The 55767-nt window shown below is 51.6% G+C and carries 61 protein-coding genes (2 of these 61 cut by a window edge); 37 read left to right on the top strand and 24 right to left on the bottom strand.

The window, feature by feature from the left end; translation table 11 throughout:
- Nucleotides 1-160, top strand: partial view of a sigma-70 family RNA polymerase sigma factor gene (locus tag MKY74_RS32240; RefSeq protein WP_076173873.1) — the final stretch only. Its footprint begins 776 nt before the window's first position; only the last 160 of its 936 coding nucleotides appear in the window; its start codon lies off the left edge, out of view; it ends in the stop codon at nt 158-160.
- A gap of 93 nt (nt 161-253) precedes the next feature.
- A complete protein-coding gene (locus tag MKY74_RS32235; RefSeq protein WP_076173872.1) occupies nt 254-658 on the top strand; it encodes a pentapeptide repeat-containing protein in 405 nt (134 codons plus the stop codon).
- A 52-nt stretch (nt 659-710) separates the two neighbouring features.
- Here MKY74_RS32235 and MKY74_RS32230 read toward each other — a convergent pair whose 3' ends face one another.
- Nucleotides 711-1583, bottom strand: a complete 873-nt coding sequence (locus MKY74_RS32230) for an SDR family oxidoreductase (protein WP_076173871.1) — start codon at nt 1581-1583, stop codon at nt 711-713.
- 148 nt (nt 1584-1731) lie between these two features.
- On the bottom strand, nt 1732-2592 hold the full coding sequence (locus MKY74_RS32225) for a helix-turn-helix transcriptional regulator (RefSeq protein WP_244169386.1): 861 nt from the start codon (nt 2590-2592) through the stop codon (nt 1732-1734).
- A 224-nt stretch (nt 2593-2816) separates the two neighbouring features.
- On the opposite strand from MKY74_RS32225, the gene MKY74_RS32220 reads away from it, so the two are divergent.
- Nucleotides 2817-3473: an SDR family NAD(P)-dependent oxidoreductase gene (locus MKY74_RS32220; protein WP_076173870.1), complete on the top strand. Its 657-nt coding sequence runs from the start codon at nt 2817-2819 to the stop codon at nt 3471-3473.
- 109 nt (nt 3474-3582) lie between these two features.
- Here the strand turns inward: MKY74_RS32220 and MKY74_RS32215 are convergent, their stop codons facing one another.
- Both MKY74_RS32215 and MKY74_RS32210 read right to left on the bottom strand, forming a co-directional pair.
- Nucleotides 3583-4542 (bottom strand): aldo/keto reductase, encoded by a 960-nt coding sequence (locus MKY74_RS32215; RefSeq protein ID WP_076173869.1) that lies wholly within the window; start codon nt 4540-4542, stop codon nt 3583-3585.
- A gap of 40 nt (nt 4543-4582) precedes the next feature.
- Nucleotides 4583-5779 carry an MFS transporter gene (locus tag MKY74_RS32210; protein WP_144025497.1) on the bottom strand — a complete coding sequence of 399 codons (1197 nt, stop codon included), beginning with the start codon at nt 5777-5779 and terminating at the stop codon, nt 4583-4585.
- A gap of 136 nt (nt 5780-5915) precedes the next feature.
- On the opposite strand from MKY74_RS32210, the gene MKY74_RS32205 reads away from it, so the two are divergent.
- The 6 genes from MKY74_RS32205 (at nt 5916) to MKY74_RS32180 (ending at nt 11624) form a co-directional block, all read left to right on the top strand.
- Entirely contained in the window at nt 5916-6530 is a 615-nt protein-coding gene (locus MKY74_RS32205; RefSeq protein ID WP_076173867.1) for a TetR/AcrR family transcriptional regulator, read from the top strand.
- 43 nt (nt 6531-6573) lie between these two features.
- Nucleotides 6574-7521 carry a helix-turn-helix transcriptional regulator gene (locus MKY74_RS32200; RefSeq protein WP_076174011.1) on the top strand — a complete coding sequence of 316 codons (948 nt, stop codon included), beginning with the start codon at nt 6574-6576 and terminating at the stop codon, nt 7519-7521.
- 66 nt (nt 7522-7587) lie between these two features.
- Complete coding sequence (locus tag MKY74_RS32195; RefSeq protein ID WP_076173866.1) at nt 7588-8130, top strand: DinB family protein; 543 nt, start codon at nt 7588-7590, stop codon at nt 8128-8130.
- A gap of 271 nt (nt 8131-8401) precedes the next feature.
- Entirely contained in the window at nt 8402-8680 is a 279-nt protein-coding gene (locus MKY74_RS32190) for an ArsR/SmtB family transcription factor (protein WP_076173865.1), read from the top strand.
- A gap of 229 nt (nt 8681-8909) precedes the next feature.
- Entirely contained in the window at nt 8910-10079 is a 1170-nt protein-coding gene (locus tag MKY74_RS32185; protein ID WP_076173864.1) for an MFS transporter, read from the top strand.
- Nucleotides 10080-10199: 120 nt separating this feature from the next.
- Nucleotides 10200-11624, top strand: coding sequence for a hypothetical protein (locus MKY74_RS32180; RefSeq protein WP_076173863.1), 1425 nt, complete (start codon nt 10200-10202; stop codon nt 11622-11624).
- On the opposite strand, the gene MKY74_RS32175 is transcribed toward MKY74_RS32180, so the two are convergent.
- The gene (locus tag MKY74_RS32175; protein ID WP_208629379.1) at nt 11613-12257 is read right to left on the bottom strand and encodes a TetR/AcrR family transcriptional regulator; all 645 of its coding nucleotides are present in this window, start codon (nt 12255-12257) and stop codon (nt 11613-11615) included. The two genes, MKY74_RS32180 and MKY74_RS32175, sit on opposite strands and share 12 nt — an antisense overlap.
- A 134-nt stretch (nt 12258-12391) precedes the next feature.
- On the opposite strand from MKY74_RS32175, the gene MKY74_RS32170 reads away from it, so the two are divergent.
- Nucleotides 12392-12868: a nuclear transport factor 2 family protein gene (locus MKY74_RS32170; protein WP_084204093.1), complete on the top strand. Its 477-nt coding sequence runs from the start codon at nt 12392-12394 to the stop codon at nt 12866-12868.
- Between the two features lie 118 nt (nt 12869-12986).
- Here MKY74_RS32170 and MKY74_RS32165 read toward each other — a convergent pair whose 3' ends face one another.
- Nucleotides 12987-14282, bottom strand: coding sequence for an amidohydrolase family protein (locus tag MKY74_RS32165; RefSeq protein WP_076173861.1), 1296 nt, complete (start codon nt 14280-14282; stop codon nt 12987-12989).
- Between the two features lie 161 nt (nt 14283-14443).
- Between MKY74_RS32165 and MKY74_RS32160 the strand changes: the two genes are divergently transcribed.
- A complete protein-coding gene (locus tag MKY74_RS32160; RefSeq protein WP_076173860.1) occupies nt 14444-14872 on the top strand; it encodes a MarR family winged helix-turn-helix transcriptional regulator in 429 nt (142 codons plus the stop codon).
- A gap of 85 nt (nt 14873-14957) precedes the next feature.
- On the opposite strand, the gene MKY74_RS32155 is transcribed toward MKY74_RS32160, so the two are convergent.
- On the bottom strand, nt 14958-15407 hold the full coding sequence (locus MKY74_RS32155; protein ID WP_076173859.1) for an SRPBCC domain-containing protein: 450 nt from the start codon (nt 15405-15407) through the stop codon (nt 14958-14960).
- Nucleotides 15408-15509: 102 nt separating this feature from the next.
- Here MKY74_RS32155 and MKY74_RS32150 point away from each other — a divergent pair, with 102 nt between their 5' ends.
- On the top strand, nt 15510-16301 hold the full coding sequence (locus MKY74_RS32150) for an AraC family transcriptional regulator (RefSeq protein ID WP_076173858.1): 792 nt from the start codon (nt 15510-15512) through the stop codon (nt 16299-16301).
- A 139-nt stretch (nt 16302-16440) separates the two neighbouring features.
- On the opposite strand, the gene MKY74_RS32145 is transcribed toward MKY74_RS32150, so the two are convergent.
- Nucleotides 16441-17235 carry an SDR family NAD(P)-dependent oxidoreductase gene (locus MKY74_RS32145; protein ID WP_076173857.1) on the bottom strand — a complete coding sequence of 265 codons (795 nt, stop codon included), beginning with the start codon at nt 17233-17235 and terminating at the stop codon, nt 16441-16443.
- Nucleotides 17236-17430: 195 nt separating this feature from the next.
- Here MKY74_RS32145 and MKY74_RS32140 point away from each other — a divergent pair, with 195 nt between their 5' ends.
- Nucleotides 17431-18183 carry a hypothetical protein gene (locus MKY74_RS32140; RefSeq protein ID WP_076173856.1) on the top strand — a complete coding sequence of 251 codons (753 nt, stop codon included), beginning with the start codon at nt 17431-17433 and terminating at the stop codon, nt 18181-18183.
- 77 nt (nt 18184-18260) lie between these two features.
- On the opposite strand, the gene MKY74_RS32135 is transcribed toward MKY74_RS32140, so the two are convergent.
- Nucleotides 18261-19133 (bottom strand): LysR family transcriptional regulator, encoded by an 873-nt coding sequence (locus tag MKY74_RS32135; RefSeq protein WP_076173855.1) that lies wholly within the window; start codon nt 19131-19133, stop codon nt 18261-18263.
- A gap of 115 nt (nt 19134-19248) precedes the next feature.
- Here MKY74_RS32135 and MKY74_RS32130 point away from each other — a divergent pair, with 115 nt between their 5' ends.
- Nucleotides 19249-20490 (top strand): YbfB/YjiJ family MFS transporter, encoded by a 1242-nt coding sequence (locus MKY74_RS32130; protein ID WP_244169385.1) that lies wholly within the window; start codon nt 19249-19251, stop codon nt 20488-20490.
- A 27-nt stretch (nt 20491-20517) separates the two neighbouring features.
- A complete protein-coding gene (locus tag MKY74_RS32125) occupies nt 20518-21333 on the top strand; it encodes an alpha/beta fold hydrolase (RefSeq protein ID WP_076173853.1) in 816 nt (271 codons plus the stop codon).
- Nucleotides 21334-21468: 135 nt separating this feature from the next.
- Here the strand turns inward: MKY74_RS32125 and MKY74_RS32120 are convergent, their stop codons facing one another.
- Entirely contained in the window at nt 21469-21642 is a 174-nt protein-coding gene (locus MKY74_RS32120; protein WP_167372913.1) for a hypothetical protein, read from the bottom strand.
- Nucleotides 21643-21823: 181 nt separating this feature from the next.
- Here MKY74_RS32120 and MKY74_RS32115 point away from each other — a divergent pair, with 181 nt between their 5' ends.
- Complete coding sequence (locus MKY74_RS32115; RefSeq protein ID WP_076173852.1) at nt 21824-22537, top strand: class I SAM-dependent methyltransferase; 714 nt, start codon at nt 21824-21826, stop codon at nt 22535-22537.
- A gap of 141 nt (nt 22538-22678) precedes the next feature.
- Here the strand turns inward: MKY74_RS32115 and MKY74_RS32110 are convergent, their stop codons facing one another.
- Nucleotides 22679-23188, bottom strand: a complete 510-nt coding sequence (locus MKY74_RS32110) for a tetratricopeptide repeat protein (protein WP_076173851.1) — start codon at nt 23186-23188, stop codon at nt 22679-22681.
- A 202-nt stretch (nt 23189-23390) separates the two neighbouring features.
- Nucleotides 23391-24299: a LysR family transcriptional regulator gene (locus MKY74_RS32105; protein WP_076173850.1), complete on the bottom strand. Its 909-nt coding sequence runs from the start codon at nt 24297-24299 to the stop codon at nt 23391-23393.
- A 119-nt stretch (nt 24300-24418) separates the two neighbouring features.
- Here MKY74_RS32105 and MKY74_RS32100 point away from each other — a divergent pair, with 119 nt between their 5' ends.
- Both MKY74_RS32100 and MKY74_RS32095 read left to right on the top strand, forming a co-directional pair.
- Nucleotides 24419-25573, top strand: a complete 1155-nt coding sequence (locus tag MKY74_RS32100; RefSeq protein ID WP_076173849.1) for an MFS transporter — start codon at nt 24419-24421, stop codon at nt 25571-25573.
- A 248-nt stretch (nt 25574-25821) separates the two neighbouring features.
- On the top strand, nt 25822-26745 hold the full coding sequence (locus MKY74_RS32095) for a GNAT family N-acetyltransferase (protein ID WP_244169384.1): 924 nt from the start codon (nt 25822-25824) through the stop codon (nt 26743-26745).
- Nucleotides 26746-27060: 315 nt separating this feature from the next.
- Here MKY74_RS32095 and MKY74_RS32090 read toward each other — a convergent pair whose 3' ends face one another.
- Nucleotides 27061-27648: a dihydrofolate reductase family protein gene (locus MKY74_RS32090; RefSeq protein WP_076173848.1), complete on the bottom strand. Its 588-nt coding sequence runs from the start codon at nt 27646-27648 to the stop codon at nt 27061-27063.
- 172 nt (nt 27649-27820) lie between these two features.
- Here MKY74_RS32090 and MKY74_RS32085 point away from each other — a divergent pair, with 172 nt between their 5' ends.
- On the top strand, nt 27821-28453 hold the full coding sequence (locus MKY74_RS32085) for a histidinol-phosphatase HisJ family protein (RefSeq protein ID WP_076173847.1): 633 nt from the start codon (nt 27821-27823) through the stop codon (nt 28451-28453).
- 86 nt (nt 28454-28539) lie between these two features.
- On the opposite strand, the gene MKY74_RS32080 is transcribed toward MKY74_RS32085, so the two are convergent.
- Complete coding sequence (locus MKY74_RS32080) at nt 28540-29103, bottom strand: GNAT family N-acetyltransferase (RefSeq protein WP_076173846.1); 564 nt, start codon at nt 29101-29103, stop codon at nt 28540-28542.
- 202 nt (nt 29104-29305) lie between these two features.
- Here MKY74_RS32080 and MKY74_RS32075 point away from each other — a divergent pair, with 202 nt between their 5' ends.
- Nucleotides 29306-30154: a stalk domain-containing protein gene (locus tag MKY74_RS32075; RefSeq protein ID WP_076173845.1), complete on the top strand. Its 849-nt coding sequence runs from the start codon at nt 29306-29308 to the stop codon at nt 30152-30154.
- A gap of 246 nt (nt 30155-30400) precedes the next feature.
- On the opposite strand, the gene MKY74_RS32070 is transcribed toward MKY74_RS32075, so the two are convergent.
- The 3 genes from MKY74_RS32070 to MKY74_RS32060 all read right to left on the bottom strand — a co-directional run bounded on the left by MKY74_RS32070 (nt 30401) and on the right by MKY74_RS32060 (nt 32359).
- Complete coding sequence (locus MKY74_RS32070) at nt 30401-31384, bottom strand: SDR family NAD(P)-dependent oxidoreductase (protein ID WP_076174005.1); 984 nt, start codon at nt 31382-31384, stop codon at nt 30401-30403.
- A gap of 23 nt (nt 31385-31407) precedes the next feature.
- Entirely contained in the window at nt 31408-31770 is a 363-nt protein-coding gene (locus MKY74_RS32065) for a MerR family transcriptional regulator (RefSeq protein ID WP_076173844.1), read from the bottom strand.
- Between the two features lie 253 nt (nt 31771-32023).
- Complete coding sequence (locus tag MKY74_RS32060; RefSeq protein WP_076173843.1) at nt 32024-32359, bottom strand: winged helix-turn-helix transcriptional regulator; 336 nt, start codon at nt 32357-32359, stop codon at nt 32024-32026.
- Between the two features lie 204 nt (nt 32360-32563).
- On the opposite strand from MKY74_RS32060, the gene MKY74_RS32055 reads away from it, so the two are divergent.
- The 8 genes from MKY74_RS32055 (at nt 32564) to MKY74_RS32020 (ending at nt 38327) form a co-directional block, all read left to right on the top strand.
- The gene (locus MKY74_RS32055; RefSeq protein WP_076173842.1) at nt 32564-33517 is read left to right on the top strand and encodes an alpha/beta hydrolase; all 954 of its coding nucleotides are present in this window, start codon (nt 32564-32566) and stop codon (nt 33515-33517) included.
- Between the two features lie 269 nt (nt 33518-33786).
- On the top strand, nt 33787-34116 hold the full coding sequence (locus MKY74_RS32050) for an ArsR/SmtB family transcription factor (RefSeq protein ID WP_076174003.1): 330 nt from the start codon (nt 33787-33789) through the stop codon (nt 34114-34116).
- A complete protein-coding gene (locus MKY74_RS32045; RefSeq protein WP_076173841.1) occupies nt 34113-34514 on the top strand; it encodes an SRPBCC family protein in 402 nt (133 codons plus the stop codon). The genes MKY74_RS32050 and MKY74_RS32045 overlap by 4 nt, the downstream gene beginning before the upstream one ends.
- Nucleotides 34515-34551: 37 nt before the next feature.
- A complete protein-coding gene (locus MKY74_RS32040) occupies nt 34552-34920 on the top strand; it encodes a DoxX family protein (protein ID WP_076173840.1) in 369 nt (122 codons plus the stop codon).
- Between the two features lie 226 nt (nt 34921-35146).
- Nucleotides 35147-35611 carry a VOC family protein gene (locus MKY74_RS32035; RefSeq protein WP_076173839.1) on the top strand — a complete coding sequence of 155 codons (465 nt, stop codon included), beginning with the start codon at nt 35147-35149 and terminating at the stop codon, nt 35609-35611.
- Between the two features lie 3 nt (nt 35612-35614).
- Complete coding sequence (locus MKY74_RS32030) at nt 35615-36190, top strand: YdeI/OmpD-associated family protein (RefSeq protein WP_076173838.1); 576 nt, start codon at nt 35615-35617, stop codon at nt 36188-36190.
- Nucleotides 36191-36391: 201 nt separating this feature from the next.
- A complete protein-coding gene (locus MKY74_RS32025) occupies nt 36392-37624 on the top strand; it encodes an FAD-dependent oxidoreductase (RefSeq protein ID WP_076173837.1) in 1233 nt (410 codons plus the stop codon).
- A gap of 58 nt (nt 37625-37682) precedes the next feature.
- Nucleotides 37683-38327, top strand: coding sequence for a TetR/AcrR family transcriptional regulator (locus tag MKY74_RS32020; RefSeq protein WP_076174001.1), 645 nt, complete (start codon nt 37683-37685; stop codon nt 38325-38327).
- Between the two features lie 130 nt (nt 38328-38457).
- Here the strand turns inward: MKY74_RS32020 and MKY74_RS32015 are convergent, their stop codons facing one another.
- The 7 genes from MKY74_RS32015 to MKY74_RS31985 all read right to left on the bottom strand — a co-directional run bounded on the left by MKY74_RS32015 (nt 38458) and on the right by MKY74_RS31985 (nt 45236).
- The gene (locus tag MKY74_RS32015; RefSeq protein WP_076173836.1) at nt 38458-39300 is read right to left on the bottom strand and encodes a CPBP family intramembrane glutamic endopeptidase; all 843 of its coding nucleotides are present in this window, start codon (nt 39298-39300) and stop codon (nt 38458-38460) included.
- A gap of 83 nt (nt 39301-39383) precedes the next feature.
- On the bottom strand, nt 39384-40028 hold the full coding sequence (locus MKY74_RS32010) for a response regulator (protein ID WP_076173835.1): 645 nt from the start codon (nt 40026-40028) through the stop codon (nt 39384-39386).
- A complete protein-coding gene (locus MKY74_RS32005) occupies nt 40015-41190 on the bottom strand; it encodes a sensor histidine kinase (RefSeq protein WP_076173999.1) in 1176 nt (391 codons plus the stop codon). The genes MKY74_RS32010 and MKY74_RS32005 overlap by 14 nt, the downstream gene beginning before the upstream one ends.
- Nucleotides 41191-41380: 190 nt before the next feature.
- Nucleotides 41381-41839 (bottom strand): GyrI-like domain-containing protein, encoded by a 459-nt coding sequence (locus MKY74_RS32000; RefSeq protein ID WP_084204092.1) that lies wholly within the window; start codon nt 41837-41839, stop codon nt 41381-41383.
- Nucleotides 41840-41949: 110 nt separating this feature from the next.
- On the bottom strand, nt 41950-43290 hold the full coding sequence (locus MKY74_RS31995; RefSeq protein ID WP_076173833.1) for a sugar phosphate nucleotidyltransferase: 1341 nt from the start codon (nt 43288-43290) through the stop codon (nt 41950-41952).
- 42 nt (nt 43291-43332) lie between these two features.
- Entirely contained in the window at nt 43333-44445 is a 1113-nt protein-coding gene (locus MKY74_RS31990; protein WP_076173832.1) for a glycosyltransferase family 4 protein, read from the bottom strand.
- Complete coding sequence (locus MKY74_RS31985) at nt 44442-45236, bottom strand: DUF6492 family protein (RefSeq protein WP_084204090.1); 795 nt, start codon at nt 45234-45236, stop codon at nt 44442-44444. Before MKY74_RS31985 ends, MKY74_RS31990 begins: the two co-directional genes overlap by 4 nt.
- 438 nt (nt 45237-45674) lie before the next feature.
- Between MKY74_RS31985 and MKY74_RS31980 the strand changes: the two genes are divergently transcribed.
- The 9 genes from MKY74_RS31980 to MKY74_RS31940 all read left to right on the top strand — a co-directional run.
- A complete protein-coding gene (locus tag MKY74_RS31980; RefSeq protein ID WP_084204089.1) occupies nt 45675-46973 on the top strand; it encodes an ABC transporter substrate-binding protein in 1299 nt (432 codons plus the stop codon).
- Between the two features lie 42 nt (nt 46974-47015).
- On the top strand, nt 47016-48842 hold the full coding sequence (locus MKY74_RS31975) for an ABC transporter permease (protein ID WP_076173830.1): 1827 nt from the start codon (nt 47016-47018) through the stop codon (nt 48840-48842).
- Nucleotides 48843-49991, top strand: a complete 1149-nt coding sequence (locus MKY74_RS31970) for an ABC transporter ATP-binding protein (RefSeq protein ID WP_076173829.1) — start codon at nt 48843-48845, stop codon at nt 49989-49991. It abuts the gene before it with no gap.
- Nucleotides 49988-50752 (top strand): PHP-associated domain-containing protein, encoded by a 765-nt coding sequence (locus MKY74_RS31965; RefSeq protein ID WP_076173828.1) that lies wholly within the window; start codon nt 49988-49990, stop codon nt 50750-50752. Before MKY74_RS31970 ends, MKY74_RS31965 begins: the two co-directional genes overlap by 4 nt.
- A 34-nt stretch (nt 50753-50786) precedes the next feature.
- A complete protein-coding gene (locus tag MKY74_RS31960) occupies nt 50787-51659 on the top strand; it encodes a MurR/RpiR family transcriptional regulator (protein ID WP_244169382.1) in 873 nt (290 codons plus the stop codon).
- A 233-nt stretch (nt 51660-51892) separates the two neighbouring features.
- On the top strand, nt 51893-52534 hold the full coding sequence (locus tag MKY74_RS31955; protein WP_076173826.1) for a TetR/AcrR family transcriptional regulator: 642 nt from the start codon (nt 51893-51895) through the stop codon (nt 52532-52534).
- A gap of 286 nt (nt 52535-52820) precedes the next feature.
- Nucleotides 52821-54377 carry a stage V sporulation protein B gene (spoVB, locus tag MKY74_RS31950; protein WP_076173825.1) on the top strand — a complete coding sequence of 519 codons (1557 nt, stop codon included), beginning with the start codon at nt 52821-52823 and terminating at the stop codon, nt 54375-54377.
- Nucleotides 54378-54553: 176 nt separating this feature from the next.
- Nucleotides 54554-55162: a hypothetical protein gene (locus tag MKY74_RS31945; protein WP_076173824.1), complete on the top strand. Its 609-nt coding sequence runs from the start codon at nt 54554-54556 to the stop codon at nt 55160-55162.
- An 82-nt stretch (nt 55163-55244) separates the two neighbouring features.
- Nucleotides 55245-55767, top strand: partial view of a helix-turn-helix transcriptional regulator gene (locus MKY74_RS31940; RefSeq protein WP_279628497.1) — the 5' portion only. The gene runs 320 nt beyond the window's last position; the window shows 523 of its 843 coding nt (coding positions 1-523); it begins with the start codon at nt 55245-55247; its stop codon lies off the right edge, out of view.

The raw sequence follows: 55767 nt of genomic DNA, 5'->3' as shown, positions 1-55767 counted from the left end.
GAATCAGCTGCTGATCGACGTCAACGGGCAGCCCGGCCTGCGGTTGAACCGTGGCGACGAGCTCTTTGCGGTGTTGTCCTTCCAGTTTGACAGCGACTCGCGGCCTGTCCGTATGTTTATGGTCACGAATCCGGATAAACTGCAGCATGTGATCCCGTAACGGCTTTTTTGGCAGATATAAAAAGGGTTTCGGAAACAACATGTAGAATATCCCATATGGTTAAAAATTCCAGATGGGAAAGAGGTATGCATTTTGAAATTTGAACAACAAAATTTAAGCCATTCAAGCTTCAATTGCTGCGACCTCAGTGAAACAGAAATTCAATGCTGCAATGGCAGCGGGATGAGCATGAACGATGTGAATTTGACGGGAATGCATATTTCCGATGCGAATTTGAGCGAACTTGCCATTGACGGTGCTCAATGGGGCGGCGCACATTTTCAATCCATCGGCTACGGAGATCCAAGCCAGCCTGATGCAGATCACAACAAGGAGGGCGTCCGTTTTTCAGACTGCAGCTTCCAGAACGGGCGGATCACCGACTGTGATTTTACGAACGCCAATCTTCAAAACTGCGACATAACGGGATTGGTCATCAATGGGATCAACATCGAAGAATTAATCCAAAAGTATGTTCCTGCGGAACAAAGAGAGTAGGATACAGATAAAACAACGAAAGCCATCCCAGAACCTGGGGTGGCTTTCATGGTTATGCCTGCCGTACCACATCATCCGCGTCCGTGGAATAAGCGAGTTCTTTCTGCGCGTCAAGCGCGGCCAATCTGTCCAGCAGAGCTTCCCGGATTTGCTCATAGGCATCGCTGCCCAGTGCCATCCGGATCGGACCGTCTCCCTGATCGACGCGGCGGATGATCTGCTGCGCCATTTTATCCGGATCGCCGACAACCATTTGATTGAACATGTTCATATCGATGCCCGGCAGTTCCCCTTTCATCAGGCTGACGAACTGGCCAACCTCCTTGTCCCGATATGCGTCCATCCGTTCTCCGAATACCGCATTGCTCGTAATGAAATTCGTACGGATTCCGCCCGGCTCCACGATAGTCGTCTTAATATTGAACGGCGCGGCTTCCTTGGCCAGCGCTTCAAAGGCGCCCTCGACCGCCCATTTGGAAGAACAATACAGCCCCATTCCCGGCGTGGAATAATGCCCCGCCATGCTCGATATCTGCACGATGTGCCCGCTGCCCTGTTTGCGGAAAAAAGGCAGGACGGCACGGGCTGCACGCAGTGATCCGAGGACGTTGGTCTTGAACAGATGCTCGATCTGCTCGTCGCTTGCTTCCTCCACTGCACCGTATAATCCATAGGCTGCGTTATTGACAAGCACATCAATCGTGCCGAGTTCCTCCCATGCCCGTTCGATCACCTCAACAATTTGCTGCGGGTTCGTCAGATCCAAATGAGCCTGCCATAATCGGGAACCATATTGTGCTTTCAGATCGTCCAGCACGCCCGGCTTGCGCACCGTTACGGCTACACGGTCGCCTCTTTCAAGCAACCGGCGGGTGATGCGCGAAGCCAAGCCTCCTGACGCTCCTGTAATAAACCATGTTTGCATGCTAAATGCCCTCCAATCGCTGTATTCCTCTGTATCATACGAGCAGCGGAAGGGCCCTAGCCACAGCATGTTTATACTATTAATGGGAGTAACAGTTTACGATCATAAGCCAATGTCCACCTGCAATCCAGGCGAGATAGGTTCTGCTCTATTGAGGCAGCTGGTCTTGTTCCAGCATAGACATTAACCTCTCCTCCGTGCCTGAACCGGGTACCGGTACGAAGAAACACCAGTGAAGGTCCGGGTCGCCGTCAATGACGGCCGCCGAATGGAGCATAAACTCCATTTCCTGACCATCCGGAAGGCGGAACAAAGCGGTGGTTACACGCTTTTGCTTGATTTCGTAGAGGTTCCAGTAGTACTCGAATTCCTCACTTTCCTGTCTCAAGCGTTCGAAACGTTCCATATACAACGGGTTGTCTTGGCTTCGGTCATAGCTTGCCCGCAGCACCGCCGCCGAGTAGCGGGCGAAATTTTCCCAGTTCACAAGCCGTTTACGGTAATCCTCTTTGAAAAATATAATGTTCAGCATATATCTTTCATTCTCCGGCATACGGCCGAAGTCGGCGATGATCAGTTCTGCGGCGCGGTTCCAGGCGATCACATCCGTGCCCGCATCCGTGATGAACGAAGGGTACCACAGTTGATCGACGATTTGCTGCAGCACGCCGGAATCCGGCTCCTCGCTGTTCGGAACGGCGCCGGCGCTTGCCGGGTCCACATGGGCCAAATCGAACAGATGCTTCTGCTCGTCTTCGTCGAGCTGCAGCGCATGGCTGATATTTAACAGCACTTCCGGCGAAGGATTAGCTTCTCTGCCTTGCTCCAGCCAGGTGTAGTAAGTCACGCTCATATTGGCAAGATAAGAGACCTCTTCCCGCCGAAGCCCTGGGGTACGCCTTCTTCCGGGCAGCGGCTGGATCCCCGCTTCAGAAGGCTGCAGCCGTTCCCTGCGCGATTTGATGAAATCGCCCAATGGAGAAGAAGAACGAGTTGTTTTCATTTTCATGTACGCCACCATCCTTGCGTTTCCAAGTAGGCCGACAACAGCCATTTAGAACATTGTAATCCTTTCAACCTGTTGATTTCCATCTTCCGCTTCTGAACGGTTTAACTGCATTGAAAAAAAATGGAATTAAAGGGTTTGACGAAAAATCTTTATATTTATATTATTAGAAATATAGAAATAAAGATCACGAATGAAGCCAATATCTGAAAGAAGGTGTGGTAAGGATGAGTCATAAACCTCTATTGGTCATTGTAGGGGCCGGTTCGGGCGTAAGCGCGGGTATAGCCCGCAAATTCGGGAGCAATGGCTTCCGGGTGGTTCTTCTGTCAAGAACCGAGACTTCGCTGCAGCGCAGCTTGGAGGATCTTCGTCAAGTGCATATCGAATCGTATGGAATAACTGCAGATGCTTCAGATCCGGATTCCATCAAAGCAGCCTTTACACAGATTGAAAACTTATATGGAATCACCGATGTTCTGGTATATAATGCGGCGCACATTGCGCCAGGAGATGCGTTATCGTTAACGGAACAGCAGCTGATCGATGATTTGAAAGTAAATACGGTCGGCGCGTTGACCAGCGCGCAGCAAGTCATTCCGGACATGGTCGAACGGAAACAGGGGACGCTCTTTTTCACAGGGGGCGGTATTGCATTGAACCCGAATCCACTGTATGCTTCTTTATCCATTGGCAAAGCCGCGGTCCGCTCACTTGCGCTTTCCCTGGCCGAGACGCTGGGGCCCCATGGAATTTATGTGGGCCAGGTTCTAATCGCCGATCATGTTCAGCGAGGGACTTTTTACGATCCGGACCGGATCGCCGATGTATATTGGGAATTGTATACCAATAGAGACCGGAAGGAATATTTATTTAAGGAATAATCATAGGCGCTTATTCATGGGCAAGGATCGTTTCATAAAAAAAGGACAGCTGCAGAGCCCTCGCAGCTGTCCTTTATTTTACCTCAATAGTGGTAAGTATAGACCAAGCTTATATCATGCTCTTTTCCCATGCACCCCGAATTTCCACGCCGGTTGACTTGGCGGACCGTTCCAGTTCTTCGATTTCAGCATCCGATAATTGGACGTCCATAGCCGACACGGCGCTGGCGATATGGGACGGTTTCGTTACGCCGATAATCGGCACCGTTCCTTTGGCGATCGCCCAGGCAATGGCGATTTCAGCAGGTTCAACATGGTGACGGAGGCTGATTTCTCTCATTACCTCGATCAGATCTTCCAACTCGGCAAGTACCTTCTCATCAAAGGCGTCTCCTCGGCGGGTCCCTGCTTTAAAAGGATGTTTTGTATCATATTTCCCGGTCAGCGCCCCTTGCTCCAGCACCATATAGGAGAAGAAGATCAAATCATTGGCATTGCAGTATTCAATAATGCCGGCTTCTTCCGAGGAACGGTAGAGCAGACTGTAATGGTTTTGAACGGCTGAGAGCTGAAGCCCCTCTTGAGCCAAAATGTCCGCGGCGAGCTTGATTTCCTCCAAATTATGATTGGAGACCCCGGCGTATTTAACTTTTCCGCTCTTCATCAACGGGATCAGCTTAGAGGTCCACCGCTGGACGTCTTTCGGATTGTGGATCCAATACACGTCAGCATGATCCCTTTCAAGCCGCTGCAAGCTCCCGGCGAGAAATTCTTCAACAGCCTCATCCGTCTGCTCGCCGCGGGGCGTGAATTTTGTTGAGATCAGGACGTCATTTCTCCCGCGTATGAACTGGCCCAGAATCGTCTCCGAAGCGCCCATGCCGTAAACTGCGGCCGTGTCCCAAAGATTTAATCCGGCATCCATCGCCGCATCAAATACGGGCTTCAGATCCTTGGCAGTCAGGTTATTCCCGAAAACCGCATCTCCTCCGTTGGCGCCGTTCCCCCAGGACCAGGTACCGAGGGCTATAGCTGGGATCGTTATGTTTTTTAATTGAAAAGTTTTCATCGTTTATTTCTCCTTTAACAGTGGGATAGGACAAAGACGATTATCTTTTTCCGGGAAAGCCATGCCGCTTCGCGCTCCATGCGATGATCCAAGCGATCAGCAGCAGAATCAGCAGCACGGCCGGAAACGATTGGACGCCGATGAGCTCCAGCAAGGCTCCGCCGACGATGCCCCCGCCAGCGATGGCCAGATTCCATACGGTCGTATTGATGGGCATCACGATGTCCACGCCTTCTTCGCCGCTTGCATTCGCTTGAGCGGTTTGCAGCAGCGTAGCTGCTCCGCCGAAAGTAAGTCCCCACAATGCGACGGCGGCATAGACGACGGGTACCGATGTGCCGCCCACCCATAATGCGGCCGAAACCAGGGCAAATCCAAGCAGACTGAGCAGCGTCAACAGGCGCAGCTTGCGGTCGATGAGCAAACCGACAATCCAGATCGACACAATCGCCGCGAGACCAAAGACCAGAAGGACCAGATCAACGCGGCTGCCCAGCCCGGAACGCTCGAGAAACGGCGCAATATACGTATATAGGATATTATGGGCCAACATCCAGGTGAGTACCACCATAAGAATGGGGCGGATGCCGGGCAATACAAACACTTGACCCATCGTCATGCGCTCGTCTGCGGGCTGCCCGGGATAATCCGGCACCTTCCACAGCACCCAAACCATGAGAACAAGGGTCATAAGGGACATAAGCCCAAATACGGCCCGCCAGCCGATCAGGTCGCCGAGCAAGGTTCCAGCCGGTACGCCGAAGGTAAGAGCAATCGGCGTTCCTACCATGGCGACTGCCAAGGCGCGGCCTTTTAAAGCATCCGGTACCATTCGCCGCGCGTACCCGGCGATCATGCCCCACGCCGCGCCGGCGGCCACACCGGCAAAAAAACGGGCTGCAAGCGTCAGGGTATAACTGCTCGAAATAGCCGTAATGGTGTTGAATACCAAAAATCCGGCAATAATGGCGAGCAGCAGCGGACGCCGCCTCATCCCGGCGGTAAACATGGCAAACGGAATGGCTGCCACAAGCGAGCCGATGGCATACAGGGTGACGAGCTGACCCGCCATTCCTTTGGAAATATTCAGCCCTTCCACGATGTGCGGCAGCAGCCCGGCCGGAATGGTTTCCGTGAGAATACAGATAAAACCGGTCATGGCAAGTGCCAGCAGCGCCAGCCAGGGAAGCCTGGCTGGGACGGATACCGGCTGGACCACTTTCGTGGAAGATGACATATGGGACAAGTGAGTGACCTCCTTCGAATGGTAACCTAATTTCTGGATCGATCATTCCATATACTAAGTTCAGCCCGGCTGACTTGTCAAGAACTTCTGGATCGATTAGTATAAAATTCATGAAGGGGGTAATCGTATGCCACGAACAGGACGCCCTCGTGCGTTTAATCGGGACGAGGCCGTACTTGCCGCGATGTTTCTGTTCTGGGAGCACGGCTTTGAATCCACTTCGCTGGCCCAATTGCGCGCGGCGATGGGGCATATATCCGCTGCTAGCTTTTATGCGGCGTTTGAATCGAAAGAGGCGCTGTTTCGCGAGACGGTGGAACGGTATAAAGCAACTTACGGCCGGGTGATGGAGAGTTTTCATGATCAACGTTTGGCACCGAAAGCCGCCATCGAACAAGGGCTGCGCCGCTCGGCGCGAATGCAGACCGAAGGCTCTCATCCACTGGGCTGTTTGGTGGTGTTATCCGGTATAAGCTGTTCGCCCGAGAACCAGCATATCCAAGAAATGCTGGCCAAGGAGCGGGAAAAAAACCGGGACGGGATTAAGGACTGCATTGAACGGGCAGTTGCGAATGGTGAGCTGCCCGACACGGTCGATGTTCCCATGCTGGTGTCTTTGTTCAACACCTTTCTCCTTGGCATATCGACGCAGGCGCGAGACGGTATCCCGTTCGAACAAATTGATGCAGCTATCACTCAGTTGATGAGCATCTGGGATGCCCTGTCTCGAAAAAACGGATGACAAGGAATACAAATCGTCTGATGAAAGCAGCGGGGGAGAGAACATGAACAAAACGGAACGGCAGCTCGCCATTACGCTGGAGCTGCAGCGAAACAAGCTGGTCAGAGCAGAGGATTTGGCGGCCCGGTTCGAGACGAGCGTCCGGACGATCTACCGCGATATTCAAGCCTTGAGCGAAGCGGGGGTTCCGATCGCCGGGGCTCCGGGGCAGGGATATTCCCTGATGGAGGGCTATTTCCTGCCTCCGGTCAGCTTCACGGCGGAAGAGGCCGTAGCCCTGCTGATGGGCGCGGACTTTATCGAGCAAAGACTGGATGCGGACTACAGCCCGGTGGCGGAGGCGGCCAAACGCAAAATTGAAGCGGTTCTGCCGGAGTCGGTACGCGCTGAGTCGATTCGAGTGCGGGAAACGATGCGCCTTCTCCAAGCCGGCGAGCCGGTAACCAGCCGGAAGGAAAAGGACTATCTCGGACAAATTCGGCGTGCGATTCTGGAGCGCCGCAAAATCAGGTTTGCGTATTTAAAAAAATACCCGGAAACGGACGGGAGCCGGATGAATATAAGGGAGGCGGCTCCATACGGACTGACGCTCGTTCAGGGGAATTGGACATTGGTCGCGCACTGCGACCTGCGGCAGGATATCCGCCATTTCCGATTGTCGCGGATGACGGAGCTTGCCGTGCTCGAGGAGGGCTTTGCCATGCCGGCCGGATTCGATTTGAAGCGTTACCAGCCGCCCGATGACCGCAACTTACAGGTGGTGGTTCGGGCGAATCCGGATATCGCCGACAAAATCGCCGAGACCACGCATTTTTATATGGAGGAAATGGAAGAACGGGAGGACGGACTGCGGGTCACCTTTCGCGTGCGTCAGCCGGAGGAGCTGCTCCCCTATATCCTCGGTTGGGGCGGGGCGGTTGTCGTGCTGGAGCCGGAATCCTTCCGCCGCCAAATTCAGACCGAGGCCGAAAACATATTAAACCGCTACTGACACGCTGTTGTCAGGAGCGGTTTTTTATAATGGGAGAAAATCCATAAATAAAGAGGAGTTGTTCCCATGTTGAAAAGCACAGCGAACGCATTGCAGGATTTGGAGACGTCGGTAGAACGGTATTTGATTGAACTGGAGAATTTTGATATGGAGCAGTTGCTGATAAAAACGAACGAGGAAGAATGGTCGATTGGGCAGATGTATATGCATTTGATTCAAACGGCGCAGTTCATGCACCTGCAGCATGTCGATAGCTGTCTGGCCGGCAACGGGACGGCACTCTCCACCGCGGAGGAGAAGACGGAGATTGGCAGGAAGGTATACGAGCTGGGGAGCTTTCCGCCGGTCAGGGTCCGGGTCCCGGCTTCACCGCAGTACACCCCGCAGCAGCCGGAGAGCAAGGAGCAGATTATCGAAGGGCTCCGGAGTGTAGTGGAACGGATGAAGCGGACGGAGCCCGCTCTGGCCGGAGCGTCTGAGCAATCTAAGATCCCGCATCCGCGTTTTGGTCCTTTAACCGCCGCGGAATGGTTTTTGCTGGTTGAGATGCATTACCGGCACCATTTTATGCAGCTGGAGCGGTTGAAAGGCGAGTTAAGCCTGGTTTAGCCCGTTAGCGTTGCCGCCTGTATTCTGAGGCCCAAAAAGCAGAAAAAACAGCCGCAGTCCAGGGCTTGTCATCTTCCCTGGCTGCGGCTGTTTTTTTACTTAACGGTTGCTCCATTTAAAAACACCACAGCCAGCGGGGCATTTGCTCTAGGGAAAGGGGGTTGGTCAGAAGGAATCATATTTATTCTAGATCGCTGTTGACAAAGGAAATTTCATCGCTTAGTATATCGATAAATATAGAATTATAAACCTATGGAAGGAGGGCAACCCCATGAACAAGGAGCAGTCACATCAGGAAGCTGTAAAAATATACAAAGCACTCGGAGAGCCGACCCGGTTAAATATCGTCAAGCTCTTATGCAAGCATGATGAATTAAGCTGCAGCCAGATTGAGGAGCAGTTGAATTATAAAGGTTCCACCCTGTCGCATCATCTGAAACAGCTGGTGGAGTGCGGGGTGTTGAGGCTGGCGCGCAAGGAAGGGACTTATCACTTTTATCGGGTCAATCAGGATACATTAGATCGTCATGTCGTGCTTCAGCCAGATTAATTTTTTTTCGGTCCCATATTTCGATAAATTTAAATATATTAAGATAAGATCCAAATGAGTGTGCTGTCATTAGCGGCAGTTTCTTTTTTGACCAATAGATTGATAGTTTTAAATCTATAAGAACACAAAAAGGATGTGGTTTAACATGTATGTATTTTTATGATCAATATTTCGATAAGTATAAAAACATCAAGATATTCATGGTAATAACCTAAAAGGAGAGGAATCAATGAATAAAATGGGACTCGTTTATCTGCTTGCTTTCGGCGCCTTTGTCATGGGGACGGCTGAAATGGTCGTCATGGGGATTTTGGGGATGATCTCGAATGATTTGAACGTATCCGTAGGCACAGCCGGGCAATTAGTTACGCTGTATGCCGTTGTATTTGCGATCGGAACCCCGATCCTTGTATCGCTTACCGGCAAAATGAAGAGAAAAAGGCTGCTGCTGCTGACCTTTACTTTGTTTGTCATTGGTAATTTGGTCGCCTTCTTTAGTCCGAATTTTACCGTCCTGATGATTTCCAGAATGATTCTGGCAGCCAGTCAAGGCGTTTATACGGTGGTGGCCCTCATGGTCGGCTCCAGCCTGGTGGAGCCCCAAAAGCAAGGGAATGCCATCGGCATCATTTATATGGGATTTAGTACTGCCTTGGTTGCAGGCACTCCGCTCGGAACCATCATCGGCGAATATTGGGGATGGCGGCCGGTGTTTATGCTCATTGCGGCATTGAGTGTGCTTGCCATGATCGGAATCGCCGCGTGGATGCCGAAGGTACAAGAACAGAAGCCGACTTCGATTCGGGACCAGCTGCTTGCGCTGAAGGATCGCCGAATGGTCAGCGGCTTGATGATCACTTTTTTCTGGATTGCCGGGTATCAGTTGATGTTTACATACATTGCGCCTTTTCTTGAGACAGCCGTGGGCATGAATACGACGATGATCAGCACGGCACTCTTCGTATGCGGCCTGTTCGCTGTCATGGGATCACGCCTTGGCGGGTACGGCGCGGATAAGTGGGGAATTGGCAAAACGCTGCTCATCAGCCTGCTTCTTCATGCAGCCGCACTGGCCGTACTTCCGCTTGCCGCAGCCACGATGGTGAGCGCGCTGATCATTCTGGCGGTCTGGTTCGGAGCGGCTTGGATGACGACTCCCGCTCAGCAGTATTACCTCATCTCCCTTTCCCCGAAAACTTCGGGTCTTGCGCTGGGACTGAACAGTTCCATGCTGCAGCTTGGAATGGCGGTAGGCGCCGGGGTAGGCGGATGGGTGGCCAATCAGACGTCCCTGATGCAGCTGGGATGGGTAGGAGCAGTAAGCATTCTGCTTAGCGTGATCACTGCGCTGTACTCTTTTTCGCTCAAAAGCAGAAAAGAATCGGTGCTGAGCAATTAACCTCTGGAACTCACCGTGAAAGGGGGGATGCCTGGACTTGAAAAATGCCTTGAGGGATCATTTGAACAGAACAATTTGCTGTCGTAGGCAACCACAAAACTTTAAAATGAGGTGGAAAATATGTCTGATTATCAACTTAATTTGAATGATAACCGTATCGTATGGGGAAAGGAAATCAATGTAGAGCCGCGAATTGGAAAATCTCCGAATGACTCGATCCGGCAAGGGGCGGGCAGCGCCTTGGATTGGAACTTGCCTGCCGGTATATATCGGGCAAAAGAGGTCGTCAGGGCGCTCGATCCCCTGCTTGAGGCGATGCTGGTCCAGCTTGGCGAACCGGTAAACGGCGATCCGGCGGTGCTGCTGGACAGCCTTCAGGCCAACTTGGCGATTTCCGGACGCGTGTCATCTCTGCCGCTTGGTCCCCTGGCTTTAGAGGATAAAGCCGGCGTCGAACTGACAGCCCAGGCGGTACGCATCGGCGAGCAGCTGGTAAGCTGGGCGCGGGAAATGAATGCGGAGAAGAGGACGCTCGCGAGTTATGGGCCGGAAACGCTTGGCCAGCTGGAATTTAGAAGCCACTGCTACGGTCATGCCCTGATCCCTGACGCTGTTGCACAGGTTTGGGGACCCTTTGGGGGCCCAAGAATCATGCAGATCTATAATGAATACCTGCACCAAATGGTTTTGCTGCGGGATGCCTTGCTTCCGTTTGCCAATTGGGAGCAGGTTCCGTTTGAAGTGAAGGAACATACGGAGTTTAAAGGGCTCCGTTTTCTGGAACCGGCCCGGGAGGTCTTTTTAACTCAGCTGCTTGGGAAAAAGTTGACACACAAATCGATTGTCCAGTATGCGCAAAGTGTGGTCAGCTCGGGTCTGTCCGCAGCCGGTTACGGATTCCAATATCAACTGGGCACCGTATTGCCTGCCGGGCTGGGAGAGCCGGCCGGGACGGCGGCGCGGTACCTGCTGAAATGGCATCCGGTACAAACGATACAGGCAGAAGAAACGCAGGATATGGCTGCGATCTCGTTCGATTACGAATATGACGATTATTATGCGGCACCGCGCACCGATGCGGGAAGCGGTACGCCAGGGAATAAAGATACGCTTCCTGTCTCTTTAGGGGAGATCGCTGGTCCGAACGTCGCGCGTTTACTGCCGATTACGGCTTCTGATCGAACGACCCTGCGATTGAGCTTGGAATTGGACGGACGTGAATTTTCGGTGGATCTCGGTCAGCTCTTTAGAGGGCATCGCTTTATGTACCGGCCCGAAGGAAACGACAACGCCGATGTCGCTATTGTGAAGCGTACCTCTGTCAGCCTGCATTCGGCAGCGGACATCCTTGCGCTTTCCGGATTGGTGACAAATACAGACGGAATCCACTTCATTCCAACCGATGGAAACGAGCTTGTTCGGTGGGCATTGCTTGGTAAGCTGTATCCCGAAAATGTGGTTATATTAGACAACGGTCATCCAGAAGAACTGGAAAAAGCTTATGTTTCCGGCAAGGGCTTTGGGACGCAGTTTTTAGTGTTGTAAGTCCAGCAATCCGGGTGATGATTTGCCCCGTAGACCGTCACATATAATCGACACGATGCGCTCGGGATATGGTGCACTCCCGCTGTGCGCTTGCAGGATACCGACAAGCAGGGCCCGGATGTCCCCAACGCTGGCATCAGGCCGGACGGATCCGTTTTGCTGGGCCCGGGCTAGCAGCTTGCCGAGCTCGCTCCAGAAGTCTCCCGCAACTTCCTTGAGCGCGGCGTCCTTGTCCAAACCGCTGCCCACAAGGGCGTCGGTTATCGCCTTGTTGGCTACTGCTTCACGGATCACGATTCTAAAATAGCTGAAGAATGCTTCGCCCGGATCCTCGTGGCGGAGCCATTTTTTTGCTTCCTCAACAAGACGCGCCTTGTAGCTGACCATCACCGCTCCAAACAATTCCTCCTTGGTCGGGAAATGCCGATAGGCGGTGCCTACGCCAACCCCGGCATGTCGGGCAATTTCATCCATCGAGACGGTGATGCCCTCAGTAGTAAAGAGTCTGTGCGCAACATCGAGCAGTTTATCCCGATTTCGTTTGGCGTCGGCACGCAGTGCTTTGGAAGAAGACATGGCACCGTTGGAGTCGGTATCCCCACTGTGATCAGCCGGTATGTTCTGTTCTGACATCTTAGGATATCACCTCGCTTGAATCCATATTACACAATGAACGTATCGTTGACAAACGGAGAATACTCTCCGTATAATGATAAACGGAGAAGGTTCTCCGTTTAAAAATAGTAATTTCTAATTCATGAAGCGAGGTGATCAGTTTGACAGAACAGACACAATCAGCCGGCACCAGTCCGCGCGAAATCATTGAATGTTTTATACGGGCTACAGCTGACAATGCATGGGATGAACTTGCAGATTTATATGCTCCCGACGTGGTTATCGAAATCCCGTTCGCTCCACCTGGGGTTCCCAAACGGACGGAAGGAAGGGAGGTACTACGCGAACGATTTAAGAGCGTCGCCGGAATGAGACGGTTCGATAATGCTGAGTTACTCGCCTTGCACGAGACCCGGGATCCGGAAGTCGTTGTTGCCGAATGGAATGTTCACGGTCATGTGACAGAGACCGGCCGCTCATTCACCTTTTCGTATATTATGGTGGTCAGGGTCCGGAACGGACAGATCTTATCCTCCCGTGATTACTCCAACCCGATCGACGGGGCGGAGGCGTTTGACAGACTGCCACAGTTATTCCAGGCGCTTACGGACCAGACGTCATCGAATTGAGCCCTAAGCTGTGCAGCCCAGCAACAGGCCTAGTACCTTCATATAGGCATAGAAGCTTTTCCCGGTAGGGAAAAGCTTCTATTTTGCAGAAGGTTTAGTTAATGAATATTTCTCCTTGTTAACTTTGCTGCTGCACGCCTCTGAGCCACACGGATTCGATCGACAAGGTATCCGAGATATGACTTGTTGGGTCGCCATTCACCAGAATAAGGTCTGCGCGCGAACCTGCGGCAATCCGTCCGCGATCGTGAAGCCCGAAGCGGCGGGCCGGTTTCGAGGTGGCGGACTGGAGCGCTTCGATCGGAGTGAACCCGGCTTGAACGAGCAGCTGCATTTCATGATGGACGCTGGCACCATGCGCAAGGCCGCCGAGATTTGGAACGGGAACAGGGGAGACATCCGTTCCAACCAGAATGTCGACGCCGGCCCGATGAAGATCCATCACGTTCTTAAAGCTGTTCTCCATATCGCCTTGCGGGAACGTATTGAAGCTGGAGTTCAGAATATCGATCCATTCCGGGCTTAATTTGGAATGCACCCGCGGATCATTGGCCAAATCGGATGCCGGATTTCCAAGGATGGACGAGTTCAATACGAGGCATGGCGTCACGAACGCGCCAGAATCGGCAATAGCTTGGACCAAATCGGGCGTGAGTTCAGGTCTGTCGATAAACAGGTGGCCCAATCCGTCCACTCCGAGAGCGATGGCGGTCTGCGAAGAGCGAGCCGTCAGGACGTGGGCGATGACGATTTTATCAAACTTGTGGGCCTCTTCCACGGCAGCTTTAAGAATTTCGTCGCTCAGGACAGGCAGGCCGGGGGCGCCCATGACCGTGCCTTCTTCAATCATGATTTTAATATAGTCCGCGCCATTCTCCACCTGGGTATGCACGTGTTTGATCGCTTCTTCCACCGTCGTCACCTGGGGCACTTCTTCGTGATCGTGGGCGTATGCCGCCAGCATCGCTTCCCGGTCTTCCTTCGATAACTTCTCCAATTCCTTTAACACGAACTCGGGGATCTCGTCTCCATCGGGCAGCAATTCATCGGGATGACCGCCCGGAGCGGTGATCGCGGTTCCGGCGGAACGGACATCGGCGGCGCCTTTCACATTTTTCAGCTGAATCGCCCGTCCTCTTTCCGTAAAGTCTCCGTTCATTTCGAGTTCGGTCGTCACACCGAATTTTACTGCATCCCGTAATCCTCCAATGGAAGTGTGAACATGGGCATCAATCAAGCCGGGCAATAATGTCGCATGATTTGCATTCACGATGACTGCATCCTCCGGAACGTCAGTGCCTACGGCAATGATGGTCTCCCCTTGAATGAGCACATTTCTTGACTCAATCACTTGTTCCCCGTCGAAAATCCGTGCATTTATAATGGCCGTAACCTTGTCCAGCGTATTCTTCATTTCGTTATTCCTCCTTGGATGTGTGCTTGGAAACAATTCGGAGTATAACAGTTAGTTTTCTAACAGTCAATAAACTAATATTTGAATTGACAAGCCTATGGAATCCCCGTATAGTTGAAATGTTAAAAGTTAGTCTCCTAACATTTTGAGGAGGAACGATCATGAAACCTCGCAAGGATACACTCTATATGGACTTGTTTCAGATTATCGGCCTGAAGTTGAAGAAAAAGGCGGATGAAAGCATTAAAGAGCTGGGATTAAACGCACAGCAAGGCAAAGTCCTTGATTATATTCATAAAAACCAGGATAAAGATATCATTCAAAGGGATTTAGCCGATCGGTTTCATTTACAGGGGGCCAGCATAACAAGCATGCTCCAAGGCCTCGAGAAAAAAGGATATATTGAGCGGAAAATTCCGGCCAATAATGAACGGCAGAAAAACATCTATGTTTTGCCAAAGGCCGTTGAACTGATTGATGCTTTTAACGAATCCTTTCAGAAGGTGGAGGACGAAATCGTTCAGACCCTGACCGAAGAGGAGAAGCAGCTGTTAAAGGGACTGCTGGTCAAAATTAATGAACGCTTATAAGCCGTATGCGAGAACCAATCGGACAGCCCAAAAAAGACGATCATCCCCGTTAAAGGACGATCGTCTTTTGGTGCAGGATGTGCATTTAAAAACCGAAATCGAGGGGGCTGCCCGTCTCGGCGATGGACTTGATGTTGCTTAGAATCATCCACCAGAACTTCTCGGTTTTCAGGAACAAAGGGTTGCCGTCGGTCCATTGATCATTGATGAGGTGCATCTTGGTGCACGATCCCACCGGCTCTAACCGGATCGTTACCCGGCTCTGCATCGTCTCGTGTTCGGCGAAGTGGGAGGGGCCGGGATGGTCGGTGTAGCTGAGTACCCGGTATTTTTCATAGGCCAAAATTTCTCCGTAAATGTGCACCGTGTTTTCCCCGTCAGGCCCAGGGCCGACAAACCGGATCGGGTCGCCTGCCTGCAGATTTGATTGAATGACGCCTCCCATAAAAGCGCGGAACGATTTCTCAGGGTTGAACAGCACGTCCCAAACCTCTTCGGGGCTGGCTCCAATGTAGAAGGTGTACTCTAACTGCATGTCGAATCCTCCTTGAAACAAAAATATTAACGTTGTATACATGTAACGTACCATTTCCGTCCTTCAGGTTTCTTGTAAAAACGCGCCATTAGGGGGAATTCGATGCGCTATCAGGTGAACCCTAACCGAGGGATATTGCATTTTGACCCGGCACAAACGAACGTTAGAATTACACGTCATCTGCCATCAGAACAGCTTCGGCATTTGATCCAGCATTACTGGTTCGTCGAATGGAATTTAGAGGGGCAGCTGCCGTATACGCAGGAGGTATTGCAGCATCCCGGGGTCAACATCGTGTTTGAACAAGGAAGTTCGTACGTCTGCGGAATCGAAAGCAGGAAAGCGGCTTATACGCTGCAGGGAAAGGGGCAGATTGTAGGAATTCTTTATCGTCCAGGTGCTTTTTACGGTTATACGTCAGAGCCCATGTCGGAACTGGTGGACCGTAAAGTGGATATCTCCAGGTATTTTCCGTTTGATGCGGAAACGGCAGAGAAGGGGATATTTGCGTCGAACCGTCTGGAAGAGAGGGTTGCCTTTATTGAAGGACTGCTGTCCATTAACATTCCGGAGCCGGATGACAAAGTGGACGAGCTGAACAAGATCGTCAGGGCGATCATGGAGGATCGTTCGTTGACCAGCGTAGATTTGCTGGTGAACCGGTTCAACGCATCCAAACGCACGCTGCAGCGCATGTTTAAACAGTATTTAGGGGTAAGCCCCAAATGGGTCATTCAGCGATACCGCATGCACGAGGCCAGCGAGGCGATTGAAAATGGAGCCGATATCACGACGGTGGCCTTGGAGCTCGGTTATTTTGACCAAGCGCATTTCAGCAAAGATTTTAAGGCGATCGTAGGAACGTCTCCTCATGCCTACCGGCGGGGGGATTAAGGTAGTCGCACTTTATTTACAGATTTTGAAATATCATTGAACAGGCTGTTCAGCCTGCAAACGTAAAGCGCCGGCAAGACGTTGTCTTGACCGGCGTTTTGCAGATATATGAAAGTATGCGCTTTGGTGGCTTGGAATTTTATTGCATGAAGTCAGCAAAATCGGGAATGCTCGGATTCGCGATATAGTGCCCGCCTTCGACTTGAATGGTCTGGCCCGTAATGAATTTCGATTCATCCGAAGCCAGGAATAGGACGGTGTATCCGATATCGTCCGGTTCTCCGTGGTACGGGAGCTTGTTGTACTTGGCGAAAATGTCCAGCACTTGCGGCGGCATGTTGTTTTTAGCGGCGGGAGTGAGAATTAAGCCAGGTGCAACCGCATTGCAGCGGATGCCGGAGGCGCCGTATTGGGTGGCGATATATTTCGTCAGATTCACGACTGCGGCTTTGGAAGCACCGTATGCCGAACGAATGGAATCGCCCGTAAAGCCTGCCATGGATGCCGTATTGATGATGGATCCGCCGCCCGCCTCGATCATATGGGGGATCGCGAAGCGGCTGCCGAGCAGCACGCTTTTCAGATTGACATTCATGAGCCGGTCCCACTCCATCAAATCCATGTTCACAACATCCAAATCCTTCTGAAGATTGGTTAAGCCTACATTATTGAACAGCACCGTAATTGTGCCAAAGTGCTTGACGGTAAACTCGACAGCTTCCCGGATCGAGCTCTCGTCGCCTGCATCGAGGAACAGGCCGTAGGCTTCTCCGCCTTGTGCGTTGATCTCAGCTGCCGCCTGCTGTGCTCCTTCCACATTGAAATCCGCAATCACCACCTTGGCTCCCTCTTTAGCCAACAGTCTTGCGGAGGACAACCCAATTCCCGAAGCTCCTCCCGTAACAAGGGCAACTTTTCCTTCTACTCTTGCCATATGAAATGAACACCTGCCTTTTTGTTTAGAACATTAATATTTAGACATCTAAATAATATCAAAGTTTATTGGGGCAGGCAAGTTTAGGGCGCCCGCAGAGCTGGAAAGTCATGGCTAATTATTAAAATTTAGTAAATTAGTTTTTAGTTTGCTCTGTTAATATGATTCATAGACGACCGGAAAGGGGCTTTAGGATTGAAAAAGGGAATAGGATTTGCTGCATGGTTTTTGTCTGCTGCTTTAGTATTTTCAGGATGCGCTTCGGACAAGCCGGCGAGCGGTTCACAAGACGTCGAACAGTCCGCAACTCCTTCGATGGACAAAGAGCAAGAGCCATCTAAGCTGCTCAGTGCTTCTGAAAATGGAGAGGTAAAGCTTTTTGAAACTACAGATGGAGTCATTGTAGACGTTAACGGCAGCCAAAAGAAATTCGATTGGAACATACTTAAAGGTGTTTCTAATCCACAGGTGTCCTATGTTGATCTGACAGGGGATGGTAAAGAAGAAGCGGTCATCATTCTGGTTACGGGATATGGTACTGAATTAGATACGAATGAAGCCCATATTTTAAACGGGAAAAACCTTTCGGAAATAAAGATACAGCGTGTGGAGGAGATTCTTGCGGATTTAGAAACCGAAGTTAGCCAAAAGGGCGATGAGCTCCTAATTAAGACCAAAGCGCAAGGGAAAGAATACAAATTCAGCAAAAAAGTCAGCGATTTAAAGTTAGTTCATCCAGACGATCAATTTGAAAACAAACTTTACTTTGGTAATGTCATTCTAAACAATGTGAAAGATCAGAAACTGACCGTTGATATAGTCGGATCTGTTAGACCCATTGATGGCGTGCTTCCAGACTACGTATGCACTGTTCATGTAACGTATAAATATGATCAAGACCTACATGAGTTTGCTGCAGAGCAAATACAAATTACCTCTGATCAATAAACAAAGAAGCTGGCCCCAATTGGTCAGCTTCTTCTTGGCGTCGTACTTTACATCAAGTTATTTCTATAGTGCAGCTATTAAATCGCCCTGATCGCATCCATTAATAATGACGTCGCTTTGCCCAAGAGGTGTTTATCTTTATAAACGATGCCCAGCGGAACGATAGGGTGGATGTCAGAAAATGGACGGATGACCAAAGAACCCTCCAGTTCGAGTCCGCTGTACATCGGAACGACCCCCACGCTGGATGCTTCCTTAAGCATTTGCTGAATGACAAAGAAACTTCCTACCTCCATACAAGAAAAAGGGTGGGGTTCCGTTTGGCTCACCGCCCTCTCCCAAAGCTTCCGATAGATACAAGTCGGTTCTTTGACCAGAACCGTAAGTCCCGCGAGGTCGCTTACCGCAATCTCATCCCGTTTGGCAAGCGGATGATCCACATGCATCATGACCCCGAGTTGATCCTCAAACAGCGGTTCAAAATCCAGCATGAATTTCGCCGAGGGAACCGAGCATATCCCAAAGTCCAGTTCGCCGGACCGGACCCTGTCCGCAATCGGCTGGCTGCCGCTCACTTCCATCGTTAACTGCACTTTCGGATGCAGCCTGCAATAATCGGCCACGACCGCCGCCAATCTTTGGCTTGCGATGGGTTCGATTGCGGCGAAACGAACGGTCCCGCCTTCTCCCGAAGCGATTTCGGAGACGGTCTGCCTTATGGATTGGACGGACTTCAGCAAAGTCCCGGCTTCTTGATGAAGCCATCGGCCAGCCTCGGTGACGATCACACGTTTGCCATCCCGAATAAATAAAGAAACACCCAGATCGGCTTCCAAACGCTGGATCTGAAGGGTTACCGTAGAAGGTGCATACTGAAGCTCCTCGGCAGCTTTCTGGAAGTGGCCGAGACGTACGCAGGCTTCGAACGTTTTTAAGGCTCGCAAATCCATCTTCGTCCCCTCCTTAGTTTAAGATAATTAAACAATTCATTCATATAATTCAATTTTACAAAATAATCGCGCTCTTTTAAACTAATTTCAAACCAATCAATGGAAGGAAAATCAAATGATGGGCCAAAAATCAGCATGGAACGGGATCACCTTGTGGGCATCGCTGTTATTTGTCGTGATCCTCGGTTTTTCCCGGCTCTCTTACGGCATGTTTCTGCCGGGAATTCAGCGGGACATCGGGGGGAGCTACAGTCAATTGGGTATGTTGGGGACGATCAATTTTATCGGTTACTTGGTGGGGACCTTGTGCCTGCCTCCATTGATCTCGCGGTTTCCGGACCGGAAACATGCCATCAATCGAACGACAAGCTTTTTGCTCGGATTGGCCATGATCGGCTCGGCCTTCAGCGATCATTTGGCCCAACTCGGTTTATGGCGTTTTGCCATAGGATTTCTATCAGCTCTCGCCACGGTTCTCGTCTTGTCTATTTCAATGGACGCCGTTCGGCCGGCTGAGCAGGGAGCGGCTTCGGGCTTGATTTGGCTGGGCGGCTCCGCCGGCATTCTGCTCACGGGTTTATCCGCACCCTTTACGATTGACCCGTCCCATTTACAGGGATGGCGGTATGCTTGGGCAGCCATGGGCGTATTTGGCATCGCGGCGGCGTTCGGTTTTGCGGTGGTCACGAGCAAGCGAAGACAGGGAAGTTCATCGTCCCAGGCAGAAGTGAAAACCCCGGATCAACAACGCGTCAAAGTATACCGGCTTCTGTTCAGCCCCGAGAAGCTCTTGTTCTTAATCGGTTCTTATTTTTTCTTTGGTGCGGGATACATTATTTACTTCACGTATCTGATCCCTTATCTGGTAAGCAGGGGCATACCGGCCCTCTTTGCCGGATTAATCTGGTCCGGTATCGGCTTGGCGGGCATGTTTAACGGCTGGGTCGGCGGCAGGGCTATCGACCGGTGGCCGAGCGGGTATACGCTGGCGGCGGGGCTGTCCTTGGGAACCGTCGGGGTGCTCGGCATAACGACCGGGAATTTGTTCTTTACCGCACTAGGCGCGGTGACGATCGGGCTTGTTTCTTTTATTACTCCGCCGCTGATGACGACTTCGCTGCTTCGGCGCCACGTCCCACATCGTGCCTATGCAGCATGCCTCAGCATCGCCACCGCCTTTTTCGCGGCAGGACAAATGATGGGGCCCATCGTCGGCGGGGTAGGAGTGCAGCAGTACGGTTTGCAATTCGGCGCGGCCTCAGGCGCGATCTTTATGGGAATATCCGCGGGGTTGGCGGGCTTGTATGGACAGAAGCAGCGAAAAACGAAAACACGCGACCTGCATCTTGGCGCCTGAATCGTATATTAAAGGAGGAACAGTACAATGACGGAGTATACTCCATTGGCACAAAGAAAATATTTTAAATCGGGAAATCTTCAGCTGTCCTATCTTGATTTTGGCGGAGACAGCAGGCAGGTGCTGGTGATGCTGCATGGGTACATGGCTAATGCAAGGACCTTCTCGGAGCTGGCGGCCCGATTCAAGGATTGGCGGGTGATTGCTCTGGACCAGCGGGGACATGGATGGAGCGACCATCCACCCGGACGGGAATACGCCAGGGAAGATTATGTAATGGATATTTGGAATCTGATCCAGTCCGAGCTTGGGGGACAGCCGGTTACGATTTTGGGGCATTCTTTGGGTGGATTAAATGCTTATCAATTCGCAGCCCGTTATCCTGAACTGGTGATCGCCTTAATCGTGGAGGATATCGGCGCGGAGATTAGCGCGGACTTTTCCTTTGCTGGCAAGCTTCCGTTCCGGTCTCCTTCCTTGAAGCAGCTGAGGGAATCGCTTGCAAGCGCAGGACTCCGGGCGATCGACTACTTTGCCGAAAGCGTGCTGGAGGATGAACGGGGCTGGGGCTTCCGAACGGATTTGAAAGGGCTGCAGGTATCCGTCCCCCAATCCAACGGGGTGTGGTGGGACGACTGGCTGCGCTCAAGCTGCCCGATCCTCCTGATTCATGGCGGCAGGAGCTTCATCCTGGATACCGAACAGGCAAGACGCATGCAGGCAAGAAGACCAGGCACCAAGCTTGTCATTTTCGAACAATGCGGTCACGGTGTCCACTCCGATGATTTAAATGGTTATGCTCATGCGGTGAACGGCTTTCTGGCTGACCCGTATAGCAACTGAAAAAGCGCCGGCATCCAAACACAAGAAGGTTAATCTTATGGGCGCTTCTTGCGCTTCAAGATTAACCTTATTTTTTGTTACTTGGTTACGACACCCAAACTATTGCACCGAACGTTGATTCACGGTAAAGCAGAATTAATATAACCGTTCTTCGCCGGTTATTGGATTTTTGAACGCGGACTTGATGTCGCTGCGGCTGAGTTCTCCGGCGAATTCGGTGTCCGGGGCTTCCGAACCCTTGTTACGGTTTGCTTTGGCCGCTTGTTCTTTCGCTTCGGCTTCGTTGGCTAAGTGGTTATCCTTTTCCATTTCGTTTCGATGCCTCCCTTGTCTAACATCCATTTATCATTAGGATGCAACTTCCAGTCTGCGTCTATGCATCCTTGCACGGATATTAAACGGCTATATTTTTTCTTTCCCTATCCCCCTAAAGGCCAATGAACTATGATCAGAATAACGAAAATTCAGGAAGCGAATCGGGAGGGAAAAGATGTTCGAATCGATTTACGATCAATTGAACCGATGGGGGAAAGACGATACATTTTTCGTGCGCATCATTGAGCGGATCAAGCCTGACGGAATAGCTGATTTAGGCTGCGGAACCGGAAGGCTGACGCTGCATTTGGCGGGTAAAGGTTATCACGTGACCGGTTTGGATCCCGACGAGGCGTCGATTCGGATCGCCAAGCAGAAGGACACAAAGAACGCCGTGCTGTGGGAGATTGGAACGTCCGAGAAACTGGGGGCGGAGCGGTTTGATGTAGTGATGATGACGTCCAACGTGGCACAGGTTTTTGTGACGGACGCGGAATGGACAGCCACGCTGCACAACATTTTTCAGTCCTTGAGGCCGGGAGGGTATCTTCTGTTCGACACCAGAAATCCTCTCGCACGCGCTTGGGAACGCTGGACCAAGGAACACTCTCTTAGTGAAGTCGTGGATCCGGCAACGAAGGCGAACATCAGAACCTGGCATGAGACGACCTCGGTTCATCTGCCCCTGGTGACATACGATACTTTTTATGAAAACTTGGATACCCATGAGGTTCGGAGCGAAGACGACACGCTGATTTTTAGGGAGAGGGAGACGCTCAGGCAGGATCTGCTTGCTGCAGGCTTTCAGCAGGTGAATATATACGGAGACTGGGAATTCCAGCAGGCGGGGCTCCATGCCAAATCCTTTATCTTTGCTGCTAAAAAGTAAAAAGAAACAGCATACCCCCATGGTTTCTGCAACGAAACGGCCTGTCGGCCTAAGCCGGCAGGCTGTTCTGCTAACGTGCGAGATTCATGAGAACGCCGAGAGTTAGATGCTGAACCGCCCCGGATTTTACGAAAGAGCTGCTTACTCTGCGGTTTCGTCCAAGTCTTCCGTATAAGCCAAAATGCCGCGTTTGAAATAAAGCAGCTTTTCATCCGTAGTCGATTCCATGAGATTGGTAATCAGGAGTTCGACGCTTTCTTTATACTGCTGGCCGTTGTACAGCGCCATGGCCAGAAAAACCCGGAGTGCCCGGTTGTCAGGGAACTCCTGAACGCCCCTGCGGAGCGTTGCGATCGACTTCTCATATTGGCCCCAGTACCGGTAGGTGCTCCCCAGACCGAGCAGACAGCGCTCCAAATCGTTACCGGAAAGGCCGAGCTGCAGGGCGCGTTCGTAGTAGGGGATGGCTTCTTTCCCCAATCCCGAGTTGTCATGGGCGATTGCGGTCTGGTAGTTCACCTGCGCATCATTCGGATCTTCGTTCAGCAGCTCCAACAGCCGGGCGCGCACATCGGCCAGAAGCCCTTGATCCTGGTTGGCCCGTCCCTGTTCGCGAAGAGCAATTAATTGCTGAAGCTGGTCTTTTGGCACGTTGCTTCACTCCTCTTTTTCCATATGGAGGAATTTTAACACAGCATCTGAAGGGCGTCTATTTGAAGTCTGGTTAAAATGGTATGATGACGAATAGAAAGCTTGCTCTTTGGGTGAGAGAGGGTGAAATGATGCGAGTAACGGGTTTCCAGGTTGTCCCGTGCATGCATGGAGCCTGGGATCGCTATGATGTACCCCCAGCCTAACCGTCATGCGGATTTTGCCCTATGTTGGCGTTAAAGTAATCGATCAGCCAATTCGTCAATTGCCGCTGGGAGCCGCTAATATATCGATCCGCATAATACATCAGCTCAAGATAACGCACCGGCGTCGGTCCAGTAATTGGGATCGATGCAATTTCGGGCCGCTCCGGATTTTGTCTGAGCAATCCAGCCGGTTGTATCGTCGCGCCTACCCCTGCTGATACTAATTGCAGCAGCGAAGTGGCTGAACTGGCCTCCATCACCGTCGTTAATTCGAAACCCTCTTGTCTGCATACGTCATCAACCAGATCGCGGCCGAGATACCCTTTTGGATACATCACTAAGGCATGCTCCTTCAGTTCCTCCAGCGTGATCTCCTTCCTGTCGGCGAGCTCGCTTGCCGAATTCACGAATAGATGATAGGGCTCGCATCCAAGCGGAATTTGGGTCAGCCTTTTATCGACCTGCCCGCGCAATCCAATGCCGAGATCTACTTTATGATTAAGCACTTCGTCCTGGACGAAGATCGTTGAGAAGGCCTGCAGCTGGATGTCAGGGTAGGTGGATTTGAACTGGACAAACAGCGGAACGAGCTGAAAATCCAGGTCAGAAGGCAGCACGGCCAGCCGAACGGTGCCTTGTTTGCCGGACTGGAGCTCTTTGATGGCATTTTTGGCATCCCGTTCCGCCTGCAGCATTTTCGTTCCATACTCCCGCAGAAGCCTACCGGCTTCCGTCGCAACCACCTTCTTGCCGATGCGGTCGAAGAGCGGCATGCCGAACTCCGCTTCAAGAATGCGAATCTGCTGGCTTAGTGTGGGTTGGGAGATGCCTAGCTCATCGGCTGCTTTCGTAAAATGAAGATGCTCATATACGGCCATAAAGTACTGTATATTTCGAGTGTCCATGCAAGGTCTCCTGATTTTAATAGTATTTTACTATCATAATAATATAAATTATAGGATTGAACAATGAAAGGCGGTTCCATATACTGAATGTACATAAAGCAGATGGGTGGAGGAAATCGATGAGAAAGTTCTATTTATTAATAGCTATATTTATCGCGGCGTTGAACCTGAGGCCAATTCTTACGTCTGTTGCCCCTTTGCTCGGTACCATACAGAGCGATTTGGGAATGAGCGGGTTGACTGCAAGTCTGCTCACGACGCTGCCTGTATTATGTATGGGGATTTTTGCTCCTGCAGCGACGGCGCTGAGTGATCGGCTGGGGCTGGAACGCACGATTGCCGTAGCCTTGCTACTTATTACAGGAGGCACTGCTTTGCGAGGAATCGTCGGCTCCGTCACGATCCTGGTGGTCACAGCGCTGGTAGGCGGGATCGGGATCAGTTTGGCAGGGCCTCTATTGTCCGGTTTTATTAAAAAATATTTCCCGACGAAGCCCGGCATCGTCAGCATCTATTCCGCATCAATGACTGTGGGGGCAGCATTAGCATCCGCCTTCTCCATTCCGATATACGACCGGAGTCATCACAGCTTAACGTTGACCTTGTCATGCTGGGCTATTTTGGGTGTTATTGCCCTCTTGATCTGGTCTGCATTTCTCCGGAACAAGGCCGAGCGGAAGAGATTGGTTCGTTCCAGGCTGCCCATCCGTAATAAAAGAGCGATATTATTAACGTTATTTTTCGGTTTTATGGCAAGCATGTTCTATTCCATTACCGCATGGATTTCACCGATTGCGCACAGCTTCGGGTACAGTCCGTCGAGCTCGGCGGTGTTCCTTACCTTGTTTACGATTATCCAAGTTCCTGTCTCCTTAATCGTTCCGGGTCTGGTGTCCCGCTTTGGCAAAAGAAGATTGTTCCTGGTTTTGTGCAGCGTGTTTGAGTTGATCGGTATTGTAATGTTATTGTTCCACCTGCCGATGCTGCCGGCTATCATCTGTTTGGGGATCGGGGCAGGCGGATTATTTCCGCTGGCGCTGATGCTGCCGATTGTCGAGACGAACACTTCGGAGGAAGCGGGGGCATGGGCCGCGATGTCTCAGTGTGGAGGTTACATTATCGGCGCATTCGGTCCGTTGCTGGTGGGAACGATCCATGATTACAGCGGCAGCTTTCATGCTGCGCTTCTCGCGATGCTCGTCATCATCGTGGCGATGATCGGGGTGCAGCTGCTGATCGCGGGCAAAGAAGCTGAGGAGGGGGCAGGTTCTTAAAGGCTATTAGGGAGATTAACTAGGGATGATAGAACCGGCCTCGCGCCGGTAATACAACCGCAGCTTAGCGTTAGCGGACAGGATACTTTAATCATAGTCATTTTCTACCGTACCGTTCCCTATTTCTTCGAGTAATATAGTTGTAGTTCTTGCAGCGTTTGAATGGTCAAACCGATAAGATTAAAGGGAACTCGCATTAGTTAGCTCCATAAACTGCGAAATGCCCTGCCGTGGAAAGAGGGGTATATTTGAGCCAATTATCGCCCGAGACGGTCATCCGTAATTTTCAACATGCAGACATGCCTTTACTGGGTTATCTGTACCAATCGGTAACAGCCAAAGGAAATGCCGTCTTTTGGTGGGTCGGAGATGAAGACAACTGGAATAACGTGTATTGTGCATTTGAAAAGGGGAAAATGGTCGCAAAGGGTCAAGTGAGCATCATAAACGTCGTGCCTCCGGGTCGCTCGAAAGAAAACCGTCATTCCATTTATATGAATCTTAAAACCATTCCGGAAAGAAACAATGACATGGATCTGCTTGAAAAAGTCTATCCGTATCTCCTGGCCAGAGCCCATCAATTAAAAGAGACTTTGTCTGATGAATACAGAACGATGCTTTGTGTAGGGAACGATTCATCAGAAACCGCAAACAATCAGTTTTTTATCCAAAAAGGATACCTCCATCTAAATAGTCTATACCGTATGAATCGAAACCTGACTGAATCCATTCCTGAGTTAGAGCTTCAAGATGGGTATCAGTTTGCGTATTGGCAGATGGAGACACCTTCCGAGGAACAACAATATTTGGACGTAGAAGCTGAAATCTGGCCAGATACGCCGCTGGGACTGAATAGACTTTCCGAATATAAGAAAAATAAAATTTGGACGTCTATGGTCATACGCGAGTCGGACATTATTGTTGGTGGGTTGATGACATGGCAGGAGGAAGAACATGGCGTGATTGAGGACGTATTTGTCCGTGAATCATGGAGGAATCGCGGCATGGCCAAGTATTTGTTAACACAGGCTTTGAGATATCTCCGGTCTAATCAATTGAATAACGCGAATCTCATGGTACTAACTTCAAACAAAACAGCATTATCGCTGTATGAATCCGTAGGTTTTTACACGGAGCTGGAAGAGGTAAGATACTTCATACCATTAGAGTAGGCAGCACAAAAAGGAGGGCTAAGCACAAAGTCATTAAGTTAAGGCTGCGGTCCAAAAATCAAGAAAAGAGCAGGTTATCGAAAAGATAGCCCGCTCCTTTTTTGCGAAAAAAGGAGGTTTCGCAATGAATGAGTACGCGAATTCGCTAAAAGAAACGTGGACATCCCTACCGTTGGTCTGACGAATTTTCACGCAAAGAAACAGGAGTCTATCACCCGAAGAGATTTTCGCAAGAATGATCATGTACAATTTCGCTGAAATGATGACCTTGCACGTCGTCATTTCGTGCTGTCAGTAATGATCTGCCCGGTTGAGCTAAGCTGTGGCGGGTCTGTAGGTTACCAAGAGGGAACCCACCTTAAGTGTTTTGGTGTCCACGAGATGGAATTCCTTCTGTTCCTTAAGATTGTCAAACAAATGCTCACCTACGTTGACCACAACCGGATGCATGACTATCTGATATTCGTCAATAAGATTTGCGTTTGCAAGTGATCGCACGAGCGTTGGACTACCGAAAATAACGATGTCACCACCGTCCCCATTTTTTAGGTCCTTAATTTGCTCTTCTATATTACTGCCAGTTAATTGTTTTGGAGCTTGAAATTCTCCCCATTTTAGATTTTCGTGTGGGCAGGTGCTTGTTACAACGAGTTTGTGGGCGTTGTTTATCTTATCACCCAGGCCTGAACCTCGAGTATTCGGCCACTTTCTAGAGAGGTCTTCGTAGGTTCCGCGGCCAAGCAAAATGGTATCAGCTGTCTCGAAAATATTTAATAGATACTGAGACCCTTCCTCAATGCCAGCGCTATTTCTCCAGGCCGCCCAGTCGGTTTTGTCCTCGCTTGGGTCGCCAGTGACAACTCCATTCAAAGTACTGTGAATGAATAGAATAATTTTACGCATGCGATCGTCCTTTCTGCTTGATCATCGTAATTTAGTTTCTTATTTATTTAGACGAAATTAGATTACGATATTCATCGGTGTATTTGTGCAGGAAGCCCAAATCGGGAAAATAACTGGATATGATACGCCGTTTTTCGCATCGGCCGAAGACTGCCCATCCTTAACGGGGAGTATGGCAAAATCAGAGTTTCCAAAGTATATTCGGGAGGTTTTGGAGCTAAAGAAGCAGTATCATGGGAAAATCGAGGTGCTGCTAGGCATCGAAGCGGACTTCTTGCCGGAGCATCTGGAATTGTACCGATCGGTGATCGCCGCTTATCCGTTGGATTACGTCATTGGCTCCGTGCATGAGTTCGCCGGCATTGGCATTTATGACTCGGCGTATTGGGAAAGCCTGACCGCGGCACGAAAAATGGAAGTGAAAAAGTTGTTTTATGATTATATCGCCCAGTCCGCGAAATGCGGCTTGTATGACATTTTGGGCCATGTGGATTCCTTGAACCGCTATTTCAACGGATACTCGGAGCTGCGTACCGAAGCGGCCGACGTCATGCTGAAGGCGGTTGCGGAAAGAGATGTAGTGATTGAAATCAACTCCTCCGACAACCACTGGGTGCCGGACGGTGATTTGCTGGAACGCGCGCACCGTTACGGGGTGAAGGTGACCTTTGGCTCAGATGCGCACGAACCCGAGCGCGTAGGCGAGCATTTCGCGGCGGTCGCCGGCCATTTGTATGACATTGGCTACCGAGAATGGGCCATATTCCGCCATCGCGAGCGGTTCATGGTTCCGATCGCCTGGTGAGTATGCCATTGAAAGGCAAGGATTGAGTAGGAAGCCGCGGATCCCAGTCATGAGGAACCGCGGCTTTTTTGGTGAACGGAAGATTTTTATCCCCTATCTAAATTCAGAAAATCCTCTTTCAAGAGCCCCATCACGATGTTGTCAACGTACTGTCCATCAATATAGGAATGCTCGCGCAGCCTTCCCTCAATAACGAAGCCGCACTTCTCGTAGGCACGGATGGCCCTTGGGTTGCCGCCCCAAGTTTCGAGCTGAACTCGCCGCAGGTTCATCGTCTGGAACACATACCGGATCAGCGCTTTCAAGGCATCCGATCCCCAGCCTTGTCCCCAGAAGTCCTTGTTTCCAATACCGATGCCGACGGTACAGCGGCGGGAGACGATGTTCACGTCCCGGTACTCAATGAAACCGATATGCTCGGGTTGTTCGCCGCGCGTATAAATGGAGAATCGTCCTTTTTCCCGCTTATCCAGTTCCAGGATTTCCTTTCTGTATGCATCCTCCAAATATTCCAGTGGAACATGGCTGAACAAGAACAGGGCCGAACCCGCTTCCAGCTTAGCTGTTTCCTCATCATTCCTCCAGGAGTATGCCCGTCTGTAATCATCCAGAGAGACGGGGCGCAGTTCGACCTTTTCACCAGTAATCAATGGGATCTACCTCCATAACTGTTTTTGATCGTCGCCATCTTGATGAATTAATTATTACAGAAAGGGGAGCGAGGGACAAATGCTCTTGAATGGCTGTACGGATGAATTGCCTGTTTACCCTTAACATTAATAATGGAAATTGGTAGGATAAGGGATGGGGATTGGATAAGATAGAAACTTATAGAAGGAGCGATGACAAAACATGAAGAAGATCATCCCAAGCATCATTTTTGCATTCATTCTTGCGATCGCATCGTCGCCTGCTTATGCAGCGAACCATCCCATCCAAATTGACGGCGTTGCGGTGGCGTCCGATGTGAAGCCGGAGACGAAAAACAAGCGTACCATGGTGCCTTTGCGCGTGGTCAGTGAGAATTTGGGGGCCAAGGTCGATTGGTCGAATTCGAAAGTAACGCTTACCAAAAGCAGCATGAAAGTGACGCTGCAAACGAACAGCACGGCGGCCATGAAAAATGGTGAAGCGGTGCAGCTGGATGTCAAGCCGTACATCAAGAACAATCGCGTGATGGTTCCGCTTCGCTTTATCGCCGAAACGTTCGGCTGTAAAGTGAATTACAGCAATTCGAAGGTTACGGTCGAAACTGCGCCACTTGTCATTCACAACGTGAAAGTAAAAGCACTGCAGGAAGAATACCACATGACGATGGGCGGCGTCGTTCAGCAGGTTAAAGGAAATGCTTATAACGCAGCCATTTATGATGCTTTTGTACAAAACAAAGGCGCCAAAGTCGATGCCCCAGCCAGTTACTCGTGGATGGTAAACATCGACGTGCCTGGGTCGTATTACAAAAATGCGCAGTATGATTTTCTGGATGAGAAAGGGAACAGCGTGCAGCGGTTTGATGTCTATTCTCTCCTACACGCTTTTCCCGACGAGCTGTTGACGGGCTACCCGGAAGTTCTCCTGTATGATGCTAACGAGAACCAATGGTACCTGTTCAGCGGAGCAGCAAGAGACTCCATTCAATCGTTGGTGGATGCGGCCGGAAAGAACGGATTTCTGAAGGTAATCAGCAATACGGTAGCATAAACAGAGGCAAGCATAGGGCCATCCTGCAAAGGGTGGCTTTTCGGGCAATATGGCCGAGCCTGTCAGCTATAACTCTAAGTAATGATGTGAGGCAGCCGCTTTCGGTCACAGCTTGGCATCCCGCAACACTAAAACTGCATACGAGAGTATGATGATCGTCTCAAAAAATAAAAATCCTGAACCTTGCCGGTTCAGGATTTTTATTCGCGGGACAAATTGAGCGTTGCGCTTTATCCTCTGATCGAATTATGAAATATCAAAATGAATGCCTGTCAGTGCTTCGCCAACGCTCCACAGACGTTCTGCGGCTTTTGCATCAACGGCGCTTGGATGCACGCCGGCCATGCCGGTCTGATGCTCATCAATGAGCGGAGAGACGTCGACGTTTTCACAGTATACGCCTCCCATACCGTCCAGCTGACGGTTGGCTGCACACCATACGATGGTAGCGGCCCCTTCCTGCACGGTCTTTCGTTCACTATCGTATTTGGTGTATTGCCGTTGTCCCTGCTCGTTAATCGCACCCATGGTCATCAGCTCCTCATCCGACAAATGCCGGGCTAACGAGGTGACTATCGAACCGGGGTGCACCGAAAATGCCCGGACGCCATAGGCCTGTGCTCTCCGGTCCAGCTCCACCGCGAATAGGGCGTCCGCCGTTTTGGACTGTCCATAGGCAGACCATTTGTCATAGCTGCGCTCCTTGTAGTGGATGTCTTCGAACACGACTGGACTGAACTGGTGAGCCCGGGAAGATAGCACGACAACGCGCGCACCACCGGCCAGCCGGAGTGCTGGCCATAGCCGCGCCGTCAGCTGGAAAGGGCCCAAGTAGTTCGTGGAAAAGTGAAGCTCGTTGCCCCGGCTGTCATACTGCTGGGGTACGGCCATAATTCCGGCACTGTGGATCAGCATATGAATCGGCCGTCCGGAACGGATCCACCGTTCCGCAAACGAATCGATGGACTGCGGATCGGTTAAATCCAGCAGCTCCGCCTCTGCGCCTGGGATGGAGGCAATGGCCGCTTGAGCAGCTGTAACGGATCGGGCCGGGACAATGATCTTGGCCCCCGCTTCCGCGAGCACTCTTGCCGTTTCCAGCCCCAATCCGGAATGTCCGCCGGTAATGACTGCCGTTTGTCCGGTCAAATCGGCTTGTCCGAGTGCTTCCATGGCTGTAGTGCGGGGTCCAAATCCGGACCCGATCGGTGTTTGGGGAGTTTTCTGCATGTTCAAAGTGATCTTCCTTTCGTTCAACCGTCTTTAATTTCCTGAAAATGATCCAGCTTATACTTGACGAGCACGAGCGTTTCGTTCAATGCGGCCATCTGGGCTTCAATGCGGATCCGGTGCTCGTCAAGCAGCCGATAGCACAGCTCCTCATCCTGGTCGTCATACGCCCGAATGTACTCCTGAATGTGTTTAAGCGGCATCTCGGTATGTTTGAGATGCAGTAGAAAATGAATTTTGCCGATGTCTTCCTGGCTATATAAACGGGACCCACCCGGTCCGCGCTGGGGGGACGGAATCAGTCCAATCTTTTCATAATACCGAAGGGTATCGGGAGTCAAACCGGTTTGTTCAGCTATTTCGGAAATGGAATATTGTCGCGACATGCCTTCTCCTTTCATTTCCTTTGTCGTCCGGACAGCTATAGGATAGCCCTTGGAGTGAACTCCAAGTCAAGCGCCTGAAACTTCCTTTATTTAGATGAACCGAAAGTTTGGATTGGCGCATAAATGACATAAAAATGAAGAAAGCAGACCGCCGGTATTGCGGACTGCTTTTTGGTGTTGGGAGGCGTTTGAATGTCAGCTTCCCTGCGCCTTCTCCATATCGAGGTAATGGTTTTCGTTTTAGAACGGTAATCTAAGTCGTAGAGCGAATGGGGTCAGACACGCGTTCCCGATGGACCAATCCCCATTGGGCCATGGCATTCAAAACAGGAATAAACGTCCTGCCGTATTCGCTTAGCGAGTACTCGACTTTCGGCGGGACTTCCGGATAGACGGTTCTAATAATGAGGTTATCTTGCTCCAGTTCCCGAAGCTGTTCCGTTAACATCTTACGGGTAATTTGCGAAATCGAACGCTGGAGTTCGTTAAAGCGCCTGGTCCCACCAACCAAACGCCATAGGATCACAGCCTTCCACTTTCCTCCAACGACAGACAATGTTGCCTCTACCGGACAACCGCCCATATCCATCACATCCAATCCGTCCACGAAGTTACCAAATGGGTACTATGTCACGCAAAAGTGCGTACTTACAGGGTTATTCTCCATTTAGTATACTTCATTTTGACCGGAATGGTAGCTGTCTTACCGAAAGACGCTGCTCGTGAATGGTTGTTTATTTCGGGTATAAGAAGACTCGTATCCATTATATTTGATCCCTAAGGAGGAACCATCATGCCGCTTGACCCTCAAGTTCAAGTTGTGTTGGAAAATATGAAGAAGCAAGGGGTCCCGCCTCTTCACACGCTATCCGTGGAGAGGGCCAGAACCGTCAACTTAAGCTCCATGGCCGCCCAGCCGGAAGAAGTATGGAAAGTCGACAATCGAAAGATCCCGGGTCCGGCCGGTCACATACCGGTTCGGGTATATCGTCCTCAAAGCAAATACCCGCTCCCTGTTCTCATCTACTATCATGGAGGCGGTTGGGTCGTCGGGGACCTGGATGCAGCAGATGTGTTATGCCGGCAGTTGGCCAATGGGGCAAACGTTATCGTCGTCTCGGTAGATTACCGTTTGGCACCGGAGCATCGGTTTCCCGCTGCCATCGAAGACGCCTATGCGGCTGCAGCCTGGGTTGCGGAGAATAGCTCTTCGCTAGAAGCGGATCCCAACCGGATGGCGGTCGGCGGCGACAGCGCGGGCGGAAATTTGGCCGCTGCCGTAACCTTGATGGCAAGGGATCAAGGGTTGTCCTTCATCAAGTTTCAGCTGTTGTTCAATCCGGCGACCCGCTACGCGTTCGATACGGATTCTTACCGTGACAATGCCGAAGGGTACGGCCTGACGACGGACACGATGCGGTGGTTCTGGGGCCAATACCTGGCGGAGGAGCAGGACGGAAGGAACCCCTACGCTTCGCCGTTATTGGCTGCCGATTTCAGCAGCCTTCCGCCCGCTCTCGTCATCACGGCCGAATTTGATCCGCTGCGCGATGATGGGGAGGCTTATGCAGCGAAATTAAAAGCTGCCGGCACTCCGGTGGAAGCGAAGCGCTATGACGGCATGGTCCACGGCTTCATGCTTCAGACCGGCGGTTATGACCAAGGAAGACAAGCGGTGCGGCATGCCGTAAGCGCACTGCGGAAGGCTTTGCATGGACAGGAGAGAGGCGGAGAGACAGCATTATAAAGTGTGCGAGGATTAAAACCGAACAGGTAAATCTTTATTCAGTTGATTTGCGTCAAACTTCAATATTTCAGCATTAGGGCATCCTTCAGGGATGCCCTGAACTTTTTTACTGCATCATGCCTGGCATATACAGAGGCCAAATGTTCGGTGACAAGCCATTCAAACTTTATTCCGAATTTTGGCTTGACATGACACCGATTGGTGTCTTATTATGAACTCATAAGACACCGGTTGGTGTCCTATCATCGAGCAGAATAGGGATGATGGGAATGGATGAAAACCATGAAGCGAGGGATGTATATGCCGCGGTTGCCGATCCGACGCGGCGCAAATTGCTTAGATTGCTGGCCGAGGCGGAAGAATTGCCCCTACACGAATTAACAGTCCATTTCGAGATGGGGCGGACAGCCGTTTCCAAACATCTGGCGATCCTCAAAGCCGCCGATCTGGTCAGGCAACGCAAGGCCGGGCGGGAAACAAGGTATCGATTGAACGCAGAGCCCCTGCGAGAAATTGAAGATTGGGTCACTTTTCACACGGCTTTTTGGAACCAAGGATCGGCTAAGCTGAGTCAATTGTTAAAGGAGGAAGAGGAATGAAACCGGAAGTGAAGCTGGATTTTCAATTCGATAGTCCGATTGAGAAAGTATGGCTTGCATTGACTGATTCCAACATGCTTGCAAAATGGGTGATGGACAACGACTTTAAGCCGGTTGTCGGCCATCACTTTCAATTTCGGGCCAAACCGTCGAAAGTGTGGGACGGAATCGTCGATTCAGAAGTGCTGGCCGTGGAAGAACCTCACCGCCTATCCTACACCTGGGTAACCGCTGGGGTAAGTACGGTTGTTACATGGACGCTCCATTCATCCAATGGCGCAACCCGCCTTCATCTTGAGCATACCGGATTTGAAAGTGAGAGCTTGTCGTATAACGGAGCCAGACTCGGTTGGGGCAAGATGGCCGATCAGCTTGAGGTGTTATTGGCTGAGCTGTAATTCATATTATTTTGTGACCAAATAGGAGGAGATCGAAATGACCATTTTTACTATCGTTCTTCAATCTTTGCTGATTGCTTACTATCTCTTTTCGGGTACCGCCAAAATGATAGGGGCTAAGTACTGGGCAGACATGTTCGAACACCTTCACCTGCCGCAATGGTTCCTTAAAGTAACGGGCCTGGTCCAACTGGCAGGTGCGGCCGTGCTGATCGCCGGCTACTGGTATACCGGACTGGTCGCATGGGCAGGAGTGTGGCTTGGCGTTACGATGCTGGTGGCGAGCCTGGTGCATATCCGCACGAAAGATCCGATTGGCAAAACGGCGCCGGCTTTGTTCTTTGCCGTACTGAATATTGCCCTGATTCTTGCGAATGCCAGCCAAATGCTCCAGCCTTTTGCATAATCAAACCAGCTGCATCCAGGAATAAAAAGCTCCGCATGTTCGCGATGAACATGTGGAGCTTTTTTGCGATACAAACCCATCCAATACAGACTCCAACCTCCCGATCGCAAAATGGCAGTTGGATAGGTCCATTTCGGAGGCAAGGACTTTATTTATAAATGGTGACATACATATGTCACCTCTTATTCAATATACTACATTTATCCCAAGAAGGAGGTTTTACTATATGTCAGCTGTAGTCTATTTAAACTTTGATGGAGTTGCTGAACAAGCGATTGATTTTTATGCGAAAGCTTTAAGCGCAACGGAAGTAAAAAAAGTGAAATTTAAGGATTTCCCGCAGGATCCAAACGATCCATTGCCGGAAAATGAATTAAACATGGTCATGGAGTCTTCCATAGCATTTGCAGGCGGGAACATCATGATGTCGGATATTTTGCCTTCAATGAAGAATGTCATGGGCGAGTTGGTTAAAGGCAACAACATACTGATTAGTATCGTTAATGAGGATCAACAGACATTGGAAAATTATTTTTCTCATTTATCTGAGGGCGGTTATGTCATCATGCCGTTATCCAATACGCCGTGGTCTTCATGCTTCGGAATGCTGGTCGATAAGTTCGGAGTTTCCTGGAAATTTAATAGCGACGCAGATCAGTTTCTTGATCACGTCATCTCCAACAAACAGTAACTTATGCTGAGAGAAGTAGATCGCTTAATTCCGGTCATATCGAGAGAAGCATTAAGGGTTTGGCTGCAGGAAAATAGCAAGACTGAAAAATCTTGTTGGGTCTTGGTTCGTATATCGCCCCAATCGGATACGCTCTTATATTTGGACGCGGTCGAGGAGGCTTTATGCTTTGGATGGATCGATGGAGTCAAGAAGAAAATATCTGAAACGGAGCTGGCTCAGAGACTGTCTCCTCGAAGCCAAAAAAGCTCATGGACTGAATTGAATAAGGAGCGTGTCCGCCGCCTCGAAAAGTTGGGGTTGATGACAGACGAAGGAAGAAAGGTCCTTCCTGATATGAATTACGATTCTTTTCGAATCGATCCGGTGATAGAGCAAAGGTTGCAAGAGGAAAAGCAAGTGTATGAGAATTTCATGGCATTTCCAGATCTTTATACGAGAGTCCGGATCGACACGATCCAAAGCTATAAGAATCAGCCCGAATTATTTCACAGCAGATTGGACAAATTCATAACCAATACGAGAGAAAACAAAATGTACGGTCAATGGAACGATCATGGCCGTCTACTAGATTATTAAGTCATCCAATGTGGATGCTCCCGACTGCCGACAAAGTGTCGGCAGTTTTTTTCTATCGAAAATTTGGCTAATCAATAGCTTCGGTCTTACGTGAGGAGGATGTTTGGTTGAGAACTCCAAAATCATTGACAAACAGAGGAGCACACCCTTAATATAACGTTGTAAGATAAATCTAACTTAGTTAAAGGATGATGAAATGATATGGATTCACTATCTGTCCTAATTATCGGTGGCGGTCTGGGCGGACTTGCACTGGCACAAAGTTTGAAAAAAAATCACATTGATTTCCATGTTTGTGAACGTGAGCAGGCAGACCATTTTGTCCAAACCGGCTATCGAATCAAAATCAATGAGAATGGAGCAAATGCATTGCGGTTTTGTCTTCCTGAAAAACTGTATGATCTCTACATGGAAACGTCTGTATTAGGACCGGCACACCCTGTTTTCTTAGATCCCATTTCTTTGGAACCCACAGAAGAACAGCATCCAATGTACAACAAGGCGGAAGCCACACCATCTGTAAATCGGTTTACCTTTCGCGAAGTTTTGCTTGGCGAACTAGGTGACGAGGTCAGCTTCGGATACCGGTTTACCCATTATGAAAGGTTAGAAAACGGACGCTTAAGAGCATGGTTTGATCATGGGGAGTATATGGATGCGGATGTCCTGGTTGGTGCTGACGGGGGAGGATCCAAAGTCCGGCATCAGTACAAACCTGGGGTGAAAATTTTCGATACGGGGGGCAGGGCTCTGTATACCAAGGTATTTCTGGATGATGAGCGGAGAAAAGAACTTAACATGCTCATTGGGGATGGCAGTATGAGATGCCTTACGAATCCAGAAGGAGATGCTCCGCTTTCCCTTCTTCTTGAAGACATGGCTTTCAAGCCGAATATGGAACAATTACCGGAATCCATGTCCCTGAATGTGAAGATTTCTCCTCAACAGGATTACCTGTACGCCGTGTTTGCGTGCTCGCCTGAGTGGTTTGGGATACCTGATGAGCAGCTCTTCCAATGGAGTGGTTTGGAATTGTTGTCTTTTACGCAAGAGAAAACAAAACATTGGCATCCACAAGTAAAACGGATGTTGGAATTAGCGGATCCCGGGAAAACGGCTGTCTATCACCTCCGTAATGTTCTGCCGTATAAGCCTTGGAAAGAAACGACTCCTCTGGTTTTGCTGGGAGATGCCCTGCATCCCATGACACCGGCAGGTATCGGTGGGAATGCGGCACTTTTTGATGCCTATGAGCTCTCGAAGGAATTAATCGAAGTGAAGAACGGGGAAAAGGGGCTTTTAACCGCTTTACGCGATTATGAAGTGAGTGCTATTGAACGTGGGATGCGGGATGTTCGGCTTTCCTCAAAGGCAGGAGAAAGCATGTTCAACCAGAAGCCGCTGCCTCCTGAAGATGTAGAATTGGAGGAATAACTATATAGAGTATAATAAGTCATATCAGAATTTTTGGAATGGAGTTGGAATGTTTTTTATGCCTAAGCGCAGGCCACATATCAGCGAAGAGAAAATCATTGGAGCCTCATGGAAGCTTCTCGCCGACCAGGGAATCGAAAATTTTACGATGAGAAACCTTTCCAAGGAATTGAATGTACAAGCCCCTACGATCTACTGGTACTTTGAGAGTAAGCAAGTCCTTTATCAAACGTTGGCCAACCTGGTTTCAAGAGAAATCATAAATGATCTTCCCAAGCAAGGAAACTGGAGAGAAAGGCTTCTGCTAAGCGCTACGGTTATTCGAAGCAAGCTTCAGCAATTTCCTTGCTCCGGTCAGCTTCTGATGAAGTCAAGGCCGGAGGCTGACTTTATGGAAATGTTCGAACTTCTATTGCAGATGACCGAACCGACATCATTGACGGATAGACAAAAATTTTCATATACGACCCATGTGTTGAACTACGTCATCAATTTTGTCGTTGAAGAATACGAACAAAGGAAGTTACAGATACCGTTAGAGGAGAACTCTAACGAGAGTACCCATGTGGATCTATCGCCATTTAAATTGCTTCAGCGGATGCATGGAGAAGGTATTTTTAAGTTAATTGGTTCGGATGAACTGTTTAACTCTGGAATTTCCTTATTACTTGATGGAATAGAGAAGCGGGTTAACAATGCTTGACGAAAATCGAAATGGATGATTCGAATTGTTGGGGGGCAGCTGAAGACCAAGGTCTGTTCCGTGGGAAGCCCCCCATCTTGTCGACACCAAGCTGGATCTGAAATTTATTTTAGAGGACATGGTCGGTCGTTTACTTTGGTACAGGAAGGTTTCCGACGTCAACCCTTTGATTCCGTGCAGCCCCGATGAGCATAGGAATGGAGATCAGAAGACTGATTACAACCGGAACAATAGAGGTCTCAAGTCCAAAGTTGCCCCCTGTGAGAAGTGCGGCACCGTGCACCTTTACAGTAAACAGACCGGTAGCAGGGTGTCCAGAGACAGGAATGCCAAGCAGGCCTTCAATAGCATTCCAAGCAAAATGCAGTCCTATGGCAAACCACAAGTTCCGCCGCCATAAGAAGGCGGATCCAAGGAGAACACCTGCTTCGAGGGCTATGGCGAACCCACTCCATAATGTCGCCCCTGGATTTCCAAGATGAGCAATTCCAAAGAATAGAGAGGTTACTGCGAGTGCGAGTGGTTTCCCCCCCAATTGATCAATGGCTTGAAGCATAAGTCCGCGAAAGATAAGTTCCTCGACAATGGCTCCTCCTAAAGCTGATTCAATGGAGGCTATTAGAACGGAACTCGTATCCGCAGAACTTGCCCACTGAAAGGAGTAACCTCCCAGAGCAATAATCATAAAAGCGGACCCTGCGATAAAGATGGTCCCGGTTAGCATGCCTAGGACACTTTCAATCCCTGCGCGCTTTCTTGATATCTCTGGTGTGGGCCGCCGGGCCAGGTATGTCAGCGTGAGCTTATAAACCAAGAGGGCCAGAAATCCCATCACCAGTGTGAAAATAAGAGAGACGATCCCCTCTCCTTGCTCTGTCAATTGCTGGAATATCATATTTATGAGAACAATACCCATAGCCCCCGCAATCATCCAGACGATTGGAAAACGCCAAAATGACACTTTGTTCTTCATGTCTTACATCGCCACCTCTGTTGTTTGATGCTCTGAGTATAGGATGAAAAAGTCATAAAGAGACAGTGCCGTTTGGTCATCATTTAACGATCCATCATTCCCGAATCCCGGGCTTTCCGGGCGGCCTCCCGGCGTCCTTTCACATTAAGCTTTGAATAAATTGTTGAGATATAATTTTTGACCGTCCCTTCGCTAAGAAACAATGCCTCGGCAATTTCCTGATTACGCAGGCCGGCAGCCAGCTTATGCAGCACTTCGATTTCACGGGCAGTGAGCCCGAATTCATTATGTTTCGCAGGGGTGGCACTGTTCATGTTCTTGATCATTTTACTCGCCATTTCCTGTGAAATTAAAGTCCCTCCCGCCTGAACCACCCGTATGCCTGCAGCTAAATCTTTTGGATGAATGGCTTTGAGCAGATAACCTTCCGCTCCGTGACTTAACGCCGCTAACACATATTCTACTTCCTTATAAGAGGTCAGCATGATGATTTTGGTTGCAGGCATTCGCTCTTTAATCAGGGCTGTTGCGGCGACGCCGTCCATGCCCGGCATGTTGACATCCATCAATACCATATCCGGCTTAAACTGCTCGCAGCCCTCTACGGCTTCTTTCCCATTCTTGGCTAAACCGACAATTTCCAGATCCGGTTCCATGGACAGCACGATATGTAAGCTCTCGAGAATTAACTCTTGATCATCAGCAAGCAGCACTTTAATATTCTCCATGCGGCATGACTCCTTTCAGCGGGATTTCGCATCTGACTTCGGTGATCACAGGAGTACCCTCCCCAGATGCTATCTGTAAGCTGCCTCCCAACCGCTCAACCCGATGCTTCATCGTGGTCAAGCCGAAGCCATAATCCAGCTTGTCGATCGGCGTGCCGTTATTTCGAACGGACAATTGCAGATGGCTCTCGGAAAAAGTAAGCTCCAGATGCAGTTGGGTTGCCTTTCCATGTTTTAGTGCATTCGTAAAGGATTCCTGGATGACCCGAAGGATCGCTTGCCGTACATCAAAACGTATGGACCGCTCTGTCCCCGGCAGACTTAAAGTCAGAGCCGTACCCGTATGCTCCCGGAAACGGGCTGCGAGGGATTCGACCTGCCGGATCAGACTGGATTCCTCTTCTTCCCCCATTTCGTGCACGACGTTTCTCATTTCGTCCAGATTGTTCTCAGCCAATGCTCTTAAGCGAATTAACCGGTCTTTGGCCTCGGCAGGCTTGCTATCCATCAGGGCAATAGAAGCATCAAGGCTGAGGATGAGTGAAACAAAGGAATGCCCCAGTGTATCATGAAGCTCCTTGGACATGCGGTTGCGTTCTTCAAGCAAAGTCATTTTCTCGATCTCGGCGGAGTAGTGAGTTAAGAGCTTGTTTTGATGCTCCACTTCGGCTGCCAATTTATTCTTCTGATCATACGCATTGGCTACGGAGCTTGCCCACATGCCGATAAAGCAGAACAGCAGATTGTCTGTTCCGATACCCAGGGTTTGCTCCCAAGATAATTTTAGGGAGGACTGGAAGGAGAAAGGAATGAAAACAAGTAAGGGAATGATCCAAAGGGTTTGCTTGGTTAATAAGTACCCGATGGTCAGACTCGGCAGCAAATAGTCCGCTTTTGAAGTCAGGTCCGGATGAATGACCGAATTCACATAATAAGAACCGCCAAGCAATAGCTCTAATATGCAAAACCAGACTTTGTTCATCCGGCGCCCGGGAAACCAGAACAGCAAAGGGGCGACAAGGGCTATGCTCAGCCAGATCACGTTTAGTAACGTCCGGTTCGAAAACTCGCTTACTGCCAGAACCCGGGACAACAGCAAAATATAATGGTATAAACGAAGAGCGAATATACCCCAATCCATGAAAGATAATATTTTTTTCATAGCATCATCATACAGGAAATCTAAAAAAACTTGCATGAAAATTACAAGGAAGTTGACCAAAAACAGCAATAGAACCATGTTCTTGCCGAACTTTTATATAGCAAAAGGAGCAGTAGACAAACTGCTCCTAAGATTAATCATATTATCCTAACGAACTAGAAACTTGCACGGCCTCATTGCACACAGGGATCTATCCAATGAGGTTGTGGTAAATTTCCGTCTCCAGCTTGGACTCATCCTCGTTCCAGTGGCCATACACCTCAATCAGGGGAAGCTCTTTGTGTTCTCCTGCGGCTTGGAGAAGCGCATCAATACGCCGGTACGTTGCGTCCAATTCGCTGTAAGGCCCGATGTGCTTGCCGTAGGCGTATTTTTCGAGCACGACGTCCTTCTTCTTCAAGACGGAATTTTCCTCAGGCGGTGTCACCAGCTCGATTCCCGCAAACACCATGTTTCCCTGCTCATAGACGACGTGATTGATCCCCCTGTGAGCGAGTTCTTTGCTGCGTACTTCATGCCAGACCTGGTCAAACAATTCGAAAATCGTCTCACTGTACGGCTTGCCCGGATCATGAGTTTTGGAACATCCGAACAAGGTAAACGCCTTTCTTTCCGTCTTGATCACAGGCTCCACCATCGGCTCCATCATCGGCCTCCTCTTTCCGCTATTCGCGGAATTATGTTCGATCGATGACTACTTCGGCTCGGCCGGTCACAATTCCTACTGCAAATTTACGACATTTTGGACCGAAACGCCGTTTACCAGTCCACAGCAATGCGGGTGATATCCTCCTGAGCAAGATCGGAGCCGAGCAGGACTTCCACCAGCTCCAGAGGAGTAATGGCCTTGATGCCATGCTTGGCGCCGGACGGGATTTTCAGCACGTCGCCGGCGTTCAGGCGGTACCGCTGCTCCTCCAAGATCACTTCTGCGCTGCCCGTCACCACGGTCAACAATTCTTGCCGGCGGTGATGAACGTGATAGCTAGTAGACTTGCCGGCGGCAAGTCGCACCTGCTTGATCATCGTCTCCACGCCGGATGCATCTTTCCCGTAACTCAGGATCCGGCAGGTGCCCCACCGTTTCTCTTCGTACATCGGGATCTGAGGCGCCAGGGCAAGCCGTTCCTTGATCCGATGCGCATGCTCCTTGCTTGCGATCAGGATGCCGTCGGTGCTGGCCGCGGCAATGATACCTGGTACGCCGATAATTTCAATAGGATAAGGGAGCTCGTTGATGAGATGGGTATCCGCGGAATCGTCCGATATGTGCCCGAGTCCGATCACTCGATCGTTCATATGGCCGGTAAGCGCCATCCAGCTGCCCAGATCGGTCCAGTGCCCTCCGTACTCCATGGCTACGACAGGGAGGGTCGTCTCGACGACTTCCCGGTCGAAGCTGGCTTCGGGGAGCTGTTCGTATTTTGCCAGCCATTCCGCGATCCGGACAGGGTGGCCCTTGTCCTTCAAATAGGTCAGCATGAACCTCAAGGGAAAGGCGAAGACGCCGCAGTTCCACATCGCCTGATGCGCCATGAGGCGGCGGGCCGTGCGTGTATTTGGCTTTTCGATAAACCGCTGGACGAAAGCATACTCGCCGTCCGCCTTGGGCAGAGCCGGGACGATATAGCCGAACTGATCCGAAGGCTGCACCGGCTTTGTGCCGAGGAGAGCAAGTTCCGCCTTGGAGCGTCCCAAGACGTCGGGAAACCGGTGCAGCAGCCGGAAGAATGCGGTGTCGACGTACGTATCCGCCGGAAGGATGCAAATGGTTTCGTCCGGATCGGCCTGCAGCTTTTCATGAAGATAACTGGCGGCCAATGCGACGGCCGTGAATGTGCCTCTTTTAAAAGGCTCGCTGATGATCGGGATATTGTCGCCGACATAGCGGCGCGTAATCTCTGCTTGACTGTGATGGGTGACGATACAGGTGGATTGGAGCAGCCCTGCCTCGTCCAGCTGTCTGCAGATCCGTTCGATCATCGACTCCTTGATCCCGTCTTCAGTGGTCAGCAGCCGTAAGAATACCTTGGAGCGTATATCGTTGGATAAAGGCCACAGCCTTTTTCCCGATCCCCCGCACAACAGTACAATACGCAAGTTTCTCATCCTCCTTCCTTGGGGAACCATCACCCTTCATCTTTATTTCTTGGAACGCATCGTCTCTTCAATTGCCTGTTTCATGAGCATTCCGGCTTGGTCCCACGACAGCTGGAGCATATCTTTTCGACCCTGGCTTCCTTTCTGTCTACACAACCGGGGATTTTCGTACGCTTGCCTCATGAGCCTTTTGAGGCTGCTTAAATCCGGCTCGGCCCATCGCTGGCCCTTCTGCGCAAACAGGTTGCTGAACCTTCTGGAAATGGCGCGGCTCATGCTGCTCGCCGGGCTCTTGAGCTGATACGGAACCAGGAAGGAGTTGCGGGGCGTGAGGAAATCCATCTGCCCGCCCCAGCCGGTGGCGATGACCGGTATGCCGCTTGCCAGCGCTTCTAAATAAGGCAGCCCGACTCCCTCGCCACGGGTAGGGAGGACGAAGGCATCGCCGAGCGCATACAGGCCTTTCAGCTGGCTTTCACTCATATGGCGGCCGATGATGACGACAGGGGCCGTATCCTTTTGAATGCCCAGCCTCTTTTTGTAACGCATGACCTGCTGCTTAATCCACGCCTCCGTCTCATTGGCCGCATATCCATTCGTTTTGATGACCAGGATGACGTTATCTTTGGAAGAGAACTCTTCCCAATACGCCCGCAGCAGTCCCTCCGGGTTTTTGCGGTGCTGAAAGCCGAAGACGGATACGAACGTAAACTTCCCGGCGGCTGCCGGCAACGATAGCTTTGGATAGTTCGGATGAAACTCCCTGGCGTCCACCCCATGGGGAACGACGAAAATCGGGACGGTGACGCCGCAGTTCCTGAGAACCCGCCGATTATGCTGGGACGGCACGCACACGGCATCGAATTTGTTCATATGGGGCAGCCAGCTTCTGGGGAGCCTGCTTGTTTCCCAAACGGTATTCAACAGGATGAAGTCATACGTGCTTCGCTCTTTTTTCCACTGCATGCGGCTGGGAATGTGGTGGTATATGAGAACCTTTTTGACTTGGGCGGCGTTTGGCTTGCGGTGGTCTGGCGGACTTAACCGGACGGCGACCCCTTGCCGCTTCAAGGATTTGGCATAGGCTCTGCTGGCACGGCCAAGACCGCTGGCTTTGTGGACGGGGCCTTTCCAGACAACGACATAGGGCTTCATTTCGGTCTCACCTTGGAAGCTTTCGAATACCCTTTTCGTTCGTGAAAAGAAACAGACCGGTATTTTTGCTGCAGGGACGACATTTTGGAAGGCGAGATTTGGGAAAAGCTCGTATGCAGACTTTTGTTGTTGGCCTGTTTCAGCACCATTCTGCCCGGCTCTGATGAATACAGGAAGTTGCCGTATGTTTCAAACTCGGAAAAAGCAAACTGCTTCGATTTGTTCATGCTTCTTATAATGGCGGAGTACCAGCTCGTGTTATGTTTGGACTCGATTGCCTGCTTTAAATGTTTGACTTTGGCCTTCTCGAACAGCATGTAATGCGTGACGAAGGAGCGCTTGGAAGCGCGGCTTTTGCCCATCAGCTTCTTGTACGTGTTGAAATATTCGGGCTGGCTCCAGTTCCGGCAGTAAAACACGGTCTTGTCGCCCGTCTTGAACGTATGGGGGCGAATGAGCACAGTATCGGCGTCGATCACCAAATAGTATTTGGATGAGCATACCTTATCGCCGCCCAGCTTCAGCAGCTGCTGGTACAACCAACCGGACCGGTCCCATGTTTTGGACTGGTAGTGTATGTCCTTTTTCGTAATGGGCAGAACCGTGTCTTCGTTCACGAATCGGCAGCCCTTTTTCGTACATAAATCCACAATCCGCTGCTTCCGGGGGGCCACGATGATAATTTCGTGAATCGGGTGCCGTACATATTTTCTGACGGCGTCAATGACATGGGGGAGGGTAGCCAAGTCCTTCTCAATCGCCGGAATGAACACATCAATGGGGGTTGTCATCTGCTCATCTCCAAATATCAAATGTATGAGTATCATATGCTGGAAGAGAGAAAGGGAATGGGCATAGAGAGATTATAAAACGCACAATAATCAAGGGATTTGCCGCATTGGAGCAAACATGGGGGTTCGCAGTCACGGCTATGAAAATGATTTTTATAGATCAAAAGCATAGGATACAAGAAGACCGAAGGGCGCCTTGGGCATGCCGATCGCAGGAGAAGGCTGAGGAAACTTGGACCACTTCAGAAAGGAATCGGCATCATGGGGAAAATGAAAGTTTTTTATCTTGTTTTAAGTTATTGATAATTTTTTACCGAAATCGCACGTCCGCCTAACATTCCGTTGACACTACATCCCTATAGTGAAGAGGCAAGCGAAACATCCGGATACCAATCACGCTTCACTAATTCTGAATGAACGATGGGGAGGCCACGGGATATGAGGTCAAAAGGAAACGGAAACGAGAGGACCATCTTGACGGTACATGCCAACGGAAAAACGGAGATCGTACGGGATACATATGCGCCCAAAGGAAAACGGACCCCCTGGTCCTGGCCAGGCAAAGCGGTGGCGCTCATCTTGGGCACAGCCCTGCTGCTGACCGCATGCGGGCAGGGAGAAGGCGGCACGGCGGGCGGCTCAGACGCATCGGCCAAGCCGGCGGGGACGGTGCAGAGCACGGATACGGCAGAGGCGTCCGGCAGCGAAACGCCGGAAGCGCTGTACGAGCAGGCCAAGAAGGAAGGCAAGGTCATCGTCTACTCGACATCGGGACGCGCCAACGACGCCGCGGAGACGTTCATGAAGCAGTACCCTGGCATCAAGATTGAGGTAAGCAAAGTCAAGTCCGATGAGATGATGGACAAGGTGACGAAGGAGCAGGACGCCGGGCAGTTCAACCCGGACGTGATCATCACGAAGGAAGTGAGCGGGGCTGTCGAGGAGGAGATGGTGAAGCCGGGACGGTACGTCAAGTACCTGCCGGAGGATCTGGCGGAGAAGGTGGACGAGCCGTACCGCACGCAGGCCGAAGGATATGCCAACTACCTGGAGTTCCGCACGATTTTCTACAATACCGAGCATTATAAGTCAGCGCCGGTGACGAACTGGTGGGACCTGACTACCCCGGAATTCAAAGGCAAGGTCTATACGGCCGATCCGCTCAGCTCGCCGGCATTCATGGACCTGTTTACGACGATGGTCATCCACAGCGACGATATGGCGGCGGCGTACAAGGAGAAGTTCGGCAAGGACATCGAGCTGCACGGCACGGAGAACGCGGGGTACGAGTTCATTCAGCAGCTGTTCAACAACGGGCTGGTCGTGTTAAAAGGAAGCGACGATGTGCTGGATGCGATTGGCAAGGCAAACAGCGACGCGGTCGGGCTGGCGGTATCCGGCGACGTATCCAAGGTTGAGGAGAAAGGCTGGAGCATCCTGCCGATCTATGACATTAAGCCGAAGACGTCGGTACCCGATTCGGGCTACCTGTTCCTCGCGAACAAAGCGCCGCATCCGGCGGGGGCTAAGCTGTTCATCCGCTGGATGATGGGCGAGAAGGACGGCCAGGGCGAAGGCATGGCGCCGTTCAATGAAGTGGGCTCCTGGGTGCCGCGCTCCGACGTCAAGACCAAAAACGAGGTGGCCTTCGAGGATTTGAACCTGTGGGTGTTTGACGGGGAGAAGCTGTACTTCGAGGCGCCGAAGGTCCGCGACTTCTGGATCAAGCAGAAATGACGGACCAAAAGACCGAAATGACACAAACAGGAGGGAAACGGGATGCTGCATAAGCCCGTGCTGAATACATGGCAAGCAAGGTGGCTGAACCGGTGCCGGGACGCGCTGCGGAATCCGCTGTACCTGATCGGGGCGGCGGCCCTTCTGTTTCTGGCGTATACCATCGTCTGGCCGGTTTTGAATCTGATCTGGTCGACGTTCGTATGGAGAACCCAGGACGCCCGGCTTACGCCCGCGGCGGACCCGGGGCACCTGACGCTGTACCACTGGAGCCGCGTGCTGGCAAGCGATATGAGCTGGTCCCTCTTCTACAAGCCCGTGCTGAACGCACTGGCGGTGGGGGTGACCGTCTCGGCGCTGTCCATGGTGTTCGGCTGCGGGCTTGCCTGGCTCGTGACGAGGACGGACGTTCCGCTCAAGAAGACGATTACGTTTCTGGCGATCATCCCGTACCTGCTGCCGTCATGGATGCTGTCCCAGGCGTGGCTGACCTTTTTCAAAAATAGCAAAATCGGCGGCACGCCCGGCATTCTGCAGTCGGTGCTGCATGTGACGCCGCCGGACTGGCTGGCGTACGGCTTCGTGCCGATCGTGCTGACCCTGTCGATCCACGACAGCGTGTATTTCTTCCTGCTCGTGGGCGCGGCGCTCAGCTCGATGAACAGCCAGCTGGAAGAGGCGGCCGAAATGGCCGGCGCGGGGCGGATGCAAGTGCTGCGCCGGATCGTGTTTCCGCTGATGCTGCCGTCGGTGCTGTCGGGATTCATCCTGATCTTTACGAAAGCGGTCAGTTCCTATGGCGTGCCCGCGCTGCTCGGCACCCCGGTGAATTTCTACATGATTTCGACGATGCTGTACTCCAGCATGCGGTCGCGGCTGACGACCGAGGCGAACGTGCTGTCACTGACGCTGATGCTGATCACCATGCTGGCGATCTATTTCAACCAGCGCCTGCTTGGCGGCCGGCGCAGCTATGTGACAGTGACGGGCAAGGGCAGCGCGGTGACGCATGTGCCGCTCGGCAAATGGCGGCTTCCGGCAGCGGCGGTAACGGTGGCCGGCATGGCATTGATTGCAGTCGTACCCTTTATCGTGCTGCTGCTGCAGACGTTCCTGCTGAAGGACGGCTCGCTCAGCCCGGACAACTTTACGCTTCATTACTGGACGGGGGGCTCGGATCCGGACATTAACACCGGGGAGAAGGGCGTGCTGCAGAACCCGATTTTCCTGCTCGCGCTGAAAAATTCGCTGATCATCGCCGGCATCGCCTCGGTCGCGGCTGCGGTTATCGGTCTTCTGTTCGGTTACGCGGTGGCCCGCGGCAAAAACACGGCCATGGGCAGGCTCGTCGATCAGCTGTCGTTTTTCCCGTATTTTATCCCGGGCATCTCGCTCGCGGCGATTTATATTACAATGTTTGCAAAGCCGGTGCTGTTCATTCCGGCGCTGTACGGCACCATTACGATCATTATTCTGATCACGGTGGTCAAAGAGCTGCCCTTTACCGTCAAGGCGGGCGGCGCCGCCATGATGCAGATCGGCCCGGAACTCGAGGAAGCGGCCTTGATCGGCGGTGCCTCCTGGTTCACGCGCTTCCGGCGCCTGCTGCTGCCGCTCAGCCGCAAGAGCCTGCTGTCCGCCTTCATCCTCGTGTTCATCGGGGCGATGAAGGAGATGGAGCTGATCATCATGCTCGTAACACCGCGGACGGAGACGCTGACGACGCTCACCTTTTATTATGTGGAAAAAGGGTATGACCAGCTCACCAACGTCGTGCTGATGATCATTATCGCGATTGTCGTGGCGGTCTACGCCCTGGCGGTGAAGTTCGGGAAGGCCGATTTGACCAAAGGATTGGGAGGGCAATGAATGAACGCGATTGAACTGCGGCAGATTCATGTGCATGTGCAGCAAAAGCATATTTTGAAGGGCATCGACCTGACCGTCGAGGAGGGGGACTTTGTGACGCTTCTCGGCCCGTCGGGCTGCGGCAAGACGACCCTGCTCCGCACGATCGCCGGCCTGCAGAAACTGAACGAAGGAACCGTCGTCATCTCCGGGAACAAGGTGGCCGACGGCAATCTGGCTTACCATCTGGATCCCGCCAAGCGGGGCGTGAGCCTGGTGTTTCAGAGCTATGCGCTCTGGCCGCATATGACCGTCTTTGACAACGTGGCCTTTGGCCTGCAGGTGCGCAAACAGCCGAAGGCCGGGATCCGCAAGAGCGTCATGGCGGCGCTGGACAAAATGCGCATCCCGGAGCTGGCGGACCGCTATCCCGGCGAGCTGTCCGGCGGGCAGCAGCAGCGGGTGGCGATCGCCCGGGCGATCGTGACATCCCCGTCGATTCTGCTGCTCGACGAGCCGCTCTCGAACCTGGACGCCAAGCTGCGGACGGAGATGCGTGCTGAGCTGAAGCGGCTGCACCGCGAGCTGGGCACGACGATCATCTACGTGACGCATGACCAGCATGAGGCGATCACGCTGTCGACGAAGGTCGCGGTGTTTTTCGGCGGCGAGCTGGTGCAGGCGGATACGCCGCGCGAGCTGTACCGCCATCCGCGGACGCTGCAGGTGGCGGATTTCATGGGCAGCTCGGACCATCCGCTGAACCGGGTGGAAGGAATGTGCCGCACGAGCGGAGGCGAATGCACCGTCAGCACGGCGCTCGGAAGCTTCCGGCTTGCGGGAATGGACGACGGAGCGGAAGAAGCGGCAGCGGTCGTCCTGACGGTGAGGCCGGAAGACGTCGTGCTGCACGAGACCCGCACCGCAGGTTCCATCCCGGTGAAGGTGGAGGACGTGCTGCCCGCCGGCGGCGAGACGCTGGTGAGGGTCGCCTACGGCCAGGAGAAGCTGGGCGCGCGCGTCATCGGCGACCCGGATTACGCGCCGGGACGCATGCTGTACGCGTCCTTCCGCGAAGAACGCATCAACTTGTACGACCGGGAGACGGGCAGACGCCTGGAGACCGGCGTGACGACCATTACACCCATATTGGAGGAAATACACCGATGAATATTGACTTTCACTTTCATGTTAAATTGTCCAAGAAGACCGATTTCTCCATGGACCACTTCAACGAGATGCTGGATGAAGCCCGCGATCAGGGGCTGCAGGCGATCACGCTGACCGAGCATTTCAATACGCGCCGCTTCGACGAGGTCTACGGGACGCTTGACCGGATGCTGCCGGGCAACAACCACTACTACGACCGCGACGGGTTTAAAATCTTTACAGGCATGGAAGTGGACGTAGCCGAAGGCGGACATATTCTCGTCTCCGGACCCAAGGACGCCCTGCTCGAAATCCGCGCCCTGCTTGAGCCGCACACCGCAGCCGGTTCATTCATCGGGCTGGCCGAGCTGTTCGAGCTGTGCGAGCCGCGGGGCATGATGGTGATCGGCGGCCACCCGTTCCGGGAGTCCAACCATTTGTACCATGTGGACCGCGAGCTGCTGCGCCGGTTCGACGCGTTCGACCTGAACGGCAAGGACCTGCATGAGATCGGCATTCAGGAAAATATCGCCCTGGTGCTGCCGCTTGGCGCGGAGCTGGGCGTGCCGGTCGTAGCGGGCAGCGATGCCCACCAGATGTTCCAGGTCGGCTGCGTCTACAATGTCCTGCCGGGCGATTATGAGACCGTCGCCGAGCTGAAGGCGGCTATCCGGGCGGGGGCCTGCAAACGGGTCATCTCTCCGAGCTTGCACTTGCAGGTGCGCGCGGCAGGCGCAGTGAAGAAGCTATTGAAGAAGAAGGTCGAAGTGGAACCCGTGTAACGTTAACGGTTCATTCCCTGTATCGTTAAGGCCGTTGATCATTCATCCCGCTATAGAGAGGTGGCAAGAACTATTGAACCTTGCACTGGAAGGCCATAAGCTGTCCCGCGGACACCAGCGGATCGCGGATTATATCAGCAAGCACATGGAAGACATCCCGTTTATGGTGGAGGAAGACATCGCCGCCGCCTGCCAGGTCAGCACGTCGACGGTGTCGCGGTTCTGGTCCGAGGTGGGATGCCGAAACCTGAAGGAATTCAAGCAGAAGGTGAAGGACGAAATGCTGCTGTCCCCCTCGCAGAAGCTGCAATCGGCGTTTTCGAAAATGAACGAAAACGACGCCGCCGCGAGCTTGCTCGTCGGCGCGGATTATTTGCAGCAGACGGCCGACCGGCTCAGCCAGGAGGCGTTCGACCGGGCGGCGTCGCTGTTGCGCGACGCGGGGACCGTGTACATCTACGGCCCCGGCTCCGCGGAGAGCCTGGCCGCGCTGACCGATTTCCGGCTGACGCGGTTCGGCATGCGGGTCAAGCGGCTCGATCGGGGCGGGCACGAGCTGTTTAACCTGCTGGTGCATGTGCAGCCGCAGGACGTGATCGTCATCTTCGGCTTCGTGTCCGAGTCGCCGGAGCTGTCGGTGCTGCTGGACCACGCCAAGGTGAAGGGCTACCGCACGCTGCTCGTCACCGATCTGGCGGTCAGCGGCATGCTGGAGAAGGCTGACGTGACCCTGTACACCGCACGCGGTCAACTGTGGGAGTTCCACTCCATGGTGGCGCCGGTGGCCTTGCTCGAGACGCTGATCGTGGCGGTCGGCAAGCAGATGGAGGAGCAGGCGGTTGCGGGAAGCGAGGAGCTGCACGAGCTGCGGCGCAGATATCAGAAATTGCTGCCAAAGCGGGTCTAGAGCCGCTTGGCAGCTTTTTTTGTGCGGTAAAAAGTTAAACGTGTTAAGGGTATGATCTGTGGCGTGTATGATCTGTGGTGTGATGAGCCGACGGTACGGATCCAATCGCCTTAAATTTAACTGGTTTTCTGAAAAACCGTTAACTTAGTTCTTTTCATATAAGCTAATGCACGGAATGAAAGGAGTTCAATATGATATAATAGGAGTATTAAGCGTTCGGAGCGGAGGACAACATGAAAAAGATAGAGAACAAAAATTTGTTCCTGGATAAAATCAAGCCGGTGTTGAGAAAAAGCAAGTTCAGCACCATCAATATGGACGACATGGCCCGCCATATGGATATCAGCAAAGTGACGCTGTACAAATATTTTTCATCCAAAGACGAAATCATTGAAATGTTTGTGGATCATTGCATCGCCTTTCTGCAAAATGCCGACGTCCAATTGCAGGACGAGGAGCTCTCATGGGGCAAGAGATTCCATATGTTGTATATCCAATCCTTGCAATGCGTGCTGTACATGCCCGATATTTTGCTGGAGGACCTCAAGTCGGTATACCCGGTTCTATATGACAGGCTGAGCACAGCGGAACTGGAGCGGCACCGGAATCTGCGCCGGTTTTATGAGGCAGGCGTGGAGAAGAATGTTTTTCATCCGGTTAACTCCACCTTGTCTGTTGTACAAGACGATCTCATGCTCCGCCAGATGGTAGAGCCTTCGTTCGCTGTGAGGCATGACTTCTCGTTGAAGCAGGCGCTGTTTGAATTTTATAAGATGAAAAAATACCAGCTGTTCGTCCCGGACATGCTCGGTTCCGTGGATGATGATGAGATGGAAGAGCTGCTGCTGCAGACGATCCAAAAAATATCGTATTAAAAGGTCATATAGAGCAAGACAAAAAATCTGTATCCGTCCCTTTGGTAAACTGTCCCCTATGTAATGAACTGCTGTGAACTTACAAGTAAACCTTTAGTTCATACTCTCTTTCAAAGGAAGTCAATGGCGAGAAATGCGTCGCCATTTGGCTTCCTTTATGTTTTTCTTTGGCTGCATAGAGCCGGAAAGGCATTCGAAGATGTCAGGGTTGTCTGCATGTATTGCCCCTTGTCCGAATACGCTAATAAAAGAGAGATCAGGACAAACAGTGGGTGGGATGTGACCAATGGGATTGAACAAGCAAAGCTTTATCCGTGGAACGTTCGTTTTGACCCTGTCGTCTTTTTTTACCAAAGGGCTTGGGTTTGTGAACGGCATTGTGCTGGCGCGTTTTCTGGGAGCGGAAGGGGTAGGGCTCTTGATGATTGCCCACCCGCTGCTTCCGCTGTTTATTACGATGACCGAGCTCGGGCTGCCTGTTGCGATTTCGAAGCTGGTGTCCGAGGCGGAAGTCAAAGGGGACGAGGCGAGGATTAAACGGATTCTCGCCGTCTCGCTGTCGGTAACGGGGACGCTCAGCGTCGTGCTGACCCTGGCCGCGTTGTTCGGCTCCAAGTGGATCGCTTCTATCGTGCTGGCCGACCAGCGGGCGTATTATGCGATGGTGGCGATTACGCCGATCATCCCGATTATCGCCATGTCTGCCGTGCTGAAGGGGTATTTCCGCGGCCGGCAGAACATGAACCCGCTCGCCTTATCCGACATTCTGGAGAATGTGGCGCAGATCATCGTCATCATCGGCGTCGTCAACATGCTGCTGCCTTATGGCATCGCCTACGCGGCGGCCGGAGCCATGGGGGCCTCGGTGATCGGCGAAGGCGTCGGCCTGCTGTATTTGTTCTCCGTGTTCAAGTGGGCGAACCGGGGAAAATCGAAGGAGCAGCGGCGGTTTGTTCCGAGCGTGCGGCTCAAGGGGGACCGCACGCTGCGGGATCTGCTGCGCATCGGCCTTCCGATGACCGGCAGCGGCTTCATCCATTCGATCTATCATGCATTTCTGCCGCTCGTCATTACGAAGAGCCTCGTTCTTGCCGGTGTTGGCGTGGAGATGGCCACGAAGCAGTTCGGCATGCTCGCAGGGTACGCGATCCCGCTGCTGTTCCTCCCCGGCTTTTTTACACAGTCGCTGTCGACGGCGCTGATCCCGGCGATCAGCGAAGCCAGCGCGGAGGGCGACACCCGGCTCATGCACAGCCGCATGGACATGGCGATGCGCACGGGGCTGCTGGTCGGCGTGCCCTGCACCGTGATCCTGTATATGTGGGCGGTGCCGCTGACGACGGTCGTGTACCATTCGCCGGAAGCGGGCGTGCTGCTGCAGCTGCTGGCACCGCTGTTTTTCCTCCACTATTTTGAGGCGCCGTTGAAAGCGATTCTGCTCGGACTGGGCAAAGCATCCACCGTCATGTGGAACCATATCATGACCAACATTTTTGAGATCAGCCTGATCTTCGTGCTCGGTTCGAACCTGGGAATCCGCGGCGTGGCGCTCGGGTTCGGGCTCGGCATCCTGATGCTGACCATGCTCAACTTCTACGCGGTGGCGGGTTCGATCGGCTTTTATTTTGACTTCCGCATGGTGATCAAGGCGGGCATCGGAGGGGTCGTCATGACGGTGACGGGGCTGGCCGCGCATCGATTCCTGGAGCAGCATGTTCAGCTAGGGGCGACGGCTGCGCTGCTTGGGGCCATTCTTGTATCGCTGCTCGTGTATGCCATCACCCTGCAGGCGACCCGGGCTTTGCGCAGCCGGCCGAAGGTGCCGACGATTCCGGTGTCCTGAGGAAACAGGTTTCCACCTTCTGCAGAAGAGTGGGTCGTATACTCTCATATGCATCTTTCCATAGGATCAAATGATGCGATTTTCTGCTCATTTGACCGGTTGGAGGGTGCATTTTTTTATATGATATATTGGAATAAGTAGGAAAAAATGCCGCCTGTGAATTGGAGTTGATTACAATGAGGTTTCAAAAGGGGCTTCATGTCATTGCTATTCTAGCGATCGCTGCTGCTTCTGGATGTGTTCAAGAACCGAAACGTGTGGATGTCAGCCGGGAAGCGGTTACTCACCATGCAGAAAACACTGGGGAAGCCAATGAATCGAACACCACTCCCCCTACTTCCCTTGCCAAAACAGGCAGCAAAGCGCTTCTTTATCAAAAAGACTTTCGTCAGGATAAACCGAGTCTGGAGAATTTCCAAGAGGGCGTTTCTTTTGAATTATCGGAGCACGTGGAGGACTTTTTTACACAGGATATAGCCGAGAAGGTCCAAAATAATATGGAAGCCATTGTTGATCACGATGCAGCCAAATTCAAACAAAATATGCTTAGTGAGAATGACATCAAGGCGAATATGGATTGGCTCGATTATATGGACGGAGATGGAGTGAAATTTGAGTTCTCCGAAGTCAATGAAATTTCTTATGAGGAAGACTCGAAACGTATTCAAGTGGTCGTTACTTTTTATCGAAATATAAACCATAAAGAGATAGAGCAAGGCGCCATGACCTATTCTTTATTGAAGGACAAAGCGAGCGGGGCTTGGCTCATTGCGCTGATGGATTGAAATTTCAGCTTAGCGGGATCATTGACGGAGCGATGCGGACTTCATAGAATGAAAGGGAGAAAGAAGCGTCAAGGGAAAGAGGATGCTAACTTTGGGAAACCGTGTTAAGAGTTTTGTAGTCAGTATGGAGCGCTTTAAACCTCACACCTTTCAGGCGAGTCAAGGTGAAGGCCTCTTTATGTCGCATTCCCATGAATATGATGAGTTAACGCTTATTTTGGAAGGGGATGGATACTACAGCTCTTCCGAACAAAATATCAAGGTGGCTGCCGGAGACCTGATCCTGATCCCTTCCGGGCTTCATCATGGCTTCGTGTGTACAAAACCTTGGAAGGGTGTTTCCGTTCATTTTTTCCATGATCAGCTTCCGGTCCACTGCCAGTATCTCTTTCATGAAGCGGAGAGTGAGTCGCAGCGCATCCGGAGCAGCCATCTTGACACTGACGATACGCGCTGGGTGGAAATCAGTTTGTTGCAGTTGGAGAAAGAATGGAATTCCGAAAGGAAAACGATCGACTCCTACAACATGATGAGGATCGCTTTTGAGACAGCACTGCTGGTATTCCAGCGTAACATCGAATCGGCGGTGCCAGGAGCAGATATCC

Origin of the sequence: Paenibacillus sp. FSL R5-0378 (genome assembly GCF_038009285.1) — a bacterium.
GTDB classification, from domain to species: Bacteria; Bacillota; Bacilli; order Paenibacillales; family Paenibacillaceae; genus Paenibacillus_AQ; species Paenibacillus_AQ favisporus.
Note: the sequence above shows the minus strand (reverse complement) of the source record. Positions and strands in the feature narration are given on the sequence as shown.

What these genes read in the sequence shown, in the direction of transcription:
- MKY74_RS32230 (WP_076173871.1), bottom strand. Translation starts at nt 1,583, where the DNA reads ATGCAAACATGGTTTATTACAGGAGCGTCAGGAGGCTTGGCTTCGCGC.
- MKY74_RS32225 (WP_244169386.1), bottom strand. Translation starts at nt 2,592, where the DNA reads ATGAAAATGAAAACAACTCGTTCTTCTTCTCCATTGGGCGATTTCATC.
- MKY74_RS32220 (WP_076173870.1), top strand. Translation starts at nt 2,817, where the DNA reads ATGAGTCATAAACCTCTATTGGTCATTGTAGGGGCCGGTTCGGGCGTA.
- MKY74_RS32215 (WP_076173869.1), bottom strand. Translation starts at nt 4,542, where the DNA reads ATGAAAACTTTTCAATTAAAAAACATAACGATCCCAGCTATAGCCCTC.
- MKY74_RS32210 (WP_144025497.1), bottom strand. Translation starts at nt 5,779, where the DNA reads ATGTCATCTTCCACGAAAGTGGTCCAGCCGGTATCCGTCCCAGCCAGG.
- MKY74_RS32205 (WP_076173867.1), top strand. Translation starts at nt 5,916, where the DNA reads ATGCCACGAACAGGACGCCCTCGTGCGTTTAATCGGGACGAGGCCGTA.
- MKY74_RS32200 (WP_076174011.1), top strand. Translation starts at nt 6,574, where the DNA reads ATGAACAAAACGGAACGGCAGCTCGCCATTACGCTGGAGCTGCAGCGA.
- MKY74_RS32195 (WP_076173866.1), top strand. Translation starts at nt 7,588, where the DNA reads ATGTTGAAAAGCACAGCGAACGCATTGCAGGATTTGGAGACGTCGGTA.
- MKY74_RS32190 (WP_076173865.1), top strand. Translation starts at nt 8,402, where the DNA reads ATGAACAAGGAGCAGTCACATCAGGAAGCTGTAAAAATATACAAAGCA.
- MKY74_RS32185 (WP_076173864.1), top strand. Translation starts at nt 8,910, where the DNA reads ATGAATAAAATGGGACTCGTTTATCTGCTTGCTTTCGGCGCCTTTGTC.
- MKY74_RS32180 (WP_076173863.1), top strand. Translation starts at nt 10,200, where the DNA reads ATGTCTGATTATCAACTTAATTTGAATGATAACCGTATCGTATGGGGA.
- MKY74_RS32175 (WP_208629379.1), bottom strand. Translation starts at nt 12,257, where the DNA reads ATGTCAGAACAGAACATACCGGCTGATCACAGTGGGGATACCGACTCC.
- MKY74_RS32165 (WP_076173861.1), bottom strand. Translation starts at nt 14,282, where the DNA reads ATGAAGAATACGCTGGACAAGGTTACGGCCATTATAAATGCACGGATT.
- MKY74_RS32160 (WP_076173860.1), top strand. Translation starts at nt 14,444, where the DNA reads ATGAAACCTCGCAAGGATACACTCTATATGGACTTGTTTCAGATTATC.
- MKY74_RS32155 (WP_076173859.1), bottom strand. Translation starts at nt 15,407, where the DNA reads ATGCAGTTAGAGTACACCTTCTACATTGGAGCCAGCCCCGAAGAGGTT.
- MKY74_RS32150 (WP_076173858.1), top strand. Translation starts at nt 15,510, where the DNA reads ATGCGCTATCAGGTGAACCCTAACCGAGGGATATTGCATTTTGACCCG.
- MKY74_RS32145 (WP_076173857.1), bottom strand. Translation starts at nt 17,235, where the DNA reads ATGGCAAGAGTAGAAGGAAAAGTTGCCCTTGTTACGGGAGGAGCTTCG.
- MKY74_RS32135 (WP_076173855.1), bottom strand. Translation starts at nt 19,133, where the DNA reads ATGGATTTGCGAGCCTTAAAAACGTTCGAAGCCTGCGTACGTCTCGGC.
- MKY74_RS32130 (WP_244169385.1), top strand. Translation starts at nt 19,249, where the DNA reads ATGATGGGCCAAAAATCAGCATGGAACGGGATCACCTTGTGGGCATCG.
- MKY74_RS32125 (WP_076173853.1), top strand. Translation starts at nt 20,518, where the DNA reads ATGACGGAGTATACTCCATTGGCACAAAGAAAATATTTTAAATCGGGA.
- MKY74_RS32120 (WP_167372913.1), bottom strand. Translation starts at nt 21,642, where the DNA reads ATGGAAAAGGATAACCACTTAGCCAACGAAGCCGAAGCGAAAGAACAA.
- MKY74_RS32115 (WP_076173852.1), top strand. Translation starts at nt 21,824, where the DNA reads ATGTTCGAATCGATTTACGATCAATTGAACCGATGGGGGAAAGACGAT.
- MKY74_RS32105 (WP_076173850.1), bottom strand. Translation starts at nt 24,299, where the DNA reads ATGGACACTCGAAATATACAGTACTTTATGGCCGTATATGAGCATCTT.
- MKY74_RS32100 (WP_076173849.1), top strand. Translation starts at nt 24,419, where the DNA reads ATGAGAAAGTTCTATTTATTAATAGCTATATTTATCGCGGCGTTGAAC.
- MKY74_RS32090 (WP_076173848.1), bottom strand. Translation starts at nt 27,648, where the DNA reads ATGCGTAAAATTATTCTATTCATTCACAGTACTTTGAATGGAGTTGTC.
- MKY74_RS32085 (WP_076173847.1), top strand. Translation starts at nt 27,821, where the DNA reads ATGGCAAAATCAGAGTTTCCAAAGTATATTCGGGAGGTTTTGGAGCTA.
- MKY74_RS32075 (WP_076173845.1), top strand. Translation starts at nt 29,306, where the DNA reads ATGAAGAAGATCATCCCAAGCATCATTTTTGCATTCATTCTTGCGATC.
- MKY74_RS32070 (WP_076174005.1), bottom strand. Translation starts at nt 31,384, where the DNA reads ATGCAGAAAACTCCCCAAACACCGATCGGGTCCGGATTTGGACCCCGC.
- MKY74_RS32065 (WP_076173844.1), bottom strand. Translation starts at nt 31,770, where the DNA reads ATGTCGCGACAATATTCCATTTCCGAAATAGCTGAACAAACCGGTTTG.
- MKY74_RS32060 (WP_076173843.1), bottom strand. Translation starts at nt 32,359, where the DNA reads ATGGATATGGGCGGTTGTCCGGTAGAGGCAACATTGTCTGTCGTTGGA.
- MKY74_RS32055 (WP_076173842.1), top strand. Translation starts at nt 32,564, where the DNA reads ATGCCGCTTGACCCTCAAGTTCAAGTTGTGTTGGAAAATATGAAGAAG.
- MKY74_RS32050 (WP_076174003.1), top strand. Translation starts at nt 33,787, where the DNA reads ATGGATGAAAACCATGAAGCGAGGGATGTATATGCCGCGGTTGCCGAT.
- MKY74_RS32045 (WP_076173841.1), top strand. Translation starts at nt 34,113, where the DNA reads ATGAAACCGGAAGTGAAGCTGGATTTTCAATTCGATAGTCCGATTGAG.
- MKY74_RS32040 (WP_076173840.1), top strand. Translation starts at nt 34,552, where the DNA reads ATGACCATTTTTACTATCGTTCTTCAATCTTTGCTGATTGCTTACTAT.
- MKY74_RS32035 (WP_076173839.1), top strand. Translation starts at nt 35,147, where the DNA reads ATGTCAGCTGTAGTCTATTTAAACTTTGATGGAGTTGCTGAACAAGCG.
- MKY74_RS32030 (WP_076173838.1), top strand. Translation starts at nt 35,615, where the DNA reads ATGCTGAGAGAAGTAGATCGCTTAATTCCGGTCATATCGAGAGAAGCA.
- MKY74_RS32025 (WP_076173837.1), top strand. Translation starts at nt 36,392, where the DNA reads ATGGATTCACTATCTGTCCTAATTATCGGTGGCGGTCTGGGCGGACTT.
- MKY74_RS32020 (WP_076174001.1), top strand. Translation starts at nt 37,683, where the DNA reads ATGCCTAAGCGCAGGCCACATATCAGCGAAGAGAAAATCATTGGAGCC.
- MKY74_RS32015 (WP_076173836.1), bottom strand. Translation starts at nt 39,300, where the DNA reads ATGAAGAACAAAGTGTCATTTTGGCGTTTTCCAATCGTCTGGATGATT.
- MKY74_RS32010 (WP_076173835.1), bottom strand. Translation starts at nt 40,028, where the DNA reads ATGGAGAATATTAAAGTGCTGCTTGCTGATGATCAAGAGTTAATTCTC.
- MKY74_RS32005 (WP_076173999.1), bottom strand. Translation starts at nt 41,190, where the DNA reads ATGAAAAAAATATTATCTTTCATGGATTGGGGTATATTCGCTCTTCGT.
- MKY74_RS32000 (WP_084204092.1), bottom strand. Translation starts at nt 41,839, where the DNA reads ATGATGGAGCCGATGGTGGAGCCTGTGATCAAGACGGAAAGAAAGGCG.
- MKY74_RS31990 (WP_076173832.1), bottom strand. Translation starts at nt 44,445, where the DNA reads ATGAAGCCCTATGTCGTTGTCTGGAAAGGCCCCGTCCACAAAGCCAGC.
- MKY74_RS31985 (WP_084204090.1), bottom strand. Translation starts at nt 45,236, where the DNA reads ATGACAACCCCCATTGATGTGTTCATTCCGGCGATTGAGAAGGACTTG.
- MKY74_RS31980 (WP_084204089.1), top strand. Translation starts at nt 45,675, where the DNA reads ATGAGGTCAAAAGGAAACGGAAACGAGAGGACCATCTTGACGGTACAT.
- MKY74_RS31975 (WP_076173830.1), top strand. Translation starts at nt 47,016, where the DNA reads ATGCTGCATAAGCCCGTGCTGAATACATGGCAAGCAAGGTGGCTGAAC.
- MKY74_RS31970 (WP_076173829.1), top strand. Translation starts at nt 48,843, where the DNA reads ATGAACGCGATTGAACTGCGGCAGATTCATGTGCATGTGCAGCAAAAG.
- MKY74_RS31965 (WP_076173828.1), top strand. Translation starts at nt 49,988, where the DNA reads ATGAATATTGACTTTCACTTTCATGTTAAATTGTCCAAGAAGACCGAT.
- MKY74_RS31955 (WP_076173826.1), top strand. Translation starts at nt 51,893, where the DNA reads ATGAAAAAGATAGAGAACAAAAATTTGTTCCTGGATAAAATCAAGCCG.
- spoVB (WP_076173825.1), top strand. Translation starts at nt 52,821, where the DNA reads ATGGGATTGAACAAGCAAAGCTTTATCCGTGGAACGTTCGTTTTGACC.
- MKY74_RS31945 (WP_076173824.1), top strand. Translation starts at nt 54,554, where the DNA reads ATGAGGTTTCAAAAGGGGCTTCATGTCATTGCTATTCTAGCGATCGCT.